Origin of the sequence: Janthinobacterium woesei (assembly GCF_051380875.1) — a bacterium.
Classification (GTDB): Bacteria; Pseudomonadota; Gammaproteobacteria; order Burkholderiales; family Burkholderiaceae_D; genus Janthinobacterium.
Genome location: NZ_JBNYXW010000001.1, coordinates 1 through 55741, shown reverse-complemented (window position 1 = coordinate 55741; position 55741 = coordinate 1). Strand labels below are relative to the sequence as shown.

At 60.9% G+C, this 55741-nt stretch carries 56 protein-coding genes, 1 tRNA gene and 1 riboswitch; of the genes, 29 read left to right on the top strand and 28 right to left on the bottom strand.

The features are described 5' to 3' along the window. Window positions 1-6: 6 nt before the first annotated feature. Entirely contained in the window at window positions 7-1962 is a 1956-nt protein-coding gene (locus ACQ4W6_RS00285) for a lytic transglycosylase domain-containing protein (RefSeq protein WP_436565214.1), read from the bottom strand. 60 nt (window positions 1963-2022) lie between these two features. Here ACQ4W6_RS00285 and ACQ4W6_RS00280 point away from each other — a divergent pair, with 60 nt between their 5' ends. Continuing rightward, window positions 2023-2622: a 5-formyltetrahydrofolate cyclo-ligase gene (locus tag ACQ4W6_RS00280; RefSeq protein ID WP_495542716.1), complete on the top strand. Its 600-nt coding sequence runs from the start codon at window positions 2023-2025 to the stop codon at window positions 2620-2622. Window positions 2623-2647: 25 nt separating this feature from the next. On the opposite strand, the gene metF is transcribed toward ACQ4W6_RS00280, so the two are convergent. From metF to metK, 4 genes are all read right to left on the bottom strand, one after another. Beyond that, window positions 2648-3478 (bottom strand): methylenetetrahydrofolate reductase [NAD(P)H], encoded by an 831-nt coding sequence (gene metF, locus ACQ4W6_RS00275; RefSeq protein WP_436565212.1) that lies wholly within the window; start codon window positions 3476-3478, stop codon window positions 2648-2650. Beyond that, window positions 3465-3821, bottom strand: a complete 357-nt coding sequence (locus ACQ4W6_RS00270) for a phage holin family protein (protein WP_436565211.1) — start codon at window positions 3819-3821, stop codon at window positions 3465-3467. Before ACQ4W6_RS00270 ends, metF begins: the two co-directional genes overlap by 14 nt. 195 nt (window positions 3822-4016) lie before the next feature. Continuing rightward, the gene (ahcY, locus tag ACQ4W6_RS00265) at window positions 4017-5441 is read right to left on the bottom strand and encodes an adenosylhomocysteinase (RefSeq protein WP_436565210.1); all 1425 of its coding nucleotides are present in this window, start codon (window positions 5439-5441) and stop codon (window positions 4017-4019) included. Window positions 5442-5467: 26 nt separating this feature from the next. Continuing rightward, window positions 5468-5535, bottom strand: a riboswitch (S-adenosyl-L-homocysteine riboswitch). Between the two features lie 130 nt (window positions 5536-5665). Continuing rightward, entirely contained in the window at window positions 5666-6832 is a 1167-nt protein-coding gene (metK, locus tag ACQ4W6_RS00260) for a methionine adenosyltransferase (RefSeq protein WP_436565209.1), read from the bottom strand. Window positions 6833-7020: 188 nt separating this feature from the next. Here metK and ACQ4W6_RS00255 point away from each other — a divergent pair, with 188 nt between their 5' ends. From ACQ4W6_RS00255 to dapF, 3 genes are read left to right on the top strand one after another with little or no spacing between them, the layout of a single operon-like run. Beyond that, window positions 7021-7890, top strand: coding sequence for a lysophospholipid acyltransferase family protein (locus tag ACQ4W6_RS00255; RefSeq protein ID WP_436565208.1), 870 nt, complete (start codon window positions 7021-7023; stop codon window positions 7888-7890). Further along, on the top strand, window positions 7887-8762 hold the full coding sequence (locus ACQ4W6_RS00250) for an LpxL/LpxP family acyltransferase (RefSeq protein WP_436565207.1): 876 nt from the start codon (window positions 7887-7889) through the stop codon (window positions 8760-8762). The genes ACQ4W6_RS00255 and ACQ4W6_RS00250 overlap by 4 nt, the downstream gene beginning before the upstream one ends. 11 nt (window positions 8763-8773) lie before the next feature. Further along, window positions 8774-9637 (top strand): diaminopimelate epimerase, encoded by an 864-nt coding sequence (dapF, locus tag ACQ4W6_RS00245; protein ID WP_436565206.1) that lies wholly within the window; start codon window positions 8774-8776, stop codon window positions 9635-9637. A gap of 23 nt (window positions 9638-9660) precedes the next feature. Here dapF and ACQ4W6_RS00240 read toward each other — a convergent pair whose 3' ends face one another. Then, window positions 9661-11196 (bottom strand): tetratricopeptide repeat protein, encoded by a 1536-nt coding sequence (locus ACQ4W6_RS00240; protein ID WP_436565205.1) that lies wholly within the window; start codon window positions 11194-11196, stop codon window positions 9661-9663. Window positions 11197-11612: 416 nt separating this feature from the next. On the opposite strand from ACQ4W6_RS00240, the gene ACQ4W6_RS00235 reads away from it, so the two are divergent. From ACQ4W6_RS00235 to ACQ4W6_RS00195, 9 genes are all read left to right on the top strand, one after another. Beyond that, on the top strand, window positions 11613-12692 hold the full coding sequence (locus tag ACQ4W6_RS00235; protein WP_436565204.1) for a porin: 1080 nt from the start codon (window positions 11613-11615) through the stop codon (window positions 12690-12692). A 179-nt stretch (window positions 12693-12871) separates the two neighbouring features. Continuing rightward, on the top strand, window positions 12872-13549 hold the full coding sequence (locus ACQ4W6_RS00230; RefSeq protein WP_436565203.1) for a DUF484 family protein: 678 nt from the start codon (window positions 12872-12874) through the stop codon (window positions 13547-13549). A gap of 6 nt (window positions 13550-13555) precedes the next feature. Further along, a complete protein-coding gene (locus ACQ4W6_RS00225; protein WP_436565202.1) occupies window positions 13556-14506 on the top strand; it encodes a tyrosine recombinase XerC in 951 nt (316 codons plus the stop codon). 139 nt (window positions 14507-14645) lie between these two features. Next, window positions 14646-15770, top strand: a complete 1125-nt coding sequence (locus tag ACQ4W6_RS00220) for a CobW family GTP-binding protein (protein WP_436565201.1) — start codon at window positions 14646-14648, stop codon at window positions 15768-15770. Window positions 15771-16247: 477 nt separating this feature from the next. Continuing rightward, window positions 16248-16700 (top strand): RNA polymerase-binding protein DksA, encoded by a 453-nt coding sequence (gene dksA / locus ACQ4W6_RS00215; protein WP_436565200.1) that lies wholly within the window; start codon window positions 16248-16250, stop codon window positions 16698-16700. Window positions 16701-16919: 219 nt separating this feature from the next. Continuing rightward, complete coding sequence (gene hslV / locus ACQ4W6_RS00210; RefSeq protein ID WP_436565199.1) at window positions 16920-17456, top strand: ATP-dependent protease subunit HslV; 537 nt, start codon at window positions 16920-16922, stop codon at window positions 17454-17456. A gap of 135 nt (window positions 17457-17591) precedes the next feature. Beyond that, entirely contained in the window at window positions 17592-18947 is a 1356-nt protein-coding gene (hslU, locus tag ACQ4W6_RS00205) for an ATP-dependent protease ATPase subunit HslU (RefSeq protein ID WP_436565460.1), read from the top strand. 15 nt (window positions 18948-18962) lie between these two features. Beyond that, window positions 18963-19157, top strand: a complete 195-nt coding sequence (locus ACQ4W6_RS00200; protein ID WP_076565067.1) for a hypothetical protein — start codon at window positions 18963-18965, stop codon at window positions 19155-19157. Between the two features lie 330 nt (window positions 19158-19487). Beyond that, window positions 19488-20282 carry a helix-turn-helix domain-containing protein gene (locus ACQ4W6_RS00195; protein ID WP_436565198.1) on the top strand — a complete coding sequence of 265 codons (795 nt, stop codon included), beginning with the start codon at window positions 19488-19490 and terminating at the stop codon, window positions 20280-20282. Here the strand turns inward: ACQ4W6_RS00195 and ACQ4W6_RS00190 are convergent. The 17 genes from ACQ4W6_RS00190 to gpmA all read right to left on the bottom strand — a co-directional run bounded on the left by ACQ4W6_RS00190 (window position 20255) and on the right by gpmA (window position 38208). Then, window positions 20255-22501, bottom strand: a complete 2247-nt coding sequence (locus ACQ4W6_RS00190; RefSeq protein ID WP_436565197.1) for a patatin-like phospholipase family protein — start codon at window positions 22499-22501, stop codon at window positions 20255-20257. The genes ACQ4W6_RS00195 and ACQ4W6_RS00190 overlap by 28 nt on opposite strands. A 65-nt stretch (window positions 22502-22566) precedes the next feature. Next, window positions 22567-23121 (bottom strand): type II secretion system protein N, encoded by a 555-nt coding sequence (locus tag ACQ4W6_RS00185; RefSeq protein WP_436565196.1) that lies wholly within the window; start codon window positions 23119-23121, stop codon window positions 22567-22569. A 19-nt stretch (window positions 23122-23140) separates the two neighbouring features. Next, window positions 23141-24361: a type II secretion system inner membrane protein GspF gene (gspF, locus tag ACQ4W6_RS00180; RefSeq protein WP_436565195.1), complete on the bottom strand. Its 1221-nt coding sequence runs from the start codon at window positions 24359-24361 to the stop codon at window positions 23141-23143. Window positions 24362-24371: 10 nt separating this feature from the next. Beyond that, a complete protein-coding gene (gene gspE / locus ACQ4W6_RS00175; RefSeq protein WP_436565194.1) occupies window positions 24372-25793 on the bottom strand; it encodes a type II secretion system ATPase GspE in 1422 nt (473 codons plus the stop codon). A 10-nt stretch (window positions 25794-25803) separates the two neighbouring features. Further along, window positions 25804-28056 carry a type II secretion system secretin GspD gene (gene gspD, locus ACQ4W6_RS00170; protein ID WP_436565193.1) on the bottom strand — a complete coding sequence of 751 codons (2253 nt, stop codon included), beginning with the start codon at window positions 28054-28056 and terminating at the stop codon, window positions 25804-25806. After that, on the bottom strand, window positions 28053-28829 hold the full coding sequence (locus tag ACQ4W6_RS00165; RefSeq protein WP_436565192.1) for a type II secretion system protein N: 777 nt from the start codon (window positions 28827-28829) through the stop codon (window positions 28053-28055). The genes gspD and ACQ4W6_RS00165 overlap by 4 nt, the downstream gene beginning before the upstream one ends. After that, window positions 28826-29359: a type II secretion system protein M gene (locus ACQ4W6_RS00160; protein WP_436565191.1), complete on the bottom strand. Its 534-nt coding sequence runs from the start codon at window positions 29357-29359 to the stop codon at window positions 28826-28828. Before ACQ4W6_RS00160 ends, ACQ4W6_RS00165 begins: the two co-directional genes overlap by 4 nt. Next, entirely contained in the window at window positions 29356-30585 is a 1230-nt protein-coding gene (gspL, locus tag ACQ4W6_RS00155; RefSeq protein ID WP_436565190.1) for a type II secretion system protein GspL, read from the bottom strand. Before gspL ends, ACQ4W6_RS00160 begins: the two co-directional genes overlap by 4 nt. An 18-nt stretch (window positions 30586-30603) precedes the next feature. Continuing rightward, on the bottom strand, window positions 30604-31578 hold the full coding sequence (gene gspK, locus ACQ4W6_RS00150) for a type II secretion system minor pseudopilin GspK (protein WP_436565189.1): 975 nt from the start codon (window positions 31576-31578) through the stop codon (window positions 30604-30606). Further along, window positions 31575-32198: a PulJ/GspJ family protein gene (locus ACQ4W6_RS00145; protein WP_436565188.1), complete on the bottom strand. Its 624-nt coding sequence runs from the start codon at window positions 32196-32198 to the stop codon at window positions 31575-31577. Before ACQ4W6_RS00145 ends, gspK begins: the two co-directional genes overlap by 4 nt. Further along, window positions 32198-32581 carry a type II secretion system minor pseudopilin GspI gene (gene gspI, locus ACQ4W6_RS00140; protein ID WP_436565187.1) on the bottom strand — a complete coding sequence of 128 codons (384 nt, stop codon included), beginning with the start codon at window positions 32579-32581 and terminating at the stop codon, window positions 32198-32200. The genes ACQ4W6_RS00145 and gspI overlap by 1 nt, the downstream gene beginning before the upstream one ends. Continuing rightward, the gene (locus ACQ4W6_RS00135; protein WP_436565186.1) at window positions 32578-33072 is read right to left on the bottom strand and encodes a GspH/FimT family pseudopilin; all 495 of its coding nucleotides are present in this window, start codon (window positions 33070-33072) and stop codon (window positions 32578-32580) included. Before ACQ4W6_RS00135 ends, gspI begins: the two co-directional genes overlap by 4 nt. 12 nt (window positions 33073-33084) lie before the next feature. Next, entirely contained in the window at window positions 33085-33537 is a 453-nt protein-coding gene (gene gspG / locus ACQ4W6_RS00130) for a type II secretion system major pseudopilin GspG (RefSeq protein ID WP_436565185.1), read from the bottom strand. 93 nt (window positions 33538-33630) lie between these two features. Further along, window positions 33631-34392, bottom strand: a complete 762-nt coding sequence (locus tag ACQ4W6_RS00125) for a HesA/MoeB/ThiF family protein (protein ID WP_436565184.1) — start codon at window positions 34390-34392, stop codon at window positions 33631-33633. Window positions 34393-34400: 8 nt separating this feature from the next. Next, window positions 34401-35894, bottom strand: coding sequence for a S41 family peptidase (locus tag ACQ4W6_RS00120; RefSeq protein ID WP_436565183.1), 1494 nt, complete (start codon window positions 35892-35894; stop codon window positions 34401-34403). Between the two features lie 47 nt (window positions 35895-35941). Beyond that, window positions 35942-37384 (bottom strand): peptidoglycan DD-metalloendopeptidase family protein, encoded by a 1443-nt coding sequence (locus ACQ4W6_RS00115; protein ID WP_436565459.1) that lies wholly within the window; start codon window positions 37382-37384, stop codon window positions 35942-35944. Between the two features lie 77 nt (window positions 37385-37461). Beyond that, window positions 37462-38208, bottom strand: a complete 747-nt coding sequence (gene gpmA / locus ACQ4W6_RS00110; protein ID WP_436565182.1) for a 2,3-diphosphoglycerate-dependent phosphoglycerate mutase — start codon at window positions 38206-38208, stop codon at window positions 37462-37464. Window positions 38209-38314: 106 nt separating this feature from the next. Between gpmA and ACQ4W6_RS00105 the strand changes: the two genes are divergently transcribed. The 5 genes from ACQ4W6_RS00105 to ACQ4W6_RS00085 all read left to right on the top strand — a co-directional run bounded on the left by ACQ4W6_RS00105 (window position 38315) and on the right by ACQ4W6_RS00085 (window position 41332). Further along, window positions 38315-38731: a rhodanese-like domain-containing protein gene (locus ACQ4W6_RS00105; protein WP_436565181.1), complete on the top strand. Its 417-nt coding sequence runs from the start codon at window positions 38315-38317 to the stop codon at window positions 38729-38731. Window positions 38732-38756: 25 nt separating this feature from the next. Continuing rightward, window positions 38757-39023 carry a glutaredoxin 3 gene (gene grxC / locus ACQ4W6_RS00100; protein ID WP_422727220.1) on the top strand — a complete coding sequence of 89 codons (267 nt, stop codon included), beginning with the start codon at window positions 38757-38759 and terminating at the stop codon, window positions 39021-39023. A 171-nt stretch (window positions 39024-39194) separates the two neighbouring features. Beyond that, window positions 39195-39668 carry a protein-export chaperone SecB gene (secB, locus tag ACQ4W6_RS00095; RefSeq protein WP_010394167.1) on the top strand — a complete coding sequence of 158 codons (474 nt, stop codon included), beginning with the start codon at window positions 39195-39197 and terminating at the stop codon, window positions 39666-39668. 85 nt (window positions 39669-39753) lie between these two features. Beyond that, on the top strand, window positions 39754-40215 hold the full coding sequence (locus ACQ4W6_RS00090) for an SH3 domain-containing protein (RefSeq protein WP_436565180.1): 462 nt from the start codon (window positions 39754-39756) through the stop codon (window positions 40213-40215). 64 nt (window positions 40216-40279) lie between these two features. Continuing rightward, window positions 40280-41332 carry an NAD(P)H-dependent glycerol-3-phosphate dehydrogenase gene (locus tag ACQ4W6_RS00085; RefSeq protein ID WP_436565179.1) on the top strand — a complete coding sequence of 351 codons (1053 nt, stop codon included), beginning with the start codon at window positions 40280-40282 and terminating at the stop codon, window positions 41330-41332. Window positions 41333-41357: 25 nt separating this feature from the next. On the opposite strand, the gene ACQ4W6_RS00080 is transcribed toward ACQ4W6_RS00085, so the two are convergent. From ACQ4W6_RS00080 to mscL, 4 genes are read right to left on the bottom strand one after another with little or no spacing between them, the layout of a single operon-like run. Then, window positions 41358-41699 (bottom strand): cupin domain-containing protein, encoded by a 342-nt coding sequence (locus tag ACQ4W6_RS00080; protein ID WP_436565178.1) that lies wholly within the window; start codon window positions 41697-41699, stop codon window positions 41358-41360. Between the two features lie 18 nt (window positions 41700-41717). Beyond that, window positions 41718-42410, bottom strand: a complete 693-nt coding sequence (locus tag ACQ4W6_RS00075; protein WP_436565177.1) for a DUF2461 domain-containing protein — start codon at window positions 42408-42410, stop codon at window positions 41718-41720. Window positions 42411-42431: 21 nt separating this feature from the next. Then, the gene (locus ACQ4W6_RS00070; RefSeq protein ID WP_436565176.1) at window positions 42432-43592 is read right to left on the bottom strand and encodes a Do family serine endopeptidase; all 1161 of its coding nucleotides are present in this window, start codon (window positions 43590-43592) and stop codon (window positions 42432-42434) included. A 42-nt stretch (window positions 43593-43634) separates the two neighbouring features. Beyond that, on the bottom strand, window positions 43635-44084 hold the full coding sequence (mscL, locus tag ACQ4W6_RS00065) for a large conductance mechanosensitive channel protein MscL (protein WP_436565175.1): 450 nt from the start codon (window positions 44082-44084) through the stop codon (window positions 43635-43637). Between the two features lie 412 nt (window positions 44085-44496). Between mscL and petA the strand changes: the two genes are divergently transcribed. The 6 genes from petA to ACQ4W6_RS00035 all read left to right on the top strand — a co-directional run bounded on the left by petA (window position 44497) and on the right by ACQ4W6_RS00035 (window position 48895). After that, window positions 44497-45105, top strand: a complete 609-nt coding sequence (gene petA / locus ACQ4W6_RS00060; RefSeq protein WP_436565174.1) for a ubiquinol-cytochrome c reductase iron-sulfur subunit — start codon at window positions 44497-44499, stop codon at window positions 45103-45105. Window positions 45106-45107: 2 nt separating this feature from the next. Next, window positions 45108-46520, top strand: a complete 1413-nt coding sequence (locus tag ACQ4W6_RS00055; RefSeq protein WP_436565173.1) for a cytochrome b — start codon at window positions 45108-45110, stop codon at window positions 46518-46520. 36 nt (window positions 46521-46556) lie between these two features. After that, complete coding sequence (locus tag ACQ4W6_RS00050; RefSeq protein ID WP_436565172.1) at window positions 46557-47321, top strand: cytochrome c1; 765 nt, start codon at window positions 46557-46559, stop codon at window positions 47319-47321. A gap of 120 nt (window positions 47322-47441) precedes the next feature. Beyond that, window positions 47442-48053, top strand: coding sequence for a glutathione S-transferase N-terminal domain-containing protein (locus ACQ4W6_RS00045; RefSeq protein WP_010394154.1), 612 nt, complete (start codon window positions 47442-47444; stop codon window positions 48051-48053). 227 nt (window positions 48054-48280) lie between these two features. Further along, window positions 48281-48793, top strand: a complete 513-nt coding sequence (locus ACQ4W6_RS00040; protein ID WP_436565171.1) for a ClpXP protease specificity-enhancing factor — start codon at window positions 48281-48283, stop codon at window positions 48791-48793. Between the two features lie 26 nt (window positions 48794-48819). Beyond that, window positions 48820-48895: transfer RNA gene (locus ACQ4W6_RS00035), tRNA-Thr, on the top strand. A gap of 1208 nt (window positions 48896-50103) precedes the next feature. On the opposite strand, the gene ACQ4W6_RS00030 is transcribed toward ACQ4W6_RS00035, so the two are convergent. Continuing rightward, a complete protein-coding gene (locus ACQ4W6_RS00030; protein WP_180977543.1) occupies window positions 50104-50241 on the bottom strand; it encodes a hypothetical protein in 138 nt (45 codons plus the stop codon). A 384-nt stretch (window positions 50242-50625) separates the two neighbouring features. On the opposite strand from ACQ4W6_RS00030, the gene ACQ4W6_RS00025 reads away from it, so the two are divergent. From ACQ4W6_RS00025 to ACQ4W6_RS00005, 5 genes are all read left to right on the top strand, one after another. Continuing rightward, complete coding sequence (locus ACQ4W6_RS00025) at window positions 50626-51150, top strand: sigma-70 RNA polymerase sigma factor region 4 domain-containing protein (RefSeq protein WP_436565170.1); 525 nt, start codon at window positions 50626-50628, stop codon at window positions 51148-51150. After that, complete coding sequence (locus tag ACQ4W6_RS00020) at window positions 51150-52160, top strand: hypothetical protein (RefSeq protein ID WP_436565169.1); 1011 nt, start codon at window positions 51150-51152, stop codon at window positions 52158-52160. The genes ACQ4W6_RS00025 and ACQ4W6_RS00020 overlap by 1 nt, the downstream gene beginning before the upstream one ends. A 311-nt stretch (window positions 52161-52471) precedes the next feature. Then, window positions 52472-52639 carry a hypothetical protein gene (locus ACQ4W6_RS00015; RefSeq protein ID WP_436565168.1) on the top strand — a complete coding sequence of 56 codons (168 nt, stop codon included), beginning with the start codon at window positions 52472-52474 and terminating at the stop codon, window positions 52637-52639. A gap of 40 nt (window positions 52640-52679) precedes the next feature. Further along, window positions 52680-54263: a hypothetical protein gene (locus tag ACQ4W6_RS00010; RefSeq protein ID WP_436565167.1), complete on the top strand. Its 1584-nt coding sequence runs from the start codon at window positions 52680-52682 to the stop codon at window positions 54261-54263. 233 nt (window positions 54264-54496) lie between these two features. Continuing rightward, a complete protein-coding gene (locus ACQ4W6_RS00005) occupies window positions 54497-55402 on the top strand; it encodes an HNH endonuclease (RefSeq protein ID WP_436565166.1) in 906 nt (301 codons plus the stop codon). Window positions 55403-55741 lie beyond the last annotated feature (339 nt).

The window sequence follows — 55741 nt, the reverse complement described above, 5'->3', positions numbered from 1 at the left end:
GAATCGTTACGGCAAATCGGCCGCGATGGCGCTGTTTTTCGGTGCCACGGTGCCCAGGCGCGCCTTCAGCGATTGCGGGCTTTTCTCGAACAGGGCTGCGTAATAGGTGGCGTTGGCCATCACGTTTTTCACGTAGCCGCGCGTTTCCGTGTAGGGGATCGTTTCGGCAAAGACGGCGCCTTCCAGCGGACGCGTCATGGTGGCGCGCCAGATGCGCAAGCGCCCCGGCCCCGCGTTGTAGGCGGCGCTGGCCAGCACTTGCGAGCCGTCCAGGCCACCGAGCACCATGTTCAGGTAATTGGTGCCCAGCAAGACGTTGGTGCGCACATCGCTCAAGGCTTCCGTGACGAAATCGGTCAAGCCGATCTTCTTGGCCACGTAACGGGCCGTCGACGGCATGACCTGCATCAAACCGGAGGCGCCCACATGCGATTGCGCATCCATGATGAAGCGCGATTCCTGGCGGATCAAGCCATACACCCAGGCCTTGTCCAGGCCCAGGGTTTGCGTCGCCGGATGCATGACGTCGTCGTGCGGCGTCGGGTAGCGCTGCGTGTAGTCCACTTCCAGGCGCGTGCGGTCCGAGGTGTTGACCATGCGGTCGAGCACATTGTTCTGGCGCGCAAATTCGGCAGCGGCCAGATGCTGGCGGTCCGTCATCGAGCGCAGTTCCCAGTTCCACTCGCGCGTGCCTTCGAAGCGCAGGCGCATGTTGAAGAACTTCAAGGCCCGCTGCAAGCCCGGGTTGGCCGCCATGGCGGCAATTTCCGCCGGGCTGACGGGCTGGCCCGGTGGAGGAAGAACCAGGTGATTGCCCAGCTCTTCATTGGCCAGCAAGCCATAGAAGTTCGACTGCTCGCTGATCGTGCGGTACAGGGTATCGGCTTGCGCGTTCGGGCGGCCCGGGGTTCCCGCCTGCTGCGCGCGCGCCAGCCAGTAGACCCAGGTGGGATCCGTCCGTAACGCTGCAGGCATGGCCTGGATGGACGACTTGACCATGGGCCAGTTGCCTTCGCGCAAGGCCATGCGCGCCTTCCATTGCATCTGCTCCAGCGTCAAGGGCGCGCCATTCGATTTTTGCCAATATTCAAACGCTTCCGGCGCCAGCGAGTAAGACGCTTGCAGGGCCAGGCTGGCCCAGCCGATGGCCTGCTCTTGCGGCGTCAATTGTGCACTGGCCTTTTGCAGCGCCACCACGCCCAGCTTCAGGGTGCTTTTCGCCATGCGGCCCACGGCCACCAGATACATTTCATGCTCGGCGCGGCTTAGACCCGCGCCCTTGGCCAGCACCAGCGCGGGCAAGTCGATCGCTTGCGCCATCTTCGCGTCGGACGCGCCCAGCAGCAGCGCGATGCGGCGCGCCGGGCCCGTGGCATTGGTCTGGCCGGCCAGGCGGATCTGCGCCCACAGGTCGTTCGTGTCGAACTGGCCGTTTTGCGCCAATGCCGCGATCAGGCTGCCGCACGCTTCGCCGTAACCAGGCGGCGAGACCAGCAGGTTGCGCGCCTCTGGCGCCACGTTCTGTCCCTTGGCGGCACGCGACATCAGCGCATAACACTTGAGCTGGGTGTCGTCGTCGAGGGCGAATTGCGGATATTGCTCATCAAACACGACCCAGTCGCGCTTGCGGCCCAGCTCCAGCAGCCAGTCGTTGCGGAAACGGTCGGCGATGGCGCTGCCCTTGTAACGGTTCAGGTAATCGCGAAATTGTGCTTCGCTCAACTGTTTGATGCGTGGTTTCAGCCGATAATAGTCAACATACGAGGCAATCTGGTAATTCGTCAGGCGCCCCGCATAAAAGTCGGCCTTCTCGACATCATCCTTGCGCGCGGCGTCGCGCAGCAGCAAGAAGGCATCGTCCTCGCTGCGCGTGTCCGGTGCAGGCGGCGCGGCAGGCGACACGCTGGCAGTGGCCTGGGCCAGGGCGGCCAGGGGGGACAAGGCCGATGCAACACACAGCATCGTGCCGGCAATCCATTTCAGTGGGGAAATCAATGTACGACTCTCAATCTTGATGGTGATATGAATAGCGACCCTAGAATAACATGCGATCCGGCCACGCGGCCACCCATTGCGCCACAGGAAAAAGCCGGTTTGCGCAAAGCCCTCCTGGCCACCCGGCGCACCCTGCCCAAGGCCACGCGCGCAGGGTGGGATGCGGCCATCGCGCAGCGCCTGCTCGACTGGTGCGCGCAGGAACATATTGAAGAACTGGGCGTGTACTGGCCCCTGCACGGCGAGCCGGACTTGCACCTTGCGTATGCGCAACTGGCCGCGCGCGGCGTGGTGCTCAGCTTGCCCGTGGTGCTGGAAAAGCACGCGCCGCTGGTGTTTTCCAGCTGGACGCCAGGCGAAGCGATGGTCAAGGATGGCATGGGCGTGGCCGTGCCGGCGCCATTGCGCCTGCGCCCGGCGCCCGCTACCTTGCTGGTGCCCTGCCTGGGATTCAATGGGGAACGTTACCGGCTCGGCTATGGAGGCGGCTATTACGACCGTACCCTGGCGCACGACCCGCGCCCGCGCACGGTGGGTATCGCCTACGCGTGCCTGGAGGCAAGCTTTTCCCATGGCGCATACGACATCGCCCTCGATCACATCGTGACCGAGGGCGATCTGCTCTGACAAGTCAGAACGACATTACAAGCGATTACTTGACCAGGCGCTGCCACAAGGCCGTCGTGGCGGCCGCCTGGTTCATGCTGTAGAAATGCAGGCCTGGCGCGCCGCCTTCGAGCAGGCGTTCGCACAAGCCCGTCACCACATCGAGGCCAAAGGCCTTGATCGAAGCGCTGTCATCGCCAAAGCTGGCCAGTTTCAGACGCACCCAGCGTGGAATCTCCGCGCCGCACATGTCCGAAAAGCGCATCAGCTGCGTGTAATTCGTGATCGGCATGATGCCGGCCACGATAGGCACGTTGATGCCCATCTTCTGCGTCTGCTCGACAAACTGGAAATACGCGTCGGCATTGTAGAAGTACTGGGTGATGGCGGCATCGGCACCAGCCTGCACCTTGCGCGCGAACGCGTTCAGGTCGTCTTGCGGCGAACGCGCTTGCGGATGCACTTCCGGATAGGCGGCCACTTCGATATGGAAATGGTCGCCCGTCTCGGCGCGGATGAATTCCACCAGCTCGTTGGCGTAGCGGAACTCGCCCGAGGCGCCGTAGCCGCTTGGCAAGTCGCCCCGCAAGGCCACGATGCGGCTCACGCCGGCCGCCTTGAAGTCGGCCAGCACGGCGCGAATCGACTCGCGCGTACCACCGACGCAAGACAGATGGGGCGCGGCTTCTTCGCCGGCCGCCAGGATCTCGCGCACGGTGTCGAGCGTGCCCTGCTGCGTGGAGCCACCGGCGCCAAAGGTCACCGAGAAATACTTCGGATGCAACTCAGACAACTTGACACGCGTGGCGCGCAGTTTTTCCGCCCCTTCCGGGGTTTTCGGTGGGAAAAACTCAATACTGAAGTTATGCTCTGCCATTGTCATTACTCAAAAGTAAGGTCGACAAGGCCCAGGAAATGACGCTGTACAGCAATGCACCGCCCACGGCCGACCAGAAACTGGCGACATGGAAACCATCGATCACCTGCGCCACCAGCCAGAACATGAAGCCGTTGATGATCAAAATGAACAGGCCCAGCGACAAGAACGTCACAGGCAGGGTCAACAGGATCAACAGGGGGCGGATCAGGGCATTGACCAGTCCCAGCACGGCAGCGGCCAGCAGCGCGGTCCAGCCGCTGCTCATCGTCACCGAGTGCATCAGATAAGGGACGGCAAACAGGGCTGCCGCATTGATAAACCAAATCAGTAGCAAGCGCATTTCTCTAGCCTGTCAAAAAAAGGGAGAAGCCGGCTGCGGCCGGCTTTTCAATGAATATCGGGCAGTCTCGTTGCTTCGGGAGCCGTAGCGAGCAGACGTGCGGCGTGGCCGAGAAGCGCAGCTGTACTTTATGTACAGCGAGCATCGCCGGCCTCGCCCCGCGTCGCGCAGTAGGCTCCCGGAGCAACCAACCACTTAATAGCGGTAGTGCTCTGGCTTGTACGGACCTTCCGTGCGCACGCCGATGTAGTCGGCTTGCTCTTGCGTCAGTTCCGTCAGCTGCGCATTCAACTTTTTGAGTTGCAGGCGCGCGACTTTTTCATCCAGGTGCTTCGGCAAGGTGTACACGCCGACCGGGTAGTTGGCCGTGTTGGCGTACAGTTCGATCTGGGCGATCGTCTGGTTGGCAAACGACGAGCTCATCACGTACGACGGGTGGCCCGTGCCGCAACCGAGATTGACCAGGCGGCCTTCGGCCAGCAGGATGATGCGGCGGCCCGACGGGAAGATGATGTGGTCGACTTGCGGCTTGATGTTTTCCCACTCGTATTGCTTCAACGAAGCAACGTCGATTTCATTGTCAAAGTGACCAATGTTGCAGACGATGGCCTGGTCTTTCATGCGCGTCAGGTGATCGTGCGTGAGGATGTGGTAGTTGCCGGTGCAGGTAACGAAGATGTCGCCGTGTTCGCAGGCGTAATCCATGGTCACCACGCGGTAGCCTTCCATCGCCGCCTGCAGTGCGCAGATCGGATCGACTTCCGTCACCCATACTTGCGCCGACAGGGCGCGCATGGCTTGTGCCGAACCCTTGCCGACATCACCGTAACCGGCGATGACGGCCACTTTGCCGGCGATCATCACGTCGGTGGCGCGCTTGATGCCATCGACCAAGGACTCGCGGCAGCCGTACAGGTTGTCGAATTTCGACTTCGTGACGGAATCGTTGACGTTGATCGCAGGGAAAGCCAGCTTGCCTTCCTTGTGCATCTGATACAAACGGTGCACGCCAGTGGTGGTTTCTTCGGTCACGCCGAGGATTTCCGGCAAACGTTTCGAGTACCAGCTCGCATCGACCAGCAAACGCTGCTTGATCGAGTTGTACAGGCAGATTTCTTCTTCCGAAGCCGGGTTCGACAGCACCGATGCATCGCTCTCGGCGCGCACGCCCAGGTGCAGCAGCAAGGTAGCGTCGCCGCCATCGTCGAGGATCATGTTCGAGTAGACAGCCTTGCCGTCCACGTTCGGCCATTCGAAGATGCGGTGCGTGTATTCCCAGTAGTCTTCCAGCGACTCGCCCTTGACGGCGAAGACTGGCGTGCCAGCGGCGGCGATGGCGGCGGCGGCGTGGTCTTGCGTCGAGTAAATGTTGCACGATGCCCAGCGCACTTGCGCACCCAGTGCTTCCAGGGTGTGGATCAGCACGGCGGTCTGGATGGTCATGTGGATCGAACCGGTGATGCGCGCGCCTTTCAAAGGCTGCGCTGCCGCGAATTCTTCGCGGATGGCCATCAGGCCAGGCATTTCCGTTTCAGCAATCTTGATTTCTTTGTTGCCCCATGCGGCCAGAGTGATATCGGCGATGGAATAGTCGTGTTGCGATTTGAGTACGGCGTTCATCACGCCCTCCTTTCAGTTGAGAAAAAGGTACGTGAGCGCAGTTGCAGGATATTCCGAGCCTGGCGAATTTCTTCGTCGCAACGCTCCTCGGACGCCGGATTTTAACATTCCCAAGGCTGGCGCGCCAGCCAAATTCGCCATTCTTGCGGCATTGCCATGTCCGCAGCGCCCACAAAAAAGCGCCCGCGGCCTGGTGGCCGGGGCGCTTTCAGCAAGGAACTAGATTACTTCAGGCCGGCAGCGTCGCGCAGCAGGGCGACCTTGTCCGTGCGCTCCCACGTGAATTCCGGCTCTTCGCGGCCGAAGTGGCCGTAGGCGGCGCTCTTCTGGTAGATCGGGCGCAGCAGGTCGAGCATTTGCACGATGCCTTTTGGACGCAAATCAAAGTGCGCCAGCACCAGCTTGGCGATTTCCGTATCGGGAATCACGCCAGTGCCTTCCGTGTAGACGGTGATGTTGATCGGCTTGGCCACGCCGATGGCGTAGCTGACCTGCACCTGGCATTGGCGCGCCAAGCCGGCGGCGACGATGTTTTTCGCCACGTAACGGGCGGCGTAGGCTGCCGAACGGTCGACTTTCGATGGGTCCTTGCCCGAGAACGCGCCGCCGCCGTGCGGGGCTGCGCCGCCGTAGGTATCGACGATGATCTTGCGCCCGGTCAAGCCGCAATCGCCTTGCGGACCGCCGATGACGAAACGGCCCGTCGGGTTGACGAGGAAGATGGTGTCGTTCAGCCATTCGCGCGGCAAGATAGGCTTGATGATTTCTTCAATCACCGCTTCCTTGATCTGCGAGTGCGAAATTTCCGGCGCATGCTGGGTCGACAGCACGACCGTGTGCACGCCAACGGGGCGGCCATCGACGTAGCGCAGGGTCACTTGCGATTTTGCATCCGGACGCAGCCATGGCAAACGGCCATCCTTGCGCAGTTGCGACTGGCGCTCGACCAGGCGGTGCGCGTAGTGAATGGCCGCTGGCATCAGCTCGGCAGTTTCATCGCAGGCGTAGCCAAACATCAGGCCCTGGTCGCCAGCGCCTTGATCCAGATCAATACCCGCACCTTCATCGACGCCTTGCGCGATGTCCGGCGACTGCTTGTCGTAGGCCACCAGCACGGCGCAACCCTTGTAGTCGATGCCGTATTCGGTATTATCGTAGCCGATGCGTTTGATGGTTTCGCGCGCAACTTGAATATAATCCACATTGGCGTGGGTGGTAATCTCGCCAGCCAGCACCACCAGACCAGTGTTGCACAGGGTTTCGGCAGCCACGCGGGCGGCTGGATCCTGGGTCAGGATGGCGTCAAGGATGGCGTCGGAAATTTGATCGGCAACCTTGTCGGGATGGCCTTCCGAAACGGATTCGGAAGTGAAAAGATAATCGTTTGACATTGCAAGCTCCTGTTTACTATGTGAATGTTCTGTCGCAGTAAAGAGGATTTTGCCTGCGACGCTTTAGCGATATTTATATTCCGCTTCGCAAGTTGTCTATTAACTCAGCGGTTACTGCATACGTGGTATTTTACGCTTCTTAAAAAATTTTGGCACGGCAAGACGCCATTCCTGGAAACAGCTCATTCATGTTAGTCCCTATTTTCCGCTTCTTATCCCTCTTTCCCCTGCCCGTCCTGCACGCACTGGGCGCTGCGCTCGGCTGGGTGATTTACGCCATTTCCCCGTCCTACCGGCGCCGCATGCGCGAGAACATGCAAGGTGCGGGGTTTTCGCAACACTTGCACTCTGCCGTGGCCGAAGCGGGCAAGAGCGTGCTGGAACTGCCCTTCATCTGGTGCGCGCCGGCCGGGCGCGTGGCGCGCCATGCCACGGTGGAAAACTGGGCACTGGTGGAGAAGGCCCTGCAACACGGCCGCGGCATCGTCTTCCTCACGCCGCACCTGGGCTGCTTTGAAATCGTCGCCCAGCAAATCGCCCTGCGCACGCCGCTCACCGTGATGTACCGTCCGCCCAAGCGCGCCGCCCTGAAGCCGCTGATCGAAGGCGCCCGCGCGCGCGAAAACCTGATGCTGGCGCCGGCCAACATGTCGGGCGTGCGCATCTTTGCCAAATGCCTGAAAAAAGGCCAGCCGATCGGCTTGCTGCCCGACCAGGTGCCGCAAGAGGGCGAAGGCGTGTGGGCCGATTTCTTCGGCCGCCCCGCCTACACCATGACCCTGCCGGCCAAGCTGGCGCAGATGGGCGGCGCCGAAGTCATCATCACCTACGCCGAGCGCCTGCCAGGCGGGCGCGGCTACATCGTGCATTTCGTGCCCTTCACCGAGTCGCTCGACAGCACCTCGGCGCAGCAGGCGCGCACCATCAACGCGGCGATGGAACAGTTGATCGCGCGCAGTCCCGCGCAATACCTGTGGAGCTACAATCGCTACAAGGTGCCGCGCGGCGCAGCGCCACCCACGCCCGCCAGCCCGGATGCGCCCAAGGAGCAGCCATGAGACTGCTGATCGCCTTCATGTGGCTGCTGCACTGGCTGCCTTTACCCATCCTCGGCCGCTTCGGCGTGGCCGTCGGCAGCGTGCTGTTCATCGCCATGCCCACGCGGCGCGCCATCGCCCTGACGAATCTGCGCCTGTGCATGCCGGAACTGACGGAGCAGCAGCGCGTCGCCCTGGCGCGCCTGCATTTCCAGGCCTATTCGCGCAGCGTGTGGGAGCGCAGCATCCTGTGGTGGGCTTCCGAAGCACGCCTGAAGCGCCTGATCAGGAAAGTGCCCGCCTTCCCGGGCCAGCAGATCGCGGACAAACCCACCATCTTGCTGTGCCCGCACTTTGTCTGCCTCGACGTGGCCGGCGCCGCCACCGCCATGGAAATTTCCGCCTCCTCCATGTATGTGCAGCAAAAGAACGCCGTCTTCGACAAAGCCTTGCGCAACGGCCGTTCGCGCTTCAAGCCGCCCAAGCTGTTTACGCGCCAGGACGGCATCAAGACCATCTTGCGCGCGCTGCGCGAGGGTTTGCCGTATTTCATGCTGCCGGACATGGATTTTGGCGAGAAAGATGCCGAATTCGTGCCCTTCTTCGGTGTCCCGGCCGCTACCCTGACGGCCACGGCGCGCCTGGCGGCAGCCGCCCGCGCCCAGGTCATTCCCGTCATCGCCACCTTTTTGCCCAATTACCAGGGCTGGAAAGTGACATACTATCCGGCATGGGATGACTATCCGGGCGACGACATCACGGCCGCCACGCGCCGCATGAACGCATTCATCGAAGAGCGCGTGCGCGAAGCGCCGGCCGAATATTTCTGGACGCACAAGCGCTTCAAGACGCGCCCCGAAGGCGAAGCGTCACTCTATAACCAGCACAAGTGATACGGCAGAACATGAAACTCCAATTTACCAAGATGCATGGCGCCGGCAACGATTTCATCGTCATCGATGCCATCAATCAAGATATCGACTTCACGCCAGCCCAGTGGCAACGCCTGGCCGACCGCCGCTTCGGCATCGGCGCCGACCAGATTCTGGTGGTGGAAAAGCCGCGCCTGCCCGGCTGCGACTTCCGCTACCGCATCTATAACAACGATGGCGGCGAAGTCGAGCAATGCGGCAACGGCGCGCGCGCTTTCGTCAAGTTCGTCAGCGAAAAAGGCTTGTCGGGCAAGAGCAGTATCCGCGTCGAAACCATGGCCGGCATCATCGCGCTACGCCTGGAACCCGACGGCAGCATCACGGTCGACATGGGTGCCCCCGTGCTGGAACCCGCGCTGGTGCCGTTCGACGCCAGCGGCCTCACCGGTGTAGCCGAGGGCACGGATAAGCTGTGGCCGCTGGAGCTGGCCTTGCCAGGCGGCAACGCCACGCTGCTGGTATCGGTCGTCTCGATGGGCAACCCGCATGCGGTGCAAGTGGTGGAGGATGTCGATGCGCAAGACCTGCAGGTATCGGGCCCGCTGATCGAGCACCACCCGCGCTTTCCCCGCAGGGTCAACGCCGGTTACATGCAAATCATGAACCGCAATCACGTCAAACTGCGCGTGTATGAACGGGGCGCGGGCGAAACGCTCGCTTGCGGCACGGGCGCCTGCGCCGCTGCCGTGGCCGGCATCTTGCGCGGCTTGCTCGATTCCCCGGTGCGCATCAGCGCGCGTGGCGGGGAACTGTCGATCGCCTGGCAAGGCGCAGGCCATCCGGTCCTGATGACGGGCCCGGCCGTGACCGTGTTCGAAGGCACGATCGAGCTGTAGTCAGCGGTACTGCATCGCTTGCATCATGCCGCCAGGAACTGCCGTTCCTGCGGCAAATTTTCCTGCGACAACTGCGCCTGCGCCAATCCCAGCTCGGCCAGATAGCACTTCAGGCGGTACAAACGCTGGCGGTAATTGCCTTCCGGACCAGTCACGCCGCAATCGACGCGCTCGAACAGGCGCACCACCTGATCGAGTACCTGGCGCTCTTGCGCCGTGCGGATCAGCACCAGGCGCCGCTTGCCGCGTCCGTGCGTGGCGCTGATATCGATCAACAAACAATGGCCCTGGTCGGCCGCGTGCACATCGAGCAACAAGGCCTCGGCACGCGACAAATGAAACCAGCGCGCCAGTTCCAGCCGCGCTGCCAGCAAAGGATGATTCTGTCCCAACTGGCGCAGTTGCGCGCCGGCAAGCACGGCACCGCACTGGCCCCAGTCGCCCGGCTCGCCGCGGGGCGCAATGCGCGCCAGCGCCGCCTCCGCTTCGCTGCTGCCTTGCGCCTGCGCCTGCAACAGCCAGTAGGCGGCGCGCACATCGCTATTGACGCCTTCACGCCGATTGCGCCAGGCGTGCATGCCGCACTCTAACTGGGCAGCGCCATGGCCCAGGTCGGCAGCCCGCTCAAGGCAGGAATGCGCTTCGAGCACATTGCGCTGGGAAAATTCCGGTTTTGTATAAATGCGCGACAGCACGAACCAGGCTTCGGCCAGGCCCTGCTCGCCGGCTTGCGTCAGCCAGCGCACGGCCCGCTTGAAATTGGCGGCGCCATGGCGCGTGGCCAGGCGCCGGCCAAGCGCATCCATGCGCGCATAGCCGAGACCCAGTTCCAGCTGCGCCGTGCGGTCGCCGCCATGCGCCGCCAACTCGCAGCATTGCCAGCCTTCGGCGTCGCTAGCGGGCGCCAGCGCCTGGGCGCAACGCGACAGCAACAGCACCTGTTGCGCGTCGAGCGCGATGCTGCGCGCGCCGGCCGCTGCCTGGCGCTGCAACAGTTCGCGCGCCAGCGGCAAGCCCTGCGCCAGGAAGCGACCATGCTCGCCGCTGTGCCACGCCCGCTCCAGCCCCGCGTACAAGGACGTGTCTGCATCGCTTCCCTGTTCCTGCGCATGGTTGCCAGCCGATGCGCACGCCGCTGCCGCGCCATCTTGCCTGGATAACAGCCATTGCGCATCGGGCAAACCGGCCTGCACTGCCGCTTCCAGTGCCAGGCGCGCCTTGGCCCGCAAGGTTTCGCAACTAGTGCCGGGCGGATTGCCCAGCACCAGTTGCGCCAGCACCAACCCTGCTTGCACCAGCCCCGCATCAAACGCCTGCGCGTAATACGGAATCAGCGCCTTGGCCGCCGGCTGCGCCACCTCGAAGGGCACATGCGTGCCGATCAGCAAGCATGCTTCCTGGCTATCTTCCTGGGCCGCACGCGCCAGCCAGTGCAAGGCGGTCGGCAAACTTTGCGGCACGCCCTGGCCGAACAGATATACGCGCCCCAATGCCAACTGGCAGGCAACATCGCCCGCACGCGCGCCCTTGATCAATCCTAATGTTTCGCGATTTGCCATCGATTCTCGATATTGAGTCAATGATTCTAATAATAGTGCGCCGTCTCCCGGCCCATCAATGCAGGCCGTCCCTTAGTGTAACGTCCTTGTGCCCGAAATCCGCCAAAGCCGGCGCAAGAACTTGATTCAACGCAATCATGCCAAGGCGCCAACAGATCAATATTGCCATGCGCCGTTACCGCGGCAAGGGGAGAACGCGTGCCATTGGCAATCCATCTGCAGAAAATCGCGCGTTACAAAAATACAACAGGGCCGTTGATTTATGACGCTTTTCACCAATCTTTTCACGCACATTTGACCAATCCCGCGCGTCCCGGGTGCCGAAGAATTAAGGTTCAGTCATCGAAACGCGAAAGCTAACGCATTTCAATCTGCTCGGATCTCGGACGGAACTCACTTTTAATAGGGAATAAGACATGAAAAAATCAATCGTTGCCCTCGCTCTCTTCGGCGCATTTGCCGCAACCGCACAAGCGCAGTCGTCCGTTCAAATCTACGGCACGATCGATGCTGGCCTGGGTAAAGCGACTGGTTCGTCCACCGCCGTCACCAAGCGTGACAACAACAAACTGGGTTTCAAGGGTACGGAAGATCTGGGCAATGGCTTGAAAGCTATTTTCCAACTGGAAATTCGCTATGAATCCGATACCGGCACCGTAGAAAACACTTCAGGCACCAATTCGCGTCCGCTGTTCCAGGGTCAAAGCCGCGTCGGCCTGCAAGGCGACTTCGGTACCGTGCGCCTGGGCCGTGGCCTGACCGCCTTCCAGGAAACGAGCACCGCGTTCGAACCGTGGTCGGGCATGCCTACGCCAGCCGGTTTCCAAACCGACCTGACGGTAGCGGCCTATAGCAGCGATCCACTGAGCGCACCGGGCAACTCGCGTAACCGCTTCTCGAACGCCGTGTTCTATAACTCGCCAGTCATCAGCGGCTTCCAGTTCAACGCCACCGTGGCCGCCAAGGAAGCGAACAACAATGCGGCCGTCGCAGCTACCGTACGCAACCTGACGACGAATGCCACCGGCAACTTCGCCGTGCCGGCCAATGTCGTGCCAGCATCGAACCCGTACTCGATGTCGGTCACCTACAACTATGGCCAGTTCGCCGCCATGGGTGCCTACGAGCGCAATGGCCTGCAAGCCAAGCTGTGGTCGGTCGGTGCATCGTTCAATCCAGCCCCGGAACTGAAACTGATGGCGTCGTACCAGAATCAGGACGATGGCAACTTTAAAATCGTCAATACCGACACCAAATCGTGGGTGCTGGGCATGAACTACGACGTCGGCCCAGGCAAGGTTCGCGCTGGCTACGGTCAAAAAACGCCGGATGGCGTCGCCAAGTCCAAGCAAGCATCGCTGGGCTACGACTACAACCTGTCGAAGCGTACTTACCTGTACGCAGATGTTTCGAACAAGAAATCGGCTAGCGTCGCCAACTACAACAACACCACTTCGGTCACCTACATCGGCGTGGGCGTACACCACAATTTCTAATGGTGCCGCAGGCCAGCCGCTACGGCTGAGCTGACGACCATGGAAGACAAGGCGGCATGGGCAACCATGCCGCTTTTTTCATGCGCGTGCGGAAAATGCATCACAAGGCGCCCTTTGCGCCTATGCCGCGGCACTCTCGGTTAGAATCAAGCGTTCATCCTTTCCGACTGAGACCATCAATGACCGCCACACTCGATTCCAGCACCGTCGCCCAGTATCTGAGCGAGCATCCGCATTTCTTCGAAGAGCATACCGCTCTGCTCGGTGAGGTCAAGCTGAGCAGCCCGCTGACGGGACGCACCATCTCGCTGCAGGAACGGCAGATGGAAGTAATGCGCGACAAATACAAGGCGCTGGAACTGCGCATGTCCAATCTCAGCCGCCTGGCTGAGGAAAACGGCGACATCGCCAGCAAATTCCATGGCTGGAACCAGGCCATGCTGCAAGTGCGCAACGATGCCAAGCTACCGCGCGTGCTGGTCGATGCGCTGCAAAGCAATTTCAACGTGCCCTACGTCAGCCTGCGCCTGTGGCAAGTCGTGCCGGAACACGCCAGCGGCTGGTTCACCGAAGATGTCACGGCCGATGTGCGCATGTTCGCCAACAGCCTGCAAACCCCGTACTGCGGCAGCAACCGCGATTTCGAAGCCGTGCACTGGCTGCAGGCCGAGAAGATCGAATCGACCGTCATGATCGCCCTGCGCGCGCCTGGCACTACCGGCACCTTCGGCTTGCTGGTGCTCGGTTCGCCCGACAGCGAACGCTTTACGTCCAGCATGGGCACCGACTTCCTCGTGCATATCGGCGCCACCGCCAGCGCCGCGCTGGCGGCCCTGCGCGCCAGCACGCCTACCTAGAACGCCATGGGTGACACGCGCGGCAAGGCCGAGTGGCTCGATGCCTACCTGGCGCAGCTGGCCACGCAGCGCAAGCTGTCGCCGCATACGCTCGACGCTTACGCACGCGACCTGCGCGCATTGCTGGAACTGAGCGGCAGCACCGCCTGGACCGCCCTGGCGCACAATGAAGTACGGCGCTACACGGCCAAGCTGCACGCAAGCGGCCTCGACCCGCGTTCGATCGCCCGCAAGCTGTCGTCGTGGCGCGGCTTTTTTAACTGGCTCAGCGGTGAAACAGCGCTCGACGCCAATCCCGTCGATGGCATCCGCGCCCCCAAGCGGGCAAAGACCTTGCCGAAAGCCCTGTCGGTGGACGATGCCGTGCGCCTCGTGGCGCCCGCGCAACACCAGCAAGGTCAGCAGGCGGAACCCGAGCAACTGTGCAACCGCGCCATGTTCGAGCTGCTGTATTCGAGCGGCTTGCGCGTCTCCGAGCTGACCAGCCTGGACACCCATTACTGCAAGGCCGAGGGCGGCCAGGCGGCCTCGCTGGGCTGGCTCGACATGGCCAGCTTCGAAGTCGTCGTCACGGGCAAGGGCAGCAAGATGCGCAAGGTGCCCGTCGGCAAGGCGGCCCTGGTGGCACTCTCCAGCTGGCTGGCCGTGCGCCCACCAGCCAAGGATGGCAGCGCCGCCTTGTTCTTAAGCACGCGTGGCACGCGCATTTCGCCGCGTGTGCTGCAGCTGCGCCTGAAGGCGCACGCGCTGGCGACGGGCATTCCGGCAAATGTGCACCCGCACGTGCTGCGCCACTCGTTTGCCTCGCATGTGCTGCAATCGTCGGGCGACTTGCGCGCCGTGCAGGAAATGCTCGGTCATTCCAGCATCACCTCGACCCAGGTCTACACGGCCCTCGATTTCCAGCACCTGGCACATGTGTACGACCAGGCGCACCCGCGCGCCAAGCTCAAGTAGGGCCCCATCTGCGCCAGCCAGCCTGATGCATATCAAGCGAAGCGGCGCACATTTGCAAGCTTTTGCAAAATTCCGGCATAATCGTCCGGATTCGCCCGCCTGCACGGCGGCACCACCGATTACAGCATAGGCATTCCTCATGGCACTGATTCCAACCACCATCCTCACCGGTTTCCTGGGCGCCGGCAAAACCACCTTGCTCAACCGCATACTGCAGGAAGACCATGGCATGCGTATCGCCGTGATCGAAAATGAGTTTGGCCAGGAAAACATCGACAATGAAATCCTGGTACAGGATAGCAACGAGCACATCATCGAGATGAACAACGGCTGCATCTGCTGCACCGTGCGCGGCGACCTGATCGTCGGCCTGACGGAACTGGCGCGCAAGCGCGACGCCGGCCTGATCGCGTTTGACCGCGTCGTCATCGAAACGACGGGCCTGGCCAACCCAGGCCCCGTGGCGCAAACCTTCTTTGTCGACGAAGAAGTGGGCAGCCACTACATGCTTGACGCCATCATCACGGTAGTCGATGCCCGCCATGCCATGAAGCAACTCGATGAATATGAGGAAGCACAGCGGCAAGTAGGCTTTGCCGACAAGCTGCTGCTGTCGAAAACCGACCTCGTCAGTCCAACCGAGGTCGATACCCTGACCCGCCGTTTGAAACGCATCAATCCCCGCGCGCCCATCGCCAAGGTCGATTTCGGTCGCGCCCCGCTGGCCGAGGTGCTCGACATCCGTGGTTTTAATCTGAACGAAAAGCTGGAACTGGATCCGGACTTTCTCGCCACCGAAAGCGGCCACGTGCATGATCACGACAAAGCGCATGACAAAGCGCATGATCCAGCGCACGCGCATGAACACGAACAGGGCCATGAGCACGCACAGGAGCACGCACACGAGCACAGCGACGCCTGCGCCACCGATTGCGGCCATGTCGACCACCACCATGCGCAACACAGCGACGACATCGCCGCCTTTGTTTTCAAGAGTACACAACCGTTTGACAGCGCCAAGCTCGATGAGTTCCTCGGCGGCCTGGTGCAGGTGTATGGCCCGCGCATGCTGCGCTACAAGGGCGTGCTGCTGATGCAGGGTGCCGAGCGCAAGGTGGTGTTTCAGGGCGTGCACCAGTTAATGGGCAGCGACCTGGGCGCCAAATGGGGCGAAAACGAAGTGCGCGGCAGCAAAATGGTGTTTATTGGCAAAAATCTACCAAAAGACATTTTTATTCGCGGACTCGAACAATGTTTGGTATAAACTAGCCGGGTTTTGCAAAGTACCCGTTGCAAACCATAAACAAAAGGGAAAATTAAGCACGCTTTCCCGCTGCCTGACGACAATCTTGCTGACATAATCCAACAAGCGGCCACATCTGATCGGCTAGTCAACAAATCGGGATGGCAATATAAAGCAAAGCGTGCCAAAATCAGCGACGAAAACGGCCCATGTCTTTCGCCTGTCATGAAATGCTGGCAAACTGCCGCTGGCCGCATGCCAGGCATGCAAGCGATCCACCCAACACGTAGGTCGACGCGGCAAGCGCGACCGGCCTATAGCGGTAACAAGTTATCAACATGGCAAATGTAGCCGGCCGGTAGTCTTGGCCGCCGGCAAGCCAAGGTCGCAAGCAGTATAGCGGGACAGCAATGCCAAGCGGAACCTGTACAGTTGCTCGGCACCGCCGCATCAACTGATCAATTTGAAAACTCTGTCGTATCGAAGGTAAGCGAAGTTATGACCAAAACTAATAAATCGACCCCGGCCGCCAACCAAGACATCCCCCTCATCAGCGAAGATCAAATTCGCGCCATGAGCGAAGATGAGTATATGAATCCGGCACAACTGGCATTCTTCAAGGCACGTTTGCAGCAGCTCGAAAAAGACTTGCTGAAAAATGCCGGCGAAACCACGGAACACTTGCGTGAAACCGTGCTGGTACCGGACCCTGCCGACCGCGCCACCATCGAGGAAGAGCATGCGCTGGAGCTGCGCACGCGCGACCGCGAACGCAAATTGCTGAAAAAAGTACAGCAATCGATCGCCAGCATCGACGGCGGCGACTATGGCTGGTGCGAAGAAACGGCCGAGCCTATCGGCATCCCGCGCCTGATCGCCCGCCCAACCGCCACCCTGTCGCTGGAAGCCCAGCAACGGCGAGAACTGAAGCAAAAACTCTACGGCGACTGATCGCCATGCCCGCAAGGCCGCCCGGCGGCTGCGCGCTGGCAGCAAAAAAAGCACACAACCTGCGTTGCGTGCTTTTTTTTCGTCCCGCGCCGACTACACTGAAGCAGGCACGGCCGCAGCACGTGGCGCTTGCAATTGCCTTTTCCATCCCCACTTTTGAGCCATGGGCGCGCAAGCGCATGACACTGCACGCGTAGGCATGAATTTTTTGAGGTCATTATGGAACAATTTCACGGCACCACCATCCTCTGCGTCCGGCGCGGCAAGCAAGTCGCCCTGGGCGGCGACGGTCAGGTAACGCTGGGCAACATCGTCATGAAGGGCACGGCCCGCAAGGTGCGCAAGTTATACCAGGGCAAGGTCCTGGTAGGCTTTGCCGGCGGTACCGCCGACGCCTTCACCCTGCTCGACCGTTTCGAAGGCAAGCTGGAAAAACACCAGGGCAACCTGCTGCGCGCCTCCGTCGAACTGGCCAAGGACTGGCGCACTGACCGCGTGCTGCGCCGCCTGGAGGCGATGCTGCTGGTGGCCGACAGCGAGTCGACCCTGGTCATCACGGGTAACGGCGACGTGCTCGAACCGGAAGACGGCATCGGCGCCATCGGCTCGGGCGGCATCTACGCCCAGTCCGCCGCCAAGGCGCTGCAGGAAAACACGGACTTGTCGCCGGCCGAAGTGGTCAAGAAATCGCTGACCATCGCCGCCGAGCTGTGCATTTATACGAATATGTCGCACATCATCGAAACGTTAGATTAAGAGTCCCCCGAGAAAACGCCCATGGCTGCGTTGCATGGCCTGGGCGTACAAAAACGTACTGTCTGCGGCCACGCGCCTTGCCCTGAACGTTTTTCGAGCACTCTACGCAAAGAAAATGGAAAGCCAAATATGATCATGAACATGACCCCGTCGGAAATCGTCGCCGAACTCGACAAGCACGTGGTGGGCCAGGCCAAGGCCAAGCGCGCCGTCGCCATCGCCTTGCGCAACCGCTGGCGCCGCCAGCAGGTGGCCGAGCCCCTGCGCCATGAAATCACGCCCAAGAACATCCTCATGATCGGCCCCACGGGCGTCGGCAAGACGGAAATCGCGCGCCGCCTGGCCAAGCTGGCCGAGGCGCCCTTCATCAAGATCGAGGCGACCAAGTTTACGGAAGTGGGCTATGTGGGCCGCGACGTCGACACCATCATCCGCGACCTGATCGACATCGGCATCAAGCAGACGCGCGCCTCTGAAATGAAGAAAGTACGCGCGCGCGCCGAAGATGCGGCGGAAGACCGCATCATCGACATCCTGGTGCCGCCGGCGCGCGACTTCGGCTTCACCTCGAATACGGCAGCGGCCGTGGACACGGGCGGCAGCGGCGACAGCACGCGCCAGACCTTCCGCAAGCGCCTGCGCCAGGGTGAACTCGATGACAAGGAAATCGAAATCGAGCTGGCCGACGCGGGCGCGCAGATGGAAATCATGGCGCCGCCGGGCATGGAAGAAATGACGGAGCAGATCAAGTCCATGTTTTCCGGCGTGGGCGCGCAGCGCAAGAGGGCGCGCAAGGTCAAGATCAAGGAGGCGTTGAAACTGCTGGCCGAGGAAGAAGCGGCCAAGCTGGTGAACGACGAAGAGCTGAAACAGAAAGCCATCCAGAACGTGGAGCAGAACGGCATCGTCTTCCTGGACGAAATCGACAAGATCGCCTCGCGTTCGGAAACCGGGGGCGCCGACGTTTCGCGCGCCGGCGTGCAGCGCGACCTGCTGCCGCTGGTCGAAGGCACGACCGTCAACACCAAGTACGGCATGATACGCACGGACCATATCCTGTTCATCGCCTCGGGCGCTTTCCACCTGTCGAAACCGTCGGACCTGATTCCCGAACTGCAGGGGCGCTTTCCGATCCGCGTGGAACTGGAGTCGCTGTCGATCTCGGACTTCGAGCGCATTTTGACCAGTACCGACGCCTGCCTGACGATGCAGTACGAAGCCTTGCTGGCGACGGAAAACCTGACGCTGAAATTTGCGCCAGAAGGCATCACGCGCCTGGCGCAAATCGCCTATGCGGTCAACGAGCGCACGGAAAACATCGGCGCACGCCGCCTGTACACGGTGATGGAAAAACTGCTGGAAGAAGTATCGTTTACGGCCAGCGAAGGCAGCAGCACCACGGAAAACCTGCTGGTGATCGACGCCGCGTATGTGAATGAGCGCCTGGAAGCGTTGTCGGTCAACGAAGACCTGTCGCGCTACGTGCTGTAATCAAGGAGGGGACCGATGGCAAACAAGGCATTGGCGACGCGGCAGAAAATGCAGTTCCGCGTCGAACCCTCGCAAAAACCACGCAACCCGGTGGCAGCTGCCGCCCTGCAGCGCGCCGCCGGGGCGCATGTCAAAACCGTTTCCGGCCAGCGCCAGCAGGAAAAACGCTTGCTGGCGAAACTGCTGCTGAAAGTAGACGTCAAAGACTGATCTCAAAATGTCCATGGCAAGGCGCATGGGTGAAGACAGTCTGAATAATACGGCGAGGCCATGCAACATGGCCATCGCAGGCCGCCCGCGGACACCCCCAGGGGCGTCCGCCATCAGGCCACCATCTGCCAGCGCGTCTGCCTGAATCGCAGCACGACGCACCCGGCGAATTCATCTGAGCCAGTACCGCCGCCTCGCAGGCGCGCTTTGCATGGCTGTGCGCCAGTGTCATCGCTTTTTCCACAAAGTACTATTACCTTGTGCAAAGTGCCATTCCCGGCTACATTAGGTAGCGTAATCCACTACTAAACTTGTAAAAAAGGATACCTCGTGAGTTCACCTGAACTGCTCTTGCGCGTGCTTCGCACCCAATTGCGCGCCGTCGGCATCACCTATAAGGTACTGGCTGAACGCATCGCCATGAGCGAGTCGAGCGTCAAGCGCATGTTTGGCCAGCACGACATGTCGCTGTCGCGCCTGGCCCTGATCTGCAAGGCCTCCGGCATTGCCATGGAAGACGTGCTGCGCGGCGCGGCCGACATCACGCCGCACGCCGACACGCTCACCCTGATACAGGAAAAATCCCTGGTGGCGCACCCGCGATTGCTGCTGGTGGCGATCTGCTGCCTGGGACACTGGAGCCTGGAGCAGGTGGTGGAAACGTATGCGCTGACGCAGGCCGAGTGCATAGTCTGCCTGGCCGAGCTGGACCGCCTGGGCTTGATCGAACTCAAACCGCTGAACCGCTACAGCCTGCGCGTCTCGAACGCCTTCCACTGGCTGGCCGACGGCCCCGTGCAGCAGTACTTCCGCGAGCACGTGGTGGCCGACTATTTCAGCGGGCATTTTGACGGCGCCGGCGAAACCTTGATGTGCATCCCCGCGCGCCTGTCGCTATCGAGCGCGCAGGAGCTGGTGCAGAAAATCCGCTCCCTGGCCGAGGAGCTGGCGCGGCTGCACCAGAACGACCGGCGCCTGGCGTCACAGGAGCGCGATGGCTTTACCCTGCTGCTGGGTTTCCGCTCCTGGGAGTTTGCCGCCTTCACGGCGCTGCGCCGCAGCGCGGCGGCAGCCCTCCCCGCCACGCCGGCCGCCAGTTACCAGACGGGACCCAGGAACAGATAGAACGTGCTCTCGCCGCCCTTGGACGCGCCTGAGGCCACGTACACGGGGCCGAAACGGGTGTCGACCGAAATGAAGGCACTGCTCGCCTGCGTGAACTTGCTGGCCTTCCAGCGCTCGCTCTGATCGAAGCCGCCGCCCATTTCCAGCGAAAAGCCGGCCCGCACGGCGCCGCCCAGGGTGCTGGGCAGGGAACCGATGCGGCGCGCCATCACCAGGCGCGCCAGGGCGATGCTGCGCCCGCTCACCGATTCAAATTCCGTGCCGGACAGGCGCAGGAAGCCACCCAGGTTGAGCGGCGCCTCGCCGCGCTGCGCGCGTGCCCATTCGCCATATACATGGCCGGCCCAGTTACCGTAACCGAACGCCTTCAGCGCCGTCAGCGAGGAGCGGCCCAGCGCCGCTTCGCCCGAGCCGGTGGTCGATGCGCGCGTCCAGGTGGCGTCGAACAGCACGCCGCGCGTGGGAAAACCGGGCGAATCGAGCGTATCGGCGCGAAATTGCACGAAATGGGTGGTGCCCAGCGAACGCGACTCCGGCTGCGTGGGATCGGCCGGTATCGCCAGCTTGCCCTTGATCTCGGTGCGCGTGACACCAAACTGCAGATCGCCCCAGCTACCGAACTCGCGTCCCAGTACCACTGCCCCCACCTGGCCGTTATACGCCAGGCGCGCGCTGCGCCGGCCCTGGTCGAACAAATCCATCGCCGACGAGCTGTATTGCAGCTGTGGCGCGATATACCACGGGTTGCCGGCGCCCAGCGGCTGCCAGAACTGCACGCCGAAGCCGCGTGCGTTGCCAATCTGCGCCGTGCTGCGCAACTCGCCGCCCCAGCTGTTCAGGTTCGAACGCACATGCAGCAGCTTGAGGGCAAAGTTATTGCTGTCCTTGAAATCGCTGGCCAGTTCCAGGCCCACGCGCAGGCGGTTGCTGGCCCATGGCGCTTCGACCGCCTTGATGGTCACCGTGCGCTGCTCGCCCGCGTCGACCACTTCGCTCTCCACGCGCGCCACGTCGCCGCGTCCATACAGCTTGCCGGCCGCCTTGAGCACATCTTCCTGGGTGACTAACTGGCCCTCGACCAGCCCCGATTGGGCTTGCAAGATGCGCGGGTTGATATCACCCTCGCTTTCCATGGCCAGGCGCGTCAGCGGCAAGGCCACATCCAGCAGCGCAGGCGCGGCCAGGCGCAGCTGCTCGCGCGCCGCATACTGCTCCGGCGGCAGGGCCAGCGGCGCCAGGCGGGCAGCCAGCGCCTGCGCCGCCTGTTCGCCAGCACGCATGGCGCGCGCATAATTTTCAAAGTCGAGAAAGCTCACGCCGGTCAGGTCCGGCGCCACCAGGATATCTTGCGGGCGCAATTCCTTGAGCGAACGCTGCACGTTCTGTTCCGTGAGGATCTGCAGCATCTGCTGCGCCACGCCGATGGCGCTGCCCAGGTCTTTTTCCCGCGCCAGCGGCGTGCCCACGTTGACGGCGATGACGATATCGGCGCCCATGGCGCGCGCCATGTCGACGGGCAGGTTGCGCACCAAGCCCCCATCGACCACCAGGCGGTTATTCACGCGCACGGGAGAAAACACGCCCGGCACGGCCAGCGAAGCGCGCATCGACAGGAACAGCGGCGTGTCGACCAGTTCCACCAATTCGCCGCTGACCAGGTCCGACGCCACCGAGCGAAACGGCAACGGCAACTGGCTGGCCGGGCGATCGCGCATGCCTGCCGGCAATAAACGGTTCAGCGCCATCTCCAGCGCCGCATTGCTGGCGGCGGCCGGCGGCGTGGAAATGCCGTTGCGGCTGAGGCCAAATTCGATGCGCGAGGGCAGCAATAAATCTTCCTCGCGGCGGCGAAACATCAGTTCGTCGCGCGGCGGACGGTCGGCCACCACGCGCGCCCAATTGGTTTCGCGCGCCATCTTTTCCAGCTCCGCCACGGAAGCGCCAGCCGCATACGCGCCGCCCACCACGCCGCCCATGCTGGTGCCCACCACCATGTCGACCGGCACATGCAGTTCCTGCAGCACTTTCAACACGCCGATATGCGCCAGGCCGCGCGCGCCGCCGCCCGACAGTACCAGGGCGATGCGCGGGCGCGCCGGTGGCGGCGCAGGCGATACTTGGGCGGTGGCGGCGGCAACATCGGCGGCGGCGCGGGCTTGCGGCAAGGCGCACAGCGCCGCCACGCAGCCTGCTGCCAGGACGGCACGGATCGAGAACATGAAGACTCCTGTTGCGATGGCGGCACGGCGCCATCGGCATAGACTGATGCGAAAGTATTACTGAATCAACTCTGCGGCGCCGGGACGGGCGTCACCTGGGGCGCCGCCGGCATCTGCACCGGTGGACGCTGCGCTTCCATCGGCATCGGCGGCGGCACCAGGTTCGTCGCCGGTGCGGGCGCGGGAACGGCAGCCGGAATCACCGCCGGCAAGGCCTGCGCCTTGTCGTCAGCCACGAGGTCGATGCGCTTGCTCACACCGCCGTCCAACAGCAGCACATGGCGCGCATGCACTTCCTGCACCGTCACGCCGGGCGCCACTTCGGCGCCTTCCGGCAAGGCCACGGAAGGCTTGCCGTCGGTGGAGATGATGGCCACGCTGCCGCGGCCATTGCTGGCCGCCACCACGCCCTTGAGCTGGTAGTTGCTGGCCGTGGCCACGCTGACCTGGCCGCCGAACAGCGAGGCGCCCGCCTCCACGCTGGCGTCCTGCACCACCGGCACGGGGGGCGGGTTGATGGGGCGTTGCGGTGCCTTGAACAGCTGCATGGCCCAATAGGCCAACGATACGGACAGCGCCACGACGGCGAGCAAACTTGTAAATTGGGGCAAACGCTTCATGGCTTCCTTGATATTTCTCTTAACGCACCAATTGATTAATCTCGATAATCGGCATCAATACGGCCAGCACGATCAGCAGCACCACCACGCCCATGGCCAGGATCAGGGCCGGCTCCAGCAGGCCTGCAATGGTCAGGGTGCGGCGTTCCAGGTCCTGCTCCTGGGCGCTGGCGGCGCGCTCCAGCATGGCCGGCAGCTCGCCCGTGATTTCGCCGGCACGTATCATGTGGATCAGCATGGGCGGAAAATGCTTTTGCGCCGACAGCGCGCGCGCCAGGCTGACGCCCTCGCGCACGGCGCCGCTGGCATCAGCCACCAGTTCCTGCATCGCCACGTTGGTGAGGGTGTCGCGGCTGGTGTCGAGCGCGCGCAAAATCGGCACGCCGGAGCCGGTGGTGATGGCCAGGGTGCTGGCGAAACGCGCCGTATTCAGGCTGCGCTCGAACTTGCCATACAGGGGCGCCGTCAGCAGCCAGGTATGCCAGCGCCGCTTCAGTGCCGGCTGCTGCAGCGCGCGGCGCCAGGCGAACCAGGCGCCGATCAGGGCAAGGGCGACGACGATGCCGTAATGGCGCACGAAGTCCGACAGCGCCAGCATGATCACCGTCAGCATGGGCAGCTTTTGCTTGGTATTGGCAAAAACAGAGACGATCTGCGGCACCACGTAGGTGAGCAGGAAGATCACGATGGAAAACGCCACCACCGTGACGATGGCAGGGTAGGTGAACGCCAGCTTGACCTTCTGCACCAGCGCATTGCGCCGCTCGATGTAGTCGGCCAGGCGCGACAGCACGCGCGACAAATGGCCGATCTGCTCACCCGAGGCCACCAAAGCGCGGTAGATCTCGGCAAAGTCGCGCGGGTGGCGCGACAGCACGTCGGAAAATGCGGCGCCGCCGATGACTTCCGAACGGATCGAGGCGATCAGGTCGCGCAGATACGGCCGCTCGGCCTGTTCGAGCAAGGCGGAGAAGGCCTGTTCCAGCGGCAGGCCAGCTTCCAGCAAACTGGCCAGCTGGCGCGTAAACAAGGCCAGCTCGGTGCTCGACAGGCGCTCGCCGAAGCCGCGCCGGCGGGTCACGCCGGCGGCGTCCACCTGCGCGGCGATCTGCTCGACGGCCAACGGCACCAGGCCTTGCACGCGCAGCTCGGCGCGCGCGGAACGGGGACTGTCGGCATTGAGCACGCCCTTGCGGGTGGCGCCTTGCGCGTCGACGGCTTCATAACGGAATGCGGGCATGGTGGAGGGCCTAGTCTTTGGTCACGCGCAGCAATTCAGCCTGCGTGGTGGTGCCGTCGCGCAGCCAGCGTTCGCCGTCGTCGCGCATGCTCAGCATGCCGTCCTGTAGGGCGACGGCGCGCACTTCCGCCTCCGAGGCGCGGTTGTGGATCTGCGCGCGGATCTGCTGCGTCGTGCGCAGCAGTTCATACACGCCGACGCGCCCCTGATAGCCGGTCTGGCCGCAATGCTCGCAGCCCACCGCCTGCCAGTACTGGCCATCGAAGGTTTTACAGGAACCGCACAATTTGCGCACCAGGCGCTGCGCCAGCACGCCCAGCAGCGACGACGACAGCAGGAACGGTTCGATGCCCATGTCGAGCAAGCGCGTCACGGCCGCCGAAGCGTCATTCGTATGCAGGGTCGCCAGCACCAGATGGCCCGTCAGCGACGCCTGCACGGCAATCTGCGCCGTTTCCAGATCGCGGATTTCGCCGATCATGATCACATCGGGATCTTGCCGCAAAATCGCCCGCAGCGCCTTGGCAAATGTCATGTCGATGCGCGGGTTGACCTGCGTCTGGCCCACGCCGGCCAGGTCGTACTCGATCGGGTCTTCCACCGTCAGGATATTCGTCGTCGTCGCGTTGAGCATCGACAGCGCCGCGTACAGGGTGGTGGTCTTGCCCGAGCCGGTGGGCCCCGTGACCAGCACGATGCCGTGCGGCTGCGTGATCAGGCCATCGAACTGTTTCAACATGGGCGCGCTCATGCCCAGGTGCTGCAAGTCCAGGCGGCCTGCTTCCTTGTCCAGCAAACGCAGCACGGCGCGTTCGCCATGCCCGGTCGGCAGGGTCGATACGCGCACGTCGACGGGTTTGCCTCCCACGCGCAGGGTAATGCGGCCGTCCTGCGGCAAGCGCTTTTCAGCGATGTCGAGCTGCGCCATGATCTTGATACGCGAAATGAGCGAACCGTGGATGGCTTTGCGGGGACGCACCACGTCGCGCAGGCTGCCGTCGATGCGAAAGCGCACGACGGAAGTCTGTTCGAACGGCTCGATATGGATATCGGACGCGCCTTCGCGCAGCGCCTGCGTGAGCAGCGCGTTGATCATGCGGATCACGGGCGCGTCGTCCGACGATTCGAGCAAATCCTCGATGGCCGGCACGTCCTGCAGCAGCTTGGTCAAGTCCAGGTCGGCGTCGAATTCATCGGCCATCTGCGAGGCGTCGCCGCCGCCGCCCGCGTAGGCGCTGGCAATGGCAGCATCGAGCTCGCCGCGCGGCAGTACCGTCAACTGGATCTGGCCGAAACGGCGCGACACTTCGGCAATCGCCGCCGGCGCGGTCGATGCCGCCACCAGCACCTCGACCGGGGCGCCGTCCTGCGCGCCGGGCCGGGCCAGCAGGGCGAAATCGCGCGCGTAGGCGTAGGGAAGTAAATTACTCATGACTGGCTGCTCACTTCTGCTGCGGTTGCGGCTGTTGCTGCTGCTGGTATTGCTGCAGTATCGACTGCGGCGGCGTGGCCGCGTTGGCCGGCGCGCCTGGCGGCGGCGTCGGCGCCGGCGGCACCGGGCGCGTCACCATGTTGCCGCCCACCGGCTGGCCATCTTGCAGGGCTGGCAGCACAGGGGTGCCCAGGTCTTTCAGCATCACGTTCCCCGTGGCCGGCACGGCAGCCGTTTCGGCCGAGCGCATGTAATCGTAGCGGTCGGCCGCCAGGCTGCCGCTCTGCTCCTTGTTGCGCACGATGACAGGGCGCAGGAAGATCATCAGATTGGTCTTCTTGCGCTCGCGCGTCTGGTACTTGAACAGGTTGCCAATCAGGGGGATGTCGCCCAGGCCGCGCACTTTTTCCGCGTTGTCGCCCGTGCTGTCCTCGATCAGGCCGCCCAGCACAATGATCTGCCCATCGTCGGCCAGCACATTGTTTTCGATCACGCGGTTGTTGATGGTGATGCCGCTGACGGCCGTCGACGTGGATTTATCCACGCTCGACGTCTCGTGATAGATGGCCAGCTTGATGGTGCCGCCCTCGGAAATCTGCGGACGCACCTTCAGGGTCAGGCCCACTTCCTTGCGGTCGATGGTCTGGAACGGGTTGGTGTTGGTGCCGGCCGTGCTGGTGTACTGGCCCGTCAGGATAGGCACGTTCTGGCCCACCTTGATGGACGCCAGCTCGTTGTCCAGGGTGATCAGGTTCGGCGTCGACAGGATATTCGCGTTGCCGTCCGATTCCAGCGCGTGCGCCAGGGCGCCCAGGCCCAGGGCGCCGTTGATCTGTTTGAAGATGCCCAGCGTCAGGCCGCCCGTCGGCAAGACCGCGCCATTGCCGGTGGCGAGGGCGGCGATATTGTTGGTGGTGCCCGTGGCGAACGACTGCAGTGCGCCCACGCGGTAGCTGCTGCTGCTGTCGCCGGACAGGCCCAGCCACTGCACGCCGAATTCGGATGCCTTGGACGACGTCACTTCGACGATCAGCGCCTCGATGTAGACCTGGGCGCGGCGCACGTCAAGCTGGTCGATCACGGCGCGCAGGTTGCGGTAGACGGCTTCGTTGCAAGTGAGGATCAGGGTATTCGTCGAAACGTCGGCCTGGATGAAGCCGGCCGCGCCGCCCGACGACAGCTGCTGCGGCCCGTTGCTCAGCGAAGCGCCGCCCGTGGTGCCGCTTTGCGAACTGCCGCCCAGCCCCGTGCTATTCATGCCGCTGCTGCTGTTCTGGCTATTCTGGTTGTTCGTATTGACGCTGCTGGTGTTGCCCTGCTGCGCCGTGGCGGCAGTGCCGTCGGACGTCACCACCGAGCGCAGGGTCTGCGCCAGCTTGGTGGCGTCGGCGTTCTTCAGGTACACCACGTGCACATTGCCCAGCTGGTTGGTGGGCTGGTCCAGCTTCGAGATCAGCGACTTGGCCAGGTTGGCGCGCGCTGCCGACGGCGCGCGCAGCACCAGCGAATTGGTGCGCGGGTCGGCCAGCACGGAGACCTTGCCGCCATCTGCTGCGGCGCCGGCACCGGCGCTGCCGCCTTCCATCAGCTTGTTGACCATCGAGGCCAGGTCGGAGGCGATCGCGTAGCGCACGGGGATCACGTCGAGGTCCGTCGAGGCGGGCACGTCGAGCGCGGCGATAATCTTCGCCAGGCGCTTGAGGTTATCCGCGTAATCGGTGATCACCAGCGAGTTGTTGCCCGGGTTGGCGTTGATCGTGTTATTCGGCGAAATCAGGGGGCGCAGCACGGCCACCAGGTTGGCCGACGATTCGTAATTCAGGTAAAACACCTGGGTGGCGATCTGGTCGCCCTTCACCTGGCTGGCGCCGTTGCCCACCTGGGTCGGCACGGACTGCAGCTTGGCGTCCGCTTCCGGCACCACCTTGGCGTAACCGTCGCCGGAGACCACCGCGTAGCCCTGCAAGCGCAAGGCCGATGCCAGCAGCGCGAACGCCTGGGTCTTGCTGATCGATTTTTCCGACACCAGCGTAATCGTGCCCTTGACGCGCGGGTCGATGACGAAATTGATGTTGGTGTAATGGCCCACCGCCTTGATCACCGACTCGATGTCGGCGCCGACGAAATTGAGCGCCGCTTCGTCGCCGGGTGCGGCCCAGACGGGCGCCGGCATGCCGGCCACGGCACAGCACAGCAAGGCGGCGGCCGACAGGCGGCGCAGCGAAAAGGAGGAGGTATTTTGGCTCACGGATGGTTTTTTCATTGTCTAAACTCTAAGGCGATGATGTTTTTTTCGCTATTGCTACGGCGCTGTCCCAGCAAATTCAACAAACTCGCCAAGGTCTCTTCATATCCTGCTGCGGCCTGGGCCTGGCCGGAAAACTGCATGCGCCCCTGATGCAGGCTGCCGCTGCCATCGAGCAGCAACGGTCCTTTGATGGAGCGCAAGGTCAACGTGGCCTGCTGCCCCTGCCAATCGAAATCGAGTTCATAACTGCCCAGCGGACGCAGGGAAGACAGGCGCGAGGCCATGTCCGTCATTTGCAAGGTGGTGCGCCCGATGGCGGAAAACTGCTGCTTTTCCAACGCCAGCTCCAGGGTACTCCACGACAGACGCATGCTGCCCGTCGGCGCCACGGTATTCAAGGGTGCGCCCAGGCCACCCAGGCCATCGGCCGGCAGCAGCAAGGCTGCCGGGCTGACCTGCCAGTGCGACCAGGAACCGCGCAAGTTCACCGCTTGCGACAGCGCCAGCGGGTTTTGCAGTTCCACGTCCACCGAGCCCCACAGCACGGAAGGCGAAATACGCCAGCTGAAGCGCCCCGGCAGCAAGGGCGTCACGGCACCATTCGCGCTGGCCGCCCCGCCGATAAAGGCCGAGCCGCGCCACAGGGTACCTTGCGCGTCGCCCAAGGTCAAACGCCCGCCCGTCTGCTTTTCCACGCTGCCCGCCATCCAGCCGGCCGGGAAAAATACCAGCAGGGTCAGGCACACGCTGACAAGGATTGCCAGCAGCCATCCCAGCAAGCGCATCATCGGGCCGCGCCCGGACTCTGGTGCAGGCTCAGGGTGGCGTTCACCTGTCCCGCCTTGTCCTGCGCCGTGATGGCCGCTTCCTGCACCGCGATGCGGCCTTCGCGGCGCAGGCCGTCCAGCCACAGCATGACGCTGGCAAACGGCACGCCGTTCAGCTGCACGCGCGCATACTCTCCCGTCAGCGACAGCGATTGCGGCGCCAGGCCGCGTGCTTTCAACGACGCTTCCAGGCTGGCGCGGTTCATGGCAGCGACCTGTACGGGCGCCTGGCGCGCCAGTTCACCCGCTTCGCGCGCCAGCGCCTGCAGCTGGGCCGCGTTCTGGCGCAGCTCGGGCAAGCTCTTTTGCAGGGCGATGCGTCCCGTCCATGCCGGCTCGAAAAATACCGCATACCCCAGCGCCAGGCCCGCCACCAGGCCGCCGATGGCCAGCAGCTTGCGCTCCTGCGGCGTGCGCGCTCCCCAGAACGCCTGCACAGCCTGTTGCTGCCCTATCAGCGCGGCGCGCGCCTTGTTCAATGCTGTACTCATGCTTTTGCTCCCGTGGCAGGCGTGATTTTCCACACGCCCGGCGCCGTTTCATTCAGGGCCAGCTTGCGCGCGGCCAAACCGTCGCGCACCTGCGCCTGGGCGCTGGCGTCGACCATGTCCGGCTTGAGCTTGACGATCAGGCTGCGTTCGCGGTATTCCAGCGACGCCACCACGCCGCGCCCGGCCAGGCCGCCCAGCGCCTCGCCCAGCGCCGCGCTCATGCTGGTGAAGTCATCCATGCTTGCCTGGCCGCCCTGCAGGCGGGCCGCAGCGATATTGCGCCGCATCTGCTCCGCTTCCAGGCCATACACGGGCGCCTCGTTGGGATACGCCGCCTTGAAGGTTTGCTGCATCGAGGTGCGCACGGTGGCCGCTTCGCGTTTCAAGCGCATCCATTCGATATTCATGCCAGCCAGGTTGACGATCACCGTCAGCAGCGCCAGGCGCAGTGGCCAGCGCCAGCGCCGCCACTCGGCCGCCGATCCCGTCGCCGTGTCCAGCCCGCCCGCCAGGTCCAGCGGCGCGCTGCGGGCACCGGCGATCCAGTGCGCCCAATGATCCTGCTCCACCGTCACGCCGTCCATGCTGGCGGCCAGTTGTTGATATTGCGCAAGCTCGGCCTGCGCCACGTACACCGTCAAGGGCACGTCGCCGGCAAAGGCGCGCGTCGTCAGCAGCGCCTGCTGCGGTAGCAAAGGCAGCACCAGGCCCATGCCCTCTTGCGGCGCCTGGCGCAAGGCCAGCTCCAGGCTATCACCGGCCGCTTGCAGGGCGGCCGTCACGCTGCCCGGCTGCAACGGCAGGCATAGCTGCGACGGCAGCAGCGCTACCTTGCGCGCGCCCTGCGCCAGCAAAGCTTTCACCAGCACCTCGGCCCAGGCGCGCTGCGCCACGGCCACCGTGCGCATGCCGGCAGCGTCCGACGCGCCGGCGGCCAGCAGGCAGTCCTGCGCGTCGCCAAGAATGTACTCTTCCACCAGGCCCGGCAAGGCCGCGCGCAAACGGGCGCCGGCCAGCGGCGGGGTTTTCAGGCGCAGCAGGGTGACGTCGGCCGCCGCCAGCAGCAGCACCACCTGCTTCGCGCCGGCGATCAACTGGCCCAGGCTGCCCAGCGGGGCATTGCCCTGCTGCAGCAAGGCACCGCCGTCGCCGGCGAGCACATAGGAGCAGGCGGGCGCGCTGTCGGTGGATGCCTTGGCCGGGTGCCGGATATACAGTATTGTCAAAGTGACTCGCTTTCAGCGTTAGTTTTCCCGCAACCAGACCAAACGGGTTGCCCGCTCGCGGTCTGGTTGTCGATAGATGAGCGCCACGGCATCGAGGGCGGCGCGGTCCAGCCGCACGCGGATGACGGTGAGGAAGTAGCGGCTCTTCACATCGAGTTCCACGCCTTCGATCAGCTCGGCATTAATATTATTCTGGAAATTTGCTTTATCAACAAACTTTTTACGCGGATTGCTCAAGGTCAGGGCGCTGGCCTCGGACAGCGACATCATCGTCACAGCCGCCAGCACCTCGGCCGGGGCCGTATTCACGTTGATCGCCGTGATCTCCGGCAAGACGATGACGACATCGCGCAGCTGCTCGATCATCTGCGGCGTATAGCCGGGCACGGCCAGCAAGTCATCGATCTGCGTGAACGCCACCGGTTCGCTGCTACCGCCCGCCGCCGGGCTGGCCGTCTTGCCATCGCTGGCGCTGTCGCTGCTGGCGGCGCGCAGTTTCGGCCTGGCGCGCAGCACGGCGTCGGCCGTGGCTTGCGCCAGGCCGCTATCGAGTTGCATATTGGACAATAAACGTTGGTAAGCCAGCACCTGCTTCGGATTGATGCCGCCCGTGGCGGCCACCAGGTTGGTAATATTGAAGCGCGCCTGCGCGTCGAGCGCACGGCCCGAGACGGTGGCGTCGAATTTTTCCGTATCGACCTTTTCCCGGTCGACATAATCGTCGAGCCGCGCTTCCTCGATGGGCGTGGCCCACACGCCGTCAAGCGCCGTCAGGCTGGTATTGTCCTGGCGCAACCAGAAGCGGGCGAAGTCGACCATGCCGCGCATGGCCCACTGCGTCTGCAGGCGCAGGCGCTGGTTTTCCATCGAGCGCACCTGCACCTGCTGCTGCCAGAACAGGCTCGCAACGACGGTGATGGCCAGCGCCGTCAGCAGCAAAGCCGTGATGACGGCCACGCCGCGCTGGCGCGCGGGGAACTTGATGCGCTTCATCCCGGCCCCAGCAAAAAGACTTTGGACAGGCCCGCGTCCTGGCCCGGCATCTGCAAGGTCACTTCCAGGCCCGGCACCTGCGTCGAGATGGTGGCGCCGGCCGTCAGCACGTTCCAGGCGCCGTTGCTCCAGCCGCGCATGACCATGCTGTCGACGCCATGCATCAGGGCCACGTCGGCGCTGCTGGTATCGGTATCGTCGCGCGCCGCCTGCCACAGGGTGTCGAGCACGGCCAGGTCGCGCGTGCCGTTCGACTCGCGCCGCATCAGCACGCCGCCGCGCAGGCGGTAAGTGACCACTTGCAACTGTTGCGGCTCCTGTTCCGAGGCGGCCAGGCGCACCAGGCTCAGGCGGTCATTCTCAGCCGTCAGGTTGATGCGGCCATTCAGCAGATTGTTGTTCAGGCCGGCGCCGGCCAGGTGGTCGCAATCGCTTTGCATCTGCGCAAAGGCCAGCTGCATGCCGCGCGCCTGCTCCAGCTGGTGCGTGAGCACTTCGCGCGAACGCACGATGCTGTCCAGGCCACGCCAGCCCAGCAGGGCAACCATGGCCAGGATGCCGATCGCCACGAGCAGCTCGATCAGGGTGAAACCGCCAGCAGGAAGAGGGCGGCGCGCCATCAGTCGTTGAACGCCAGCAATACCAGGCGCACGATGCGCCGGGCTGGATACTGCGCATCGTACACATTCACGCGCACCTGGCGGATACGGGGATTCGGCGTGGCCACCACTTCTTCCTCGCAAATGAGTTTCAAATCGCCTTGCGGACAGTCGACCGTGCGCTTGCCCGTCTGCGGGAAGGTTTTTGCCAGGCGCAGGCGCACCAAATGGTTTTCCGCCGACCAGGTGGCCATCATGGCGCTGCGCAAGCCGTCGCTGTTCTGCGTCAAACTGCCCACGGCGCGCAAAGAGGCGCCCAGGGCCGTGCCGACGATGACCAGGGCCACCAGCACTTCGAGCAAAGTAAAACCGCGCTGGCGGTGTTGGCGGGAGAAAAGCATCATTGCTCGACCGTAAAGTGGCCGATGCCGTCGGCGCGGATGGCCACGCTGCGCTCGCCGCTGGCCAGGGTCAGCACGAAAGGCTTGTCGACCGGTTCGCGGCCGAAAATGATACGCAGCGGCTGGGCCACGCTGTTCGCGGGCTGCACGCTGAGCAGCATCGGCGTATTGGCAAACGCGCGCTCGCGCAGCAAATCGTCCTGCGTCACGGGTTGCCACAGCTTCTCATTGAGCACCAGGAAACGGTATTGATTTTCATCCGCCTCGAACGCCACTTGCCGGCTGCGCACGATGGCTTCATCGCGCGCCAGTTGCAACAGCAGGGCGATGCGCTCGGCTTCCTTTTGCAAGGCTTGCTGGCCATTCGGCATGGCGTTCAGCGATACCAGGCCCAGGGTGACGCCAATAATGACCATCACCACCAGCAGTTCGATCAGCGTGAAGCCGCTGGCGCGTTGCCGGTGAACTGCGCGGCCGGTGGTCATGGCAGGCATGCAATGGAAAACTTACAGTTCCCACGAGCCGATATCGGCGTCGTCGCCGCTACCGCCGGGCTGGCCATCGGCGCCCAGCGAAATGATGTCAACTTCGCCCTTCACGCCCGGCGACAGGTATTGGTACGGGCTGCCCCATGGATCTTTCGGCATCTTTTCCAGGTAGCCGCCCGCTTTCCAACCGTTCGCGGCCGGGCCGGCGGTGGGTTTTTCGATCAGCGCCTGCAAGCCCTGCTCGGTGGTGGGGTAGCGCTGGTTGTCCAGGCGGTACAGTTTCAGCGCCTGCATCACGGTGGCGATGTCGACTTTCGCCGCCGCCACTTTCGACTCGCCCGTGCGGGCGATCAGCTTGGGCACGACCAGCGAGGCGAGGATGCCCATGATCACCACCACGACCATGATTTCGATCAAAGTGAAGCCACGCGCGCGGCGCTGGCGTGTCGGATGGTTTGCTGCGTTTGGCATAAGAAAGAGAGAAGAAGGTGAGTAATGAGTACAGAGTATAAAGGGGAAATATGACAATGCCTGTCATATGGGGAAAAATTTCTGCGCGCGTTTTCAGAGCGACAAGTGCACTTCACCGCAGACGGCGCAGCCAGGGTCGCGCGCAACCTGCATGCTGCTCCATTCCATGTGCAAGCCGTCGAGCAGCAGCAGGCGTCCGGCCAGCGATTGCCCCACGCCCATCACCAGTTTCAGCGCCTCGGCCGCCTGCATGGCGCCCACCACGCCCACCAGCGGCGCAAACACGCCCATGGTCGCGCATGCCTCGTCCGTGAATTGCTGGTCTTGCGGAAACAGGCAGGAGTAGCACGGCTGCGTGCCCGTGCGCGGGTCGAAGACGCTCACTTGCCCATCGAAGCGGATCACGGCGCCCGACACCAGCGGCACCTTGCCAGCCACGCAGGCGCGGTTGACGGTGTGGCGCGTGGCGAAGTTATCCGTGCAGTCGAGCACCACCGTGGCCGACAAGACCAGTTCGGCCAGGCGCGCAGCGTCGACGCGCTCCTGCAAGGCAATGATTTCAATGTCAGGATTGATGCCGAGCAAGGTTTCGCGCGCCGACAGCACTTTCGGCTGGCCCACGCGCTGTGTGGTGTGGGCGATCTGGCGCTGCAGATTGGTCAAATCGACCGTATCGTCATCGACCAGGGTCAGCTTGCCCACGCCACTGGCGGCCAGGTACATGGCGGCCGGCGAACCGAGCCCGCCCGCGCCGATCACCAGCACATGCGCGTCCAACAAGGCTTGCTGTCCTTCGATGCCGATCTCGTCGAGCAGGATGTGGCGCGAATAGCGCAGCAACTGGGCGTCATGCATGGCGGCGACTACGGTTTCTGTACGGGAATCTTTTTATCATCGGCCTTGATGTCGGAGACGATCTCGGGCTTGGCGCTGATCTTCTCCGCCTTGGCGTCGGCCTTGGCCAGCTGCACCGGCAAGCCCTGGAAATGATTCAAGGCTTGCTGCAGCTGGAAATCGTCCTTGCTGCCATATTCGAGCGGTTTGCGCTTTTTCACCGTGGCGATCAGGCGCTGCTCTTCTTCCAGCTGTTCGTGCATGCCATCCATGGTCGGCTTGGCCGCTTCCGGCTTGCCGTCGTCGCTGTTCAAGTGTTTTTCCAGGTCCGCCTCGCGCACGCGCAGGCTGTTCCAGCCGTCGCCATCGGCCGTTTCATCGACCAGCAAGTCGGGTATGATGCCGCGCGCCTGGATGGCGCGGCCTTTCGGCGTGTAGTAGCGGGCCGTGGTCAGCTTGACGGCCGTGTCGGCCGTGATCTGGCGCAAGGTTTGCACGGAACCTTTGCCGAAGGTTTGCGTGCCGATGACGGTGGCACGCTGGTAATCCTGCAAGGCGCCGGCGACGATTTCCGAAGCAGAAGCCGAACCGGCATTGACCAGCACCACCAGCGGCACGGTTTTCAGCGCGGCCGGCAGCCTGGCCAGCGGATCGGCCTTCGCGCCGGGCGGCGCATAGAATTCGCGGCGGCCATAAAACACCTGTTTCGATTCGGGCAACTGGCCCTTGGTGGTAACGATAACGGAGTTGCCCGGAAGAAATGCCGTCGCCACGCCGATGGCGCCCGGCACCACGCCACCGGGATCGTTGCGCAAGTCCAGCACCAGGCCCTTGAGCTTGGGCTCTTGCGCATACAGGGCATTGATCTTTTTGACCATCTCGTCGACGGTCGGTTCCTGGAACTGGGCAATGCGCAGCCAGGCATAACCGGGCGCGACCATCTTGGCCTTCACGCTCTGCACGCGGATTTCCTCGCGCACGATGGGAAACACCAGCGGCTTGCTTTCGCCCTTGCGCGACATGGTCAGCACCAGCTTGCTACCTGGCTGGCCGCGCATCTTCTTGATGACTTCTTCCAGCTGCAAGCCTTTCAGCGGAATATTGTCGAGGCGGGTGATCAGGTCGCCCGCCTGGATGCCGGCCTTGGCGGCGGGGCTGTCCTCGATGGGCGAGACGACTTTCACGTAGCCGTCTTCCATGCTCACCTCGATGCCGATGCCGACAAACTTGCCCTGCACGCTTTCGCGCATTTCCTTGAAAGCATTTTTATCCAGGTACACGGAATGCGGGTCCAGCGAGGAAACCATGCCGGAAATGGCTTCCGTCAGCAATTTCTTGTCTTCCACCTTCTCGACATAATCGCTCTTGATCAGGCCAAACACGTCGGCCAGCTGGCGCAGCTCGTCGAGCGGCAGCGGGGCATTCGTGATTTTTTGCGCCACGGCGGGAAACTGCAGCGACATGCCGATACCGGCCACGATGCCCAGACCGATCAGGCCGATACTTTTGACTTTGATGCCCATGTATTCTTCGCAATCTACAAATTCGCTGCCGCAGCAATGGTGGGAACTTAAAACTTCACCCAGGTGGCTGGATCGAAGGCGCGGCCCTGATGACGCAGCTCAAAGTATAGCCCTGATTCCTCGTTGCCGCCGCTGTTGCCGGCGCTGGCGATGGCGTCGCCGCCCTTGACGGCGTCGCCCACGCGTTTGAGCAAGGATTGGTTATTGCCATAAATACTCATGTACTGGCCACCATGGTCGACGATGATCAAATTACCGAAACCGCGCAGCCAGTCGGAAAACACCACGCGGCCGGCGGCGATGGCATGAATCTCGCTGCCTTCGCCGGTGCGGATGAAGACGCCCTTCCAGCTGGGGCCGTCACCGCGCTTGCTGCCGAAACGGGCGGCGACCTTGCCCGCCACGGGGGCGCGCAGCTGGCCTTTCAGGCTGGCAAAGGCGCCGGACGGCGCGGCCGGGCCCAAGCTCGGGCGTTCCGGTTGCGGTACCGGCTTGGGCTCCGGTTTCGGCGCCACCTTGGCCACCTGTGGCGCCTCGTCGTCATCGATGGGGTCAAGCTTCACGGGCGGCACGGGAGTCTGCGGCTTGATCTTGCCCGATTTATTTTGTTGCTCTTTGGCAATTTTCTCGCGCTCGGCCTGGGCCTGGGCGGCCTTGGCGCGCGCAGCCAGCAGGCGTTCGCGCTTGTCTGCGGCGATCTTCGCGTCGGCGCGCTGCTCGGCCAGCAATTGCTGGCGTTTCTTTTCCGCCGCAGCAGCGGCGGCCTGCTCTTCGATCAGCTTGGCCAGCTTGTCGACCAGGCTGCCCATGCGCTGTTCATCGCGCTCGACATTGCCCACTTCCTTGCGCTGCGCCACCAGGCGCTGCGACAAGCTCGTCAGCAAAGCGGCGCGGCGCGCCTTTTCCTGCACCAGCAGGGCTTTCTGGTCGCGCTCTTCCTGCGCGATTTCTTCCAGCTCATCCTTGGCGTTCTGCACGTCCGCCTGGTTTTTCTCCACCGCCAGCAAGTTGGCGCGCAAGGCGTCGAGCAGGCGCGCCTGGGCCTGCGACACATAGGCCATGAATTGCAAATCGCGGTTGATGCGATTCGGGTTGTCGCCCGACAAGAGCAGCTTGATGCGGTCTTCATTGCCGGCAACATATTGTTCGCGCAGCAACTTTGACAGCTGCGCCTTCTGTTTCTCGACCGTGGCCGTCAGTTGCTGGTGCTCCTGCCCCAGCGCACCGAGCTTCACGCCCGTCTCGTTTTGCTCCTGCGCCAGGTCGCGCAAGGCGCGGTTGGCGTTGGAAATGGCCTCTTCCGACTCGGCCAGGGTATCGGCCGCGTCGTCCTTGGCGCTTTCCGTGCGGCTGATGTCGCGCTTGAGCGCCGTCAGCTTTTGTTGCAATCCGGCACGTTGTGCTTCCGCGACCGCCTTCTGCTTGCTGCGTTCGGTGGGTTTGGCGCCTTGCGCCGCGCCGCTGGACAACAGCAGCGCTGCGCACAGCATGGCAGCGGCGCGCCACGCCGGCAGGGGTCGTTCAGCAGAGGGGGCGATCACTGTGCCGCGGAAGTAAGACAACAAAGTTACTTGGCCTTCCCTTGGTTCGCCACGGCAGCCTGGGCTGCCGCAATCGCTGCCGGGTCACCCAGGTAGTAATGGCGAATCGGTTTCAGGTCGGCATCGAGTTCATACACGAGCGGCTGGCCATTCGGGATGTTCAGGCCCACGATGTCGCTGTCGCTGATGCCGTCAAGCATCTTGATCAGGGCGCGCAAGCTGTTGCCGTGGGCCGAAATGATGATCTTCTTGCCAGCGCGGATGGCCGGGGCGATTTCCTCGTCCCAGGCCGGCATCACGCGCGCCACGGTGTCTTTCAGGCATTCGGTCAGCGGAATCGACGCTGTCGGCAAGCCGGCATAGCGCGGATCGTTGAACGAGGCGCGCTCATCGTTGTCGTCCAGTGGCGGCGGCGGCGTGTCGTAGCTGCGGCGCCACACCAGTACTTGCTCGTCGCCATACTTGGCAGCCGTCTCGCCCTTGTCCAGGCCTTGCAGGGCGCCGTAGTGGCGCTCGTTCAAACGCCAGTCGTTCTTGATGGGCAGATACATCATATCCATCTCGTCGAGCGCCAGCCACAGGGTGCGAATGGCGCGCTTCAAGACCGAGGTGTAGGCCACGTCGAACGTAAAACCTTCCTGCTTGAGGATCTGGCCGGCGGCCTTGGCTTCGTTAACGCCCTTTTCCGTCAGATCGACGTCGGTCCAGCCAGTGAAGCGGTTATCGAGATTCCAGGTGGATTCGCCGTGACGCATGAAAACGATTTTGTACATAGTTCTATCTTCTCAAGGGGTTCAAATCAAAAAAGCAAAACGTAAAAAGACCTCATCCAGCTTCTATTTTATAATGCGCGGATTGACTTAAACCATTGGACCCTACGTGAAATTCATTATCGACCACATTTTTCTGTTTGCCATCGTCATTATTTCCGGCGGCGCCCTCCTCTGGCCACTGCTGTCGCTGCGCGGCAAGCGCGCGACCGTGCTGGAAGTCACGCAACTGATCAACCGTGGCAAGACCGTCATCGTCGACGTGCGCAGCCCGGAAGATTTCGCCAAGGGCCACTTGCCTGACGCCAAGAACATTGCGCTGCCGGAACTGGCAAAACGCCTGGGCGAGCTGGAAAAATTCAAAACGCGCCCCATTGTAGTGGTTTGCCAGAAAGGTTCGCGCTCGGCAACGGCCGTCGGTCTGCTGAGCAAAGCCGGTTTCACGGAAGCAACCGGCCTGGAAGGCGGTCTCGACGAGTGGAAAAAGCAAGGTTTGCCATTGAAAACCTTGTCGCTGGCCAAGTAAGCCGGCATTAACGAAAGGAATCATCATGACTGTCCCCGTAATTGTGTATAGCACCGCCGTGTGCCCGTATTGCGTGCGCGCCGAGCGCCTGTTGGAAGCCAAGGGCGTGAGCGTGCAAAAGATCCGCGTCGACCTCGACCCGGAAGAGCGCATCAAGATGATGGAACGCACGGGCCGCCGCACGGTGCCGCAAATCTACGTGGGCGATACCCACGTGGGCGGCTTCGACGATTTGTATGCGCTCGATCAAGCCGGCAAGCTGGACCCCTTGTTAAATGGCACGGCAGCCTGATATAAAGCGGGTTCGAGAAATTGCTTGGGTTCTTGTAGTATTGTTTTGATACAATTGCCCTCGCACCTGAACAGACCGTGCCTATCCGGCGCGGTTTGTTGCATGGACTCTATTTGCAAGCACCATATTTGAACGGTGTGCCGTTCTTGTCCTTTACAACGAAAGCGTTCCATGTCTGACGAAAATCTGCAACCAGTCTTCCAAATCCAACGCGTCTACCTGAAAGACATGTCGCTGGAGCAACCAAATTCCCCAGCTATTTTCCTGGAACAAGAAGCGCCAGCGATCGAAGTTGCTCTGGACGTGGGCGCCGCGCCTCTGGCCGACGGCATCTTTGAAGCCACCGTGACCATCACCGTGACCGCCAAGGTCGGCGATAAAGTTGCTTTCCTGGTTGAAGGCAAGCAAGCTGGTATCTTCGAAGCGCGCAACATTCCTGCCGATCAACTCGATCCGCTGCTGGGAATCGGTTGCCCGAACATCATCTACCCTTACCTGCGCGCCAACATCGCCGACGTGATCACCCGTGCCGGCTTCCCGCCAGTGCACCTGGCCGAGATTAACTTCGAAGTGTTCTACCAACAACGTCTGCAAGCTATTGCTGACGCCGCTGCAGCTGCACCAGCAGCTAGCGAAACGCATTAATCTCTTGCAAGACCCCGCCGGCCCGTCAAGGCTGGCCTGACACGGCGGCCTGGCCGCCGTGTTTCGTTAAGGTTCAAAAAATATCATGTTGAAAAGTGCGCTCTTGAGCAAGTTCCGCTGGATGGCCGGCGCCGTGCTGATGCTGGCGACCGCCGCCAGCCACGCCGTCGATTTCAAGACGGTGGGCGCAGCCCCCGTCATCCTGTATGACGCACCGTCCGCCAAGGGCGGCAAGCTGTACGTGGCGCCACGCGGCATGCCGCTGGAAGTAGTGCTCAGCTACGGCGAATGGGTCAAGGTACGCGACGCCAGCGGCGAAATGGCCTGGACCGAAGCGAAAGGCCTGTCCGCCAAGCGCAACGTCGTGGCGCGTGCCGCCAACCTCAAGGTGCGCGCCAGCCCCGACGACAATGCCTCGGCCCTTATCCTGGTCGACAAGGGCGTGCTGCTGGAAATGAGCGAACAGCCCAGCTCCGGCTGGCTCAAGGTGCGCCACAAGGATGGCCAGAGCGGCTACGTCAAGACCAGCGAAGTGTGGGGCCTGTAATCACCACACCCGCCGCACTTTGCCGTCGTCCGCCGCACCCGTTTCCCTGCCCCGTTGAGGTTGCATGCAAGTTTCCCCTGAAGTCATTCCCGCTACCACCCCCGCCGCCAGGGCCGTTGCGCGCCAGATCACCGTGCTGGGCGCCGGCGCCTGGGGCACGGCCGTGGCCATGGCCCTGGCGGGCCGCCACGACGTGCTGTTGTGGGGCCGCAACAGCGATGCCATGGCCGCCATGGCCGCCAGCGGCGAAAACAGTTATTTACCCGGCTTTGCCCTGCCGCCGCAACTGGCGATCAGCGCCGATTTCGACGCCGCCGTGGCACATGCCAGCGGCGCACACGGCCTGCTGATCGCCGCCTGCCCCGTGGCGGGCTTGCGGCCCATGCTGCAGCAATTGAAAGACAAGGCCATCGCCAACCTGGTATGGCTATGTAAAGGTTTTGAAGGCGGCACGGGCATGCTGCCGCACCAGATCGTGCAGGAAGTGCTGGGCGGTACGGTGGCCGGCGGCGCCCTGTCCGGCCCCTCGTTCGCGCAGGAAGTGGCGCGCGGCTTGCCGTGCGCGCTGACCATCGCCTCGCACAGCGCACCACTGCGCGCCAAGGTCGTCTCGGCCTTGCATGGCGGCAACATCCGCGTGTATGCCAGCGACGATCTGGTGGGCGTGGAAGTGGGCGGCGCCGTGAAAAACGTGCTGGCCATTGCCACCGGCGTGGCCGACGGCCTGGGCCTTGGCCTGAACGCGCGCGCCGCGCTGATCACGCGGGGCCTGGCGGAAATCACGCGCCTGGGCACGGCATTGGGCGGCCAGACAGAAACCTTCATGGGCTTGACGGGCATGGGCGACTTGATCCTCACCTGCACCGGCGACCTGTCACGCAACCGCAGAGTCGGGCTGGGGCTGGCGCAAGGCAAGGCGCTGGCCACCATCGTGGCCGAACTCGGTCATGTGGCCGAAGGCGTGCCCTGCGCCAGGGCCGTGCGCGAACTGGCGCGCCGCATGGGCGTCGAGATGCCCATCACCAACGCCGTCGCCGGCGTGCTGTTCGATGGCGATCTGCCGCAAGTGATGGTGCAGCAATTGCTGGCGCGCGATCCGCGCGATGAAGCGACCTGAGCCAGGCGCACTCCAGCCAGCAGGCTTAGCGGCCCGCTTTGGCCATAAGTATGGTCAGCAGTAACAAACTGTCTTCACGCGCTTCCAGGGCATGCGCCTGGCCACCGAGCAGGTACAGCATTTGCCCCGGCCCCAGCACTTGCACGCCGCCATGCGCCTCCACCGCCACCTGCCCTTGCAGGCACAGCAGCGTAATTTCTCCCAGCACATGATGCTCGGGCATGATCTTGCCCTTGGGCATGCACATGCGGATCAATTCCAGTTCGTCCGTCTTGGCCAGCGCGATGGCGGAAAACTGCGACATATCTTCGCCAGCTTCCCCCTTCACGTCGATCACCTGGCCCGATGTTGCGTGTGGTAATGCCATCTTCTGCTCCCCGTTAAATCAGGCTGCCGCCGCTTCCGGTTCCCGCGCGCCACGCATCCACTCGACCAGCGGCCATGCGTCCTTCAAGCCTTCGACCAGCGCCGGCAGCAATTGTTCCGGCGCATTCACAGGCAGTGGCACTTCGGTCCAGACAAAAAAGCTTTTCAGCTTGATGAATTCGATATGTTCGGCGTCAAGCGCGAAACCCTTGGGCGGGCGCTGCAACTTGCCCTCGTTCTGGATAGTGCCAAAGCGCGCCTTCAAGCGCTTATTTTTCAGCACTTTGGAAAAACCTGGCGCGTCGTTGAGCATATGTTCGCGCAGCGCCTTCAGACGGCCGGGCGGCGGCATGTATTCGCCGGCGCCAAACAGCAGATTGCCCTGGCCGTCGATCTGCAGATAATAGGTGGGGCCGCCCGCCTTGCTGGGACGGCGCATGTCGTTCGGCGCGATGGCGGCCGAAAAACGCGTCTTGTACGGGCTCTTGTCGTGCGCAAAACGTACGTCGCGGTTGATGCGGAACAAGGCCTTCTTCGGATTGCAGTACTTCACGGCCGGGTCAAACTTGCCGAGTTCGCCAATGAGTGACGTCACCAGCGCGAGGAATTCCTCGCGCAGGATGTCGTAGCGGGGCTTGTTCATGACAAACCAGGGACGGTTATTGTTATCGCTCAGTTCACGTAAAAATTGGGTCAAATCACGCACATGCATGTGTCAGCTTCCGATCAGCAACTATTTGGAAAGCTCTTTCGGGATGGGGCGTTTGCCCACCACCACGTCGAGCGCCGCTTCGCGATTCTTGCGCAGCACCGTCATTTTAGCTTTTCCACCGGGCGGCAGTTGGGCGATCAGATTGAGCATTTCCGTGGTGTCGCCGATGGGCTTGCCATCGACGGCCAGCAGGATGTCACCGGGCACGATACCGGCCTTGTCGGCCGGCCCGTTGCGCACCACGCCGGCGATGATGGCGCCGCTTGAGCGCTGCAAGCCGAAGCTTTGCGCCAGCTCGGGCGTGATGTCCTGCGTTTCCACGCCGATCCAGCCGCGCACCACGTGGCCATCCTTGATGATGGCTTCCATCACGGTCTTGGCCGTCGAGACGGGAATGGCGAAGCCGATGCCCACCGAGCCGCCGCTTTGCGAATAGATGGCCGTGTTGATGCCGATCAAATTGCCGCGCGTATCGACCAGGGCGCCGCCCGAATTGCCGAAGTTGATCGCCGCATCCGTCTGGATGAAGTTTTCGAAACTGTTGATGTGCAAATTGTTGCGCCCCAGCGCCGAGATGATGCCCATGGTCACCGTCTGGCCCACGCCGAACGGGTTGCCGATGGCCAGCACCACGTCGCCCACGCGCGCCAGTTCTGACTGGCCCAGCACGATGGTGGGCAGTTTATCGAGGTTGACCTTGATCACCGCCAGGTCCGTTTCCGGATCCAGGCCCACTATCTTGGCCGGCGCCTTGCGCCCATCCGTCAGTACGACTTCGATTTCGTCGGCGCCTTCGACGACGTGGTTGTTGGTGAGGACATAGCCTTCATGGCTGACGATGACGCCCGAACCGAGGCTGTTTTTCAGCGCTTCATCGTCGTCGGCGCCCGGGTCGCGCTCGCCGAAGAAGCGTTTGAAGAAGGGATCGCGTGCCAGCGGGTGGGCGCCGCGCTTGGGTATCTGCATGGTCAGGATGTTGACCACGGCGGGCATGGCGCGCGCCGCGGCATCGCGGTAGGAACCGGGCGCTAGGCTGCTCGACGCCGTTTCCACCACGGGCACCGGCTTGGCCGGAGAACCCAGCTGCTGCACCCGGCTAGCCGGGCGCAGCGCGCCATACACAAAGTACAGCGCTAGCGCGATGGTCACGGTTTGCGCAAACAACAACCAAAAGCGTCGCATAGAGTTCTCTACCCAGGTCAGCCGGCCCGTTGCCGGTAAGACTTATTTTGCCAGATCGTTGCTTTGCTGTCCGTTCTTCTGCAGCGAGTCACGGATTTCACGCAGCAAGACGATGTCTTCCGGCGTGGCCGGCGCAGCTACCGGCGCTACCGGCTGGTTGCGGCGGGCCTTGTTCATCAGGCGCACCATCTGAAAGATGATGAAGGCGAGAATGACGAAATTGAGCAAAATGGTGAGGAAGTTACCGTAGGCCAAAACGGCGCCCGCTTTTTTCGCTTCCACCAGGGTCAGGCTGGTGGCTTGGCCATTCAGGGGCAAATAGTAGTTGGCGAAATCGAGGCCACCGAAAATGCGGCCGATGGGCGGCATGATCACGTCTTGCACCAGGGAATCGACAATCTTGCCGAAGGCGCCACCGATAATGACACCGACCGCCAGATCGACGACGTTGCCCTTCATTGCAAATTCTTTGAATTCTTGCATCATTGCCATGAATTTTCTCCTTCGGATGTCTATAAAACATGACGATCATACTATTGATTCCCATCATCACCAACTTGCGCTTGCCTGCAGCGCTCATTCTTGCACAGCACTGCGGATCTAGTTCGAAAGAACTAGCCACCTCCTGCAAAAGTATATAAATTATGGTACAAGCAACGTTTTTGTTCTATTCGTTGTTTGCTTCACTTATAATTTGCGGTTGCCAGAAGTGGCTTTTTTGCTTCCGGATAATCAACAAGAAACTGGCACGGGCTGCGCCATAGTCCGAAGTTCCGCAGGGATGTTGTCACTTTACCGTACAAAGATGCGGGTTGCGGCAAACGGTGGGATAGAGCTTCGGCGACGGGTTTTTCGCGGCTGCCACTCATAATAAAGATTCGCATTTTGACTGATTGGGGTTTGCATGAGTAACGAAAAGCAGGTCGATTCAGGCCGTCGCGGCTTGCTCGTCGCCACGTGCGCGGCGGGCAGTGTAGTTGGATTGGCAACCGCGGGAGCCTTGGTAAGCACCTTCCAGCCGTCGGAGCGCGCGAAAGCGGCTGGCGCGCCGGTCGAAGTAGACATCACCACCTTGCAACCGGGCGAAATGCGCACCGTCGAATGGCGCGGCAAGCCGGTCTGGATTCTGAAGCGCACCCCGGAAATGGTCGCCTCGCTCAAGAAAACCGACGGCAAAGTCGCCGACGCCGATTCCCAACGCAACCCCGCCGAGTTCACGCCCGAATATTGCATGAACGAATGGCGCTCCATCAAGCCTGAAATTCTCATCGCCGTCGGCATCTGCACCCACCTGGGCTGCTCCCCTTCCTCGAAATTTGCCCCTGGCCCGCAACCTTCCCTGCCCGATGACTGGGAAGGCGGCTTTCTGTGTCCTTGCCACGGCTCCACCTTCGACATGGCTGGCCGCGTGTTCAAGAACAAGCCTGCGCCGGACAACCTGCAAGTGCCGCGCCATATGTATTTGAGCGACACCAAACTGCTGATAGGCAAAGACGCGAAAGGCGAGGCTTGATCATGGCTGCTTTCAAAGAAACAAAATTTCCTGAAAATGCCCCCGCCGCCGAAAAGGCGCTGGGCTGGGTGGATGACCGCTTTCCCCTGACGAAACTGTGGAACGACCAGTGGGGCAAGTACTACGCCCCGAAAAACTTCAATTTCTGGTACATCTTTGGCTCGCTGGCCATGCTGGTGCTGGTCTTGCAGATCGTCACCGGCATCTTCCTGACCATGCACTACAAGCCGGATGCGGCCCTGGCCTTCAATTCCGTCGAGTACATCATGCGCGAAGTGCCGTGGGGCTGGCTGGTGCGCTACATGCACTCGACGGGCGCATCGGCCTTCTTCATCATCGTCTACCTGCACATGACGCGCGGCCTGCTGTACGGCTCCTACCGCAAGCCACGCGAACTGATCTGGCTGTTCGGTTTCGCCATCTTCCTGTGCCTGATGGCCGAAGCGTTCTTCGGCTATTTGTTGCCATGGGGCCAGATGTCGTACTGGGGCGCCCAAGTGATCGTCAACCTGTTTGGCGCCATTCCCTTCATCGGCCCTGACCTGTCGCTGTGGATCCGCGGCGACTATGTGGTCTCCGACGCTACCCTGAACCGCTTCTTCGCCTTCCACGTGATCGCCATCCCGCTGGTACTGCTGGGCCTGGTTGCAGCACACTTGATCGCCCTGCATGAAGTCGGCTCGAGCAATCCGGACGGCATCGAAGTGAAGGAAAACCTGGGCGCCGATGGCCACCCCGTCGATTCCATCCCGTCGCACCCGTATTACACCGTGCATGATCTGTTTGGCGTGTCGATCTTCCTGGTCATTTTCAGCGCCGTGGTGTTCTTTGCGCCGGAAATGGGCGGTTATTTCCTGGAATACAACAATTTCCTGCCAGGCGATTCGCTGAAGACCCCGCTGCACATCGCGCCAACCTGGTATTTCACGCCGTTCTACTCGGTGCTGCGCGCCACCACGGCCGACTTCATGTACGTGCTGATGGCTGCCGTGGCCGCCTACGTGGTGTTCATCTGGCTCAAGTCGCGCCTGTCGCTGAAAGTCAAGACGGCCATCGCCGTGATCGCGCTGCTGGCCATCGTCGGCATGCTGCCGCAGGTGCTCGACGCGAAATTCTGGGGCGTGGTGTTCTTCGGCGGTTCCGTGGTGATCCTGGCATTCCTGCCATGGCTCGACCATTCGCCGGTGAAATCCATCCGTTACCGTCCGACCTGGCACAAATACATCTATGCCATCTTCGGCCTGTCGTTCCTGATCCTGGGCTACCTCGGTACCCAGGCGCCAACGGATACCAAGACCATCGTGTCGCAAGTGTGCACCCTGATTTACTTCAGCTTTTTCCTGCTGATGCCATGGTGGAGTGCAATGGGCAAGTTCAAGACCGTGCCGTCGCGTGTGACGTTTCACCCGCACTAAGCCGATCCCACGCCACGCTCACAGGACATACATCATATGAAGATTGCAAAAAAACTGCTCGCCATCCTGGCACTCGTGCCCGCCATGGCTCTCGCCAGCGAAGGCGGCTTCCCGCTGGACAAGGCGCCCGATCGCCAGACCAACATGGCAGCGCTGCAACATGGCGCCAAATTGTTCGTCAACCATTGCCTTAATTGCCACTCTGCCGTGTCGATGCGCTACAACCGCCTGCGAGACCTGGGCTTGACGGAAGACCAGATCAGGGAAAACTTGTTGTTTACAGGTGATAAAGTCGGCGACCTGATGACAACTGCCTTGGCGCCGCAAGACGCCAAGACATTCTTTGGCGTGGTACCGCCCGATTTGTCGGTAATTTCGCGCGCGAAATCATCTTCCGCTGGCACAGGCGGCGACTACCTGTATACTTACCTGCGTACGTTCTATAAAGACGACACGCGTCCGACCGGCTGGAACAATATGGTCGTGCCGAATGTTGCCATGCCGCATGTGTTATGGGAATTGCAAGGTATCCAGACTGCCAAGTTCGTGGAAGAAAATGATCCGCATGATGCGGGTAAGAAAATCCACAAATTTGTCGGCTTCGAGCAAGTCAAGCCAGGCACGTTGAACAAGATCGAGTATGACACTGCGGTAGCCGACCTGGTCGGCTACATGGAGTGGATGGCCGAACCGGTACAGCAGACACGCAAGCGCCTGGGCGTATGGGTGCTGCTGTTCCTGTCGGCTTTTGCTCTGCTGGCATGGCGCCTTAATGCGTCGTTCTGGAAAGAAGTCAAATAAGTGAGGCGCCGGCCGAAGGCCGGTTGGTGCCTGTTTCTGCGTTGTCCGCACGAGTGGACAAGCGACCTGGGGTGAGCCATTCGTGGCTTCACCCCCTTTGTTTCTAAGGAACTATAAAAAATGATGGTTCTCTATTCGGGTACAACCTGCCCATTTTCGCAACGCTGCCGCCTGGTCCTGTTTGAAAAAGGCATGGACTTCGAAGTGCGCGACGTCGACCTGTTCAACAAACCGGAAGACATTTCGACCATGAATCCGTATGGCCAAGTGCCTATCCTGGTCGAACGCGAACTGATCCTGTATGAGTCGAACATCATCAACGAGTACATCGATGAGCGCTTCCCGCATCCGCAACTGATGCCGGCCGATCCGCTGATGCGTGCCCGCGCGCGCCTGATGCTGTTCAACTTCGAAAAAGAACTGTTCGTGCACGTGCACGTGCTGGAAAGCGAACGCGCCAAGAGCAACGACAAGGCCCACGACAAGGCACGCGCGGAAATCCGCGACCGCCTGACCACCCTGGCGCCGCTGTTCCTGAAAAACAAGTACATGCTGGGCGACGAATTCTCGATGCTCGACGTGGCTGTCGCGCCGCTGCTGTGGCGCCTGGACCACTACGGCATCGAACTGTCGAAGACGGCTGCACCGCTGATGAAATACGCCGAACGCATCTTCTCGCGTCCTGCCTACATCGAAGCGCTGACGCCATCCGAGAAAGTCATGCGCCGTTAAAGATATCCCCATAAAGCTACTGCGCAGCCCGCTCTTGGCCTGGCGTTACTCGCCGTACTTCATACGGCTGCGTTACTGAGGCCAATATCGGGCTTGCTCGCTACGCTTTCTGGGGCATCTTGGGTCAACTACAAGCGGTCATTTTTAAGTAGTTGCCTTGTCTCATTGAAATACCGGTGCGCCCGCCTCGTATTTGACGAGGGCGCTCCCGCCTCACAGTGCCTATCATGTCTGAAATCTCAACCAAACCTTATATGCTGCGCGCCATCTACGAGTGGTGCACCGACAGCGGCTACACGCCCTATCTCGCGGTCAAAGTCGATTCGCGCACCACGGTACCGATGGAATACGTGAAAAAGGGCGAAATCGTGCTCAACATCAGCTTCGGCGCCACCAGCGCCCTGAAGATGGACAACGACGCCGTCCGCTTCCACGCCCGCTTTGGCGGCGTCTCGCGCGAAATCTATGTGCCGGTCGACAACGTGATGGCCATCTACGCCAACGAAAATGGCCAGGGCATGGCGTTCGAACCCGTGCTGGGCAACGATGACCCGGACGCGCAACCGACCGACAGCCCCGCATCAAGCGACCTCCCGCCGCCAGTGATCGCCCCCGTCTCCAGCGCACCGACCCTGTCGTCCGTACCGACCAGCTCGCCCGATCAACGCGACACCGCCACGCCCGGCAACGACGAGCCACCAAAAAAAGGCGGCCGCCCGACCCTGACACGCATTAAATAGCGTATAATTCGCAACGCGCAGTTTCTGCCGACTTAGCTCATTTGGTAGAGCAGTTGATTTGTAATCATCAGGTGGCCAGTTCGAAACCGGCAGTCGGCACCAATAAATTCAAGCACTTAGCCCAATCCTCAGGATTGGGCTTTTTGCTTTCTGGACGCCATGTAACCCCTGTGTAACCCGGCTTGATCAATCAAGCCGGATTAACCAGCGGCCTGTCGCACCATGCATAGGCGATCAAAGAGCCCAAAAGGGCTCTTATCGAATACATCGCATGCACAGGTGCGACGCCCTTCTCTCAAGCACCAAGAACGCGCCGGATACCCTCTACCGGCCAGGCCAACCGGCCGTTCACCCGAATCGGTCGCAGAGGTCCATTTTCGGCGGACGCCCATACCCGCAATGTCTGCGGTTTTCTCCCCAGGTGGTAAGCAGCACATGCGGTGTCGACATGTGTCCGCCGTTCCAAGTCAAGCGGCATAAAGCCAAGCCAAGATTGAGAACCTGCCATCAGGTGTTCTACTGCTCGCGGTTGTTGCTGATCCATTCATCGCCTCGAAATTTGAGCGCCGAACAACAGGCCAACCTCAATGGTCAGCGTCACATTGTCCGGCACATGTCCGACAACGCCGGGGCACGGCCCCAGCCCAAGAATACTGTTCCGTATCGACGTCGCCCCTGACGCGCAGTCAATACGCAAGCGCCTTTCGGCGCTTGTCCCCCACCCGGCTTCAGGCGCCGGGCGCAACTGCCATGCGGTCTCCCGCGTCGCGCTACCTGCAAAAGAGACAGGTCATTGGTGGCGCTACACCGGTTTTTCATATTCAGAGATGGGGACGGCAAACGTCGTCCGGCCAATGGCCTGGTTCATGTGTTGGATCGACACACGACCAGTTAAAGCTGATGAGGAGAAGCGTCAGGATGAAAAAAACAGGCTTGCCGGGTGCTGGAGACGATACTCCGCTTGTGAAACGTCGATGGCGCCTGCTATGCGTCGCTCATTGTTCTGCTGGACCGAGGTAGAAAGCAGTTCGTTGGTCAGTCAAGAGACGAAATAGAAATGGTGCGCCATTCAAACTGGCGTTACTTGAAGAGCAATTCCCGCCATAGCGGGCATTGTGTGTTGAGGTAGATTTCAGTTTTCAGGAAGTAAATCCCTGGCCATTCCGCAGAGCGAATCAGCATCATGAAGCAACACATATTGCCTGTCAACAAGTTTCCAATCATGAGCTTCAGGCATTGATACCCGTCCCTGCCCCCTGCAGACGCTGCGATCAAAATGACGTTGCCACAGAGAAATTGAAGTGATACTATTAGATGTCGCCATGCGGCAATATTGTAAATGCAATTCCCTGTAAAAAGTAACCAACAAAGCAGTTCACAAAATCGTCAGCTTCTGACGCTTCTTCCAGCAAACGCTTGGCGATTGCTCGGCTGAACACGCTCAACATCAGCAACTCTTGGCATATCAGTAATTACCGTATCCCTGAATCTTCTCGTGTATACGCCTGACGTTTCGTGATCTTCACGATGTGTCATCTTGGTCGACCATCTGCAACGTAATCCCAACGCCAACCAGGGCAGGAACCTATACGCCTGTGCTCCACCAACGCTGGCGCGCCCAGCATCGCCATCTTGGGCAATTCCTATTCCGCCCCATTCCTTCCTCAACTCTTCTGCGTCTGCCTGGACCTTTCGTGATCAGCTCACGACTAGAGCCATCAGGTCGATCCGCATGCAATGCAGTACCCGGGTGCGACCGGGCAGTCTATTCGCACACAACCGTGGGTACGTTTTACTCATACCTGTATGCATATTGGATCAAGGAGGATGGCATGTTTTTTAGCACCAACGAAATAGCGCAGCTTGCTATTACGTTCCCCTGGGGACACACGGCCCAAGTCAAAATCAAGGCAGCAAAACACGGCGTGGCACCGGACGACATCATCCAGGAAGGACGCGAAATAATTCTGGAAAAAGCTCCGGTATTTGACCCAGCCAAAGGCACCCTGTGCCAGTTCGTATTTGGCCACCTGGAGAAAAGAATGCTCCGTCAGCTGGGCGCACACACGTTTGCTGTTTCCATCGACAGCGACGAACATTTTGGTGACAGTACACGCAGCATCATCGCTAATCTGGAGGCGCCAGCAGTGTACGACGACGATTTCCCTCCACCTTCAGATCAATCCAAAAGTTCTAAGGCCTTGTCAATCGCCAGTTTTGTGAGCGGAAAGTCGACTACGGATCTTGCACGGGCCCTTGGCGTCACCCCGCGGCGAGTACGACAAATTCTGCAGCAATTTCGTGAGCAGTACGCGACATCGAACCAGTCTGAGCTTTTCTTTGATGAGGTGTGCTAATGACGTCAGGTAATTATCAAAAACATGCGGACTCTCGCGGCCCATCTCGCATAATCATCGCGCTTGACTCTCTCTACGCGCGAAAACTGGGGACAACGACGGCCGTATGGTTGCGTCAGGCTGAATACACTCAAAGAAAAGCTGGGAACGGTTGCTGGTGGTTCAAAAAAATTCTCGCAGATAGGGATGATAATAATCAGATGATTTCACCCCGATGGGAAATCGACCAAAGTTTTGAGTATGAAACGGGCCTGACTCGGTCACACCAGGGGAAAGCCCGAAAAGCAGCGAAAAAACTTGGCGTGCTTCAGGAGCGGCGCTCGCGCAATGGAGGCCGTCTTGAATACCGGATCGATCTGGATCTCTTGGCTAAGATCGTGTCCAAGTGGGCCGATGAAGAGCGCAATTTCCAACGTTCAGAAGCGTCAGAAATCACATTCGGCAACGGCGAATCTGGCGCCCTGGAAAGCGAAATTTCGCTTTCTAGTACAGAGAGTATACAGATTAAAAAAAGTAGAACTGCGCCATCAAGTTCATCAGCCAAGCATGAGAACAGTAGCAAGAAGCGACAACCAAGGGCCAAGATCGCTGGCGTCCATTGCTGGAACGATCTCGACCAGAAACTTGCCAATTCTATAGTGGAAAAATATGGCGAGAAGGCGGTTTGCGACGCCGTATCACAACTTGAAAACGAGGGCGCAAAGCCATTGCCATCAGTCGTCGAAAAAATATTGTCACGCTCAAGCGCCAAGAATATGGTCGAAGAAACGCGCCAGCGGCTGGACAGCTATGACATCAGCGAAATCGACCGAAAGAGGCGAACAGCAGCACGTGACGCAGTGGACATGTTATCGCCAAGCGAACGCGGCAAACTCATCAAAAAATTCATTGATGAAAACATCGGCGGGGACGCGACATCATTCGAACCTATCACAGGTGAGTTTCGCAAATTGGATGAAAAATTGCATTGCAAACGCTGGCTGGAGGCACAGTTTATGGATAGATGTTGATGCCGACGTCGAATTGATCCGGGCTGCCGATTCCAAGTGCCCCAACTCAAAACCTTTGGAACCGTTGCTACATGCGAGGTCACTGGCTATGGAAGTGGATCACCGAAAATCGGCAGCTTGGGTCATTAACTGTAGTAACTCAGACTTGAACTGACAACGATTGTCAGATGAGTTAGAGTCTTCCTGCTATCGCTACCGGCCAAAAGCAGCCTAATGGCATTCGGTCAAAAAGACGTCGCCGAAATTCCGGTTTTCAACCTCCGCGCAAAAAATTACTATGGGTGCTCTATTCAATTTAACTGGAGCAAAAAATGGCAAAGCAAAACCCGAAGCAAACCCCGAAGCAATCCCTTACCCAACAACAGCTAAACCAGCGCGCGGATGCGCTCAACCCCAACAAGGGAACCTCCGGCACAAACCCCATCAATGCCAAGGTTCATGGTAATCGTAGCAAACAGCTCACCCCCAACCAGCGATAATGAGATTAGTTCTATGAATGCTGGTGTGCCTAAGTCCCCCATGAACTGCTCCTTTCCGAATTTCGGGAAAATCGTCAAGTTTGCATTTGACGCAACTGGTTTACTACCGCGAAAACGTGGCGATTGCGATGGTCTCAGCGAGCAAGACAAGAAACGCATCCAGAAACAATTGGAACGCCTCATCGATGAAGAAGGCGCGCTGCTGGAGCGCTGCGGTGAACTGATACAGTCCCTGGCCTACATTTCGGCAGGGACGATCAACCATCCGAAGGTGAATTTGGCAATCGGCGATGTTGCTATTGATCTGTTTGAGGTCTACCACCTGGTCATTCGGAGCGATGGCACCTACTTAAGTGAGATGGAAAATATTCGCTGGTTCTGCCGTTCCTACGCGATTCAACGCTTAGGTCTCTCAATTCAGAAGCATCTATTGCGCTACAACCTTGCCAAGGAAGGACTGGAAACTCCCGTTGATCCGGATTGGTATCTGCCCACGATGGCTGAAGGGACGACCGTGTGGCCACTGGAGAAAGCCATAAGATGGATCTATCAAGTATGTGAAACTAACCAGACGCGGTTTCATTTTCCCGAAAAAGACGCAAAGGTCGCCACAGTTCGCTATTCTGAACAGCAACAAAATTTAGAAAACGCGGCCGACTGGCTTAACGGAAAAAGAATTCCGTCTTGGCCTGCGCTCCACTGGAATTTTTCAACTTCACTTGAACGACTTGGGACAGTCGCCGATCCACGCTTTCGACGTGAGGTTCCAAGTAAGCGAAGGGAAAGTATGATGGTAGTCCTCTTTCTGGCAAGGGTGGCCACCTATGTATGCAAAGCAATATCGGATGCCTTCGGACAGGCCTTCCTGGCGCAGCTTATCGGCCAATTTCAGCGGCAACGTGCTTGGCTAATATCCGATCTGGAACCGTTCAACAAGTACATCAAGTCCTATCTAAGCAAGATCCATACGACCGCAGACACATGTGATGAAGTTTGGTGGGTAGAATCCGAGCAGTATTGGTCATGGTTTACTAACAGAGCGATCGCCATCAGTAAGGAGCTGAATCGATTGCTCAGCCAGAATGATTATGCCGCGCTCCCCGAAGGCACTGTATCTGCCTTAGTCGCCAAACATGGCGACTACTCAGTGCGCACAATTCTGGAGCAAATCGAGGCACACAGTGAGTTCATCATGCCAGAAGGATTTCCGCAGGCGGTGCTCGAAGGAATAGACCTTCAATCGCGCCAATCGCTCAAAGATGGCGACATTGATCGCTATGTGGACGCTATCACCCATCGTGGCCTGACGCATTGCCTACCCTGGATGGAGCCTTGGCTGAGGGCGTGCATCCGCTACCGCTGCCAAGACTACGAGTCGGCCTTCGGCTACATAGAACTGGCGTTTGAACAAGCGAAGTATTGTGCGGGGAATAGGCAGTATGAGCTCGTCAATCAATTTATTGAGCTTGCAGCCAAGACTGATCGCTGGAAATGCTTCAAGAAGGGAGTTGATTGGGCTCATTACTTGGGACTATCTGTGCGCTGGCTACGCGATCGAGAACCAACCGTTGAAAACCTCCGAGGTACCTTCGAAATGATGAAGACGATGCAATACCGAATGTGATGACTGATTCGTTGCCGCATACGCCAAGAGGTATTCATATCCGCAACTCGACGATCGGCCTCAGCGGCCAAGACGCTAGCAATAACCGGCAGAAGCGGTCACTGCTGAGCGATAGCCGAATGGATTAATGTGTTTTTCAAACCTAATCTGGCGCCACCGCGGCACGGCAGCATTGGGGAATGGGTTTCTCCTCAAGTGGTAAGATGTGGCCCCTTATTGAGGAGAGATCAGCCGTGTCAAAAGCAGCATTCTTTTGCAAAGCAAAGCCCGATGGCGATACAGATGTATCGGATATTGGACTTGTTGATGGGTGCATTTTTTATGGACTTTGCTCCATACCTGATCTGCTCGATTCTGGTCTCACGAAGGCTGACATCAAAGCTAAGGTGGAATTTACATATCCCCACTTCCCAACCGCAGACCTGGACGCAAATATGTTCTGGAAATTCTCGCGTGCGATGCAGATTGGCGATCTAGTGTTGATGCCACAAAAGCAGAAAAATGTGACGGTCTACTTCATCGGCCGGGTCCTTGATGAAGCGTTTTATGCGCCGGAACATATGGAAAACTACACTGCGTATCGCCGCGCAGTTCATTGGTTGAACAACAAAATTCCTCTTGCCAAGGCTGATCTTTCAACCTCGTTATTTAATGACCTAACGCGACATCCTTACGTGATGCCGACCTTGTCTGATATTAGCGAGTATAGCGAGGAGCTTGCCAAGTTGGTCGATCCTTCGACGGACACAACGCTGGACGCTGAGAGCCCATTTAACGAATTTCAGGACAGTTTTGAAGCACGGCTTGCGGCCTCGATGCGGCGAAGCTCGAAGGAACGCAAAAAGAGGATCGCTGCGGCTCCGGTGATATCAGAGGTTCCTCAGCGCCGGGTCGTCCGGTATGAATATGTGCGCAATACTGATGTGGTTGCAGAGGCGCTCCATCGAGCCAACGGTATTTGCGAGAAATGCGGAGATCCAGCGCCGTTTATTAAACGATTGAACGGCATGCCTTACCTTGAAGTTCATCACATTGTGCAGCTTGCGCACAAAGGCAAAGACGTCTTGGAGAACACCATCGCCATCTGTCCGAACTGCCACCGTGAAGAGCACTACGGCCCGAAGAGCATTCCTGCGTAAAGCAGAAAAGGCTGGATACGATGCCCAGCTACCTACAGCCGTGCTGTGATCGATCCTTGGATAGCCGCTTTGTTCCGCACTGTACCGCATCAGCCAGCGCCGGGTCGGGGTCGGGGTTGGGCCGATGCTCATGCTTTCACTGACGTACTGGAGGCTCTACCCCCCGTTCATTGATCATCCGGACCACTTCCAATTTCAGGCTTGGATCGAAGGTTCTACGTTTGGTGAGCGACAATTATCTTGGCCGGTAGACGACAACTATCTTGGCCGGTTTATCACCTGAAACCGGTCCGGTGCGGAAGCGAGGTTTACAGTTGTTTCATTCAGCATGGAGCTGGG

Bases quoted from the DNA above. Each gene is read 5' to 3' on its own strand.
- ACQ4W6_RS00285 (WP_436565214.1), bottom strand. From the start codon at position 1,962: ATGCTGTGTGTTGCATCGGCCTTGTCCCCCCTGGCCGCCCTGGCCCAG.
- ACQ4W6_RS00280 (WP_495542716.1), top strand. From the start codon at position 2,023: ATGAATAGCGACCCTAGAATAACATGCGATCCGGCCACGCGGCCACCC.
- metF (WP_436565212.1), bottom strand. From the start codon at position 3,478: ATGGCAGAGCATAACTTCAGTATTGAGTTTTTCCCACCGAAAACCCCG.
- ACQ4W6_RS00270 (WP_436565211.1), bottom strand. From the start codon at position 3,821: ATGCGCTTGCTACTGATTTGGTTTATCAATGCGGCAGCCCTGTTTGCC.
- ahcY (WP_436565210.1), bottom strand. From the start codon at position 5,441: ATGAACGCCGTACTCAAATCGCAACACGACTATTCCATCGCCGATATC.
- metK (WP_436565209.1), bottom strand. From the start codon at position 6,832: ATGTCAAACGATTATCTTTTCACTTCCGAATCCGTTTCGGAAGGCCAT.
- ACQ4W6_RS00255 (WP_436565208.1), top strand. From the start codon at position 7,021: ATGTTAGTCCCTATTTTCCGCTTCTTATCCCTCTTTCCCCTGCCCGTC.
- ACQ4W6_RS00250 (WP_436565207.1), top strand. From the start codon at position 7,887: ATGAGACTGCTGATCGCCTTCATGTGGCTGCTGCACTGGCTGCCTTTA.
- dapF (WP_436565206.1), top strand. From the start codon at position 8,774: ATGAAACTCCAATTTACCAAGATGCATGGCGCCGGCAACGATTTCATC.
- ACQ4W6_RS00240 (WP_436565205.1), bottom strand. From the start codon at position 11,196: ATGGCAAATCGCGAAACATTAGGATTGATCAAGGGCGCGCGTGCGGGC.
- ACQ4W6_RS00235 (WP_436565204.1), top strand. From the start codon at position 11,613: ATGAAAAAATCAATCGTTGCCCTCGCTCTCTTCGGCGCATTTGCCGCA.
- ACQ4W6_RS00230 (WP_436565203.1), top strand. From the start codon at position 12,872: ATGACCGCCACACTCGATTCCAGCACCGTCGCCCAGTATCTGAGCGAG.
- ACQ4W6_RS00225 (WP_436565202.1), top strand. From the start codon at position 13,556: ATGGGTGACACGCGCGGCAAGGCCGAGTGGCTCGATGCCTACCTGGCG.
- ACQ4W6_RS00220 (WP_436565201.1), top strand. From the start codon at position 14,646: ATGGCACTGATTCCAACCACCATCCTCACCGGTTTCCTGGGCGCCGGC.
- dksA (WP_436565200.1), top strand. From the start codon at position 16,248: ATGACCAAAACTAATAAATCGACCCCGGCCGCCAACCAAGACATCCCC.
- hslV (WP_436565199.1), top strand. From the start codon at position 16,920: ATGGAACAATTTCACGGCACCACCATCCTCTGCGTCCGGCGCGGCAAG.
- hslU (WP_436565460.1), top strand. From the start codon at position 17,592: ATGAACATGACCCCGTCGGAAATCGTCGCCGAACTCGACAAGCACGTG.
- ACQ4W6_RS00200 (WP_076565067.1), top strand. From the start codon at position 18,963: ATGGCAAACAAGGCATTGGCGACGCGGCAGAAAATGCAGTTCCGCGTC.
- ACQ4W6_RS00190 (WP_436565197.1), bottom strand. From the start codon at position 22,501: ATGTTCTCGATCCGTGCCGTCCTGGCAGCAGGCTGCGTGGCGGCGCTG.
- ACQ4W6_RS00185 (WP_436565196.1), bottom strand. From the start codon at position 23,121: ATGAAGCGTTTGCCCCAATTTACAAGTTTGCTCGCCGTCGTGGCGCTG.
- gspF (WP_436565195.1), bottom strand. From the start codon at position 24,361: ATGCCCGCATTCCGTTATGAAGCCGTCGACGCGCAAGGCGCCACCCGC.
- gspE (WP_436565194.1), bottom strand. From the start codon at position 25,793: ATGAGTAATTTACTTCCCTACGCCTACGCGCGCGATTTCGCCCTGCTG.
- gspD (WP_436565193.1), bottom strand. From the start codon at position 28,056: ATGAAAAAACCATCCGTGAGCCAAAATACCTCCTCCTTTTCGCTGCGC.
- ACQ4W6_RS00165 (WP_436565192.1), bottom strand. From the start codon at position 28,829: ATGATGCGCTTGCTGGGATGGCTGCTGGCAATCCTTGTCAGCGTGTGC.
- ACQ4W6_RS00160 (WP_436565191.1), bottom strand. From the start codon at position 29,359: ATGAGTACAGCATTGAACAAGGCGCGCGCCGCGCTGATAGGGCAGCAA.
- gspK (WP_436565189.1), bottom strand. From the start codon at position 31,578: ATGAAGCGCATCAAGTTCCCCGCGCGCCAGCGCGGCGTGGCCGTCATC.
- ACQ4W6_RS00145 (WP_436565188.1), bottom strand. From the start codon at position 32,198: ATGGCGCGCCGCCCTCTTCCTGCTGGCGGTTTCACCCTGATCGAGCTG.
- gspI (WP_436565187.1), bottom strand. From the start codon at position 32,581: ATGATGCTTTTCTCCCGCCAACACCGCCAGCGCGGTTTTACTTTGCTC.
- ACQ4W6_RS00135 (WP_436565186.1), bottom strand. From the start codon at position 33,072: ATGCCTGCCATGACCACCGGCCGCGCAGTTCACCGGCAACGCGCCAGC.
- gspG (WP_436565185.1), bottom strand. From the start codon at position 33,537: ATGCCAAACGCAGCAAACCATCCGACACGCCAGCGCCGCGCGCGTGGC.
- ACQ4W6_RS00125 (WP_436565184.1), bottom strand. From the start codon at position 34,392: ATGCATGACGCCCAGTTGCTGCGCTATTCGCGCCACATCCTGCTCGAC.
- ACQ4W6_RS00120 (WP_436565183.1), bottom strand. From the start codon at position 35,894: ATGGGCATCAAAGTCAAAAGTATCGGCCTGATCGGTCTGGGCATCGTG.
- ACQ4W6_RS00115 (WP_436565459.1), bottom strand. From the start codon at position 37,384: ATGCTGTGCGCAGCGCTGCTGTTGTCCAGCGGCGCGGCGCAAGGCGCC.
- gpmA (WP_436565182.1), bottom strand. From the start codon at position 38,208: ATGTACAAAATCGTTTTCATGCGTCACGGCGAATCCACCTGGAATCTC.
- grxC (WP_422727220.1), top strand. From the start codon at position 38,757: ATGACTGTCCCCGTAATTGTGTATAGCACCGCCGTGTGCCCGTATTGC.
- secB (WP_010394167.1), top strand. From the start codon at position 39,195: ATGTCTGACGAAAATCTGCAACCAGTCTTCCAAATCCAACGCGTCTAC.
- ACQ4W6_RS00090 (WP_436565180.1), top strand. From the start codon at position 39,754: ATGTTGAAAAGTGCGCTCTTGAGCAAGTTCCGCTGGATGGCCGGCGCC.
- ACQ4W6_RS00085 (WP_436565179.1), top strand. From the start codon at position 40,280: ATGCAAGTTTCCCCTGAAGTCATTCCCGCTACCACCCCCGCCGCCAGG.
- ACQ4W6_RS00080 (WP_436565178.1), bottom strand. From the start codon at position 41,699: ATGGCATTACCACACGCAACATCGGGCCAGGTGATCGACGTGAAGGGG.
- ACQ4W6_RS00075 (WP_436565177.1), bottom strand. From the start codon at position 42,410: ATGCATGTGCGTGATTTGACCCAATTTTTACGTGAACTGAGCGATAAC.
- ACQ4W6_RS00070 (WP_436565176.1), bottom strand. From the start codon at position 43,592: ATGCGACGCTTTTGGTTGTTGTTTGCGCAAACCGTGACCATCGCGCTA.
- mscL (WP_436565175.1), bottom strand. From the start codon at position 44,084: ATGGCAATGATGCAAGAATTCAAAGAATTTGCAATGAAGGGCAACGTC.
- petA (WP_436565174.1), top strand. From the start codon at position 44,497: ATGAGTAACGAAAAGCAGGTCGATTCAGGCCGTCGCGGCTTGCTCGTC.
- ACQ4W6_RS00055 (WP_436565173.1), top strand. From the start codon at position 45,108: ATGGCTGCTTTCAAAGAAACAAAATTTCCTGAAAATGCCCCCGCCGCC.
- ACQ4W6_RS00050 (WP_436565172.1), top strand. From the start codon at position 46,557: ATGAAGATTGCAAAAAAACTGCTCGCCATCCTGGCACTCGTGCCCGCC.
- ACQ4W6_RS00045 (WP_010394154.1), top strand. From the start codon at position 47,442: ATGATGGTTCTCTATTCGGGTACAACCTGCCCATTTTCGCAACGCTGC.
- ACQ4W6_RS00040 (WP_436565171.1), top strand. From the start codon at position 48,281: ATGTCTGAAATCTCAACCAAACCTTATATGCTGCGCGCCATCTACGAG.
- ACQ4W6_RS00030 (WP_180977543.1), bottom strand. From the start codon at position 50,241: ATGTTGAGCGTGTTCAGCCGAGCAATCGCCAAGCGTTTGCTGGAAGAA.
- ACQ4W6_RS00025 (WP_436565170.1), top strand. From the start codon at position 50,626: ATGTTTTTTAGCACCAACGAAATAGCGCAGCTTGCTATTACGTTCCCC.
- ACQ4W6_RS00020 (WP_436565169.1), top strand. From the start codon at position 51,150: ATGACGTCAGGTAATTATCAAAAACATGCGGACTCTCGCGGCCCATCT.
- ACQ4W6_RS00015 (WP_436565168.1), top strand. From the start codon at position 52,472: ATGGCAAAGCAAAACCCGAAGCAAACCCCGAAGCAATCCCTTACCCAA.
- ACQ4W6_RS00010 (WP_436565167.1), top strand. From the start codon at position 52,680: ATGAACTGCTCCTTTCCGAATTTCGGGAAAATCGTCAAGTTTGCATTT.